The sequence below is a fragment of the Paenibacillus sp. FSL R7-0313 genome (assembly GCF_037969885.1).
Classification (GTDB): domain Bacteria; phylum Bacillota; class Bacilli; order Paenibacillales; family Paenibacillaceae; genus Paenibacillus.
In genome coordinates this window covers 2477908-2535578 of record NZ_CP150219.1, presented here as the reverse complement: position 1 = coordinate 2535578, position 57671 = coordinate 2477908, and the positions used below count along the sequence as shown (strand labels likewise).

The window sequence follows — 57671 nt, the reverse complement described above, 5'->3', positions numbered from 1 at the left end:
TTTCTTGTCTCATTCCACGCTTCAGGTTCAGCCCCACGCTCCGCGCTGCCCAAGTTGCAGACGGAATTCCAACCGAGACTGGCATGAACATTTTCCAACCAAAAAATAAGTATAAGAATGGGAGAGTTTACTATGAAATTTGCCAAAGTTATGCCAACAATTCTTGGAGGAGCTCTTTTGCTCGCTTCCGTATCCTCTGCTACTGCAGCTCCAGTGTCTGATCAATCCATTCCACTTCAGGCCCCTTATGCCTCTGAGGAGGGTATTCCATTGAACAGTGGAACAGATGACACCATCTTTAATTATCTTGGACAGCAGGAACAATTCCTGAATTCCGATGTGAAATCCCAGCTCAAAATTGTCAAAAGAAACACAGATACATCTGGCGTAAGACACTTCCGCCTGAAACAGTATATTAAAGGTATCCCGGTATATGGTGCAGAACAGACGGTGCACCTGGACAAAACCGGAGCCGTGAGTTCCGCACTTGGCGATCTTCCACCGATTGAAGAGCAGGCCATTCCGAATGATGGTGTAGCCGAGATCAGCGGAGAAGACGCGATCCGTATTGCAACCGAAGAAGCAACTTCCCGGATTGGAGAACTTGGTGCCGCGGAAATCACACCTCAAGCTGAATTGAACATCTATCATCATGAAGAAGATGGTCAGACGTATCTGGTTTACATTACGGAAGTAAACGTACTGGAACCTGCCCCTCTACGGACCAAATATTTCATTAACGCAGTGGATGGCAGTATCGTATCCCAGTTTGACCTCATTAACTTTGCCACTGGAACAGGTACAGGTGTGCTTGGAGATACCAAAACCCTGACAACCACCCAATCCGGAAGCACCTTCCAACTGAAAGACACCACTCGCGGCAATGGCATCCAAACGTACACAGCGAACAATGGCTCCTCACTGCCTGGTACCTTGCTCACGGATTCGGATAATGTATGGACCGATCGTGCAGGTGTAGATGCTCACGCTCATGCAGCTGCTACGTATGATTTCTACAAGAACAAATTCAACCGTAACGGTATTAATGGTAACGGATTGTTGATCAGATCAACCGTGCACTACGGCTCCAATTACAATAATGCCTTCTGGAACGGGGCACAGATTGTCTTTGGGGACGGAGACGGAACGACGTTCCGATCCTTATCTGGTGACCTCGATGTTGTGGGTCATGAACTAACGCATGGTGTTATTGAATACACAGCCAATCTGGAATATCGCAATGAACCAGGTGCACTCAATGAAGCCTTTGCCGATATTTTCGGTAATACGATCCAAAGCAAAAACTGGCTGCTCGGTGATGATATCTACACACCTAACATTCCAGGAGATGCGCTGCGCTCCCTCTCCAACCCTACATTGTATGGTCAACCTGACAAATACAGCGATCGCTACACAGGCACACAGGACAACGGCGGTGTCCATATCAACAGTGGTATCATCAATAAAGCCTATTTCCTTGCTGCTCAGGGCGGAACACATAATGGTGTAACTGTTACCGGAATCGGCCGGGATAAAGCGATCCAGATTTTCTACAGCACACTGGTGAACTACCTGACACCAACGTCCAAATTTGCCGCTGCCAAAACAGCTACCATTCAAGCAGCCAAAGATCTGTACGGAGCAACTTCCGCTGAAGCTACTGCTATTACCAAAGCATATCAAGCTGTAGGCCTGTAAAATCTTATTTTATTGTGGTTGAACTTATAATGTACTCATCATAATGGTAACGAAACGTTCAGACACCCCCTCACCGTCCGAACGGATTAAGCTTATATCAACCAAAAGCGGTGTCCCGGACAACTCTGGACACCGCTTTTGTCATTTGTGTATTACGGATACAACAATCGGAACTATCCTTGCGAAGGTCCCGCAGCAATCCATGACAACAACCCGTACGTATGCTTGCAATCTGCCGTACGTGACACCTCAAGCACCGCTTCGTCCTCACTCTGTGAGAGCAGGGAAATCTGGAATCCCCGATCATTGCTCATGCCCACAATCACATAATGTTCTGAAGCAAATGACTCTTCAAAAACAACCGTTACCTCTGTGCTTACTTCACTCTCTGGCAGTACAAAAGCTTCCATCCCGAATTGTTGTACAACCGGTTGTTTGCTTACGCTGCGAACGGGTTGGAAGGCCAGATGTTTGGCCTGAACTGCCCCCGATTGCAACTGGCTGCTGCCCACGGCATCATCACAGAGATGTTCCTGTTTAATCGATTGTTCACTCAACATAAACTCCGTAGTTCCAGCGATCTCCTGTGACTGTTCAAGCTGTGGTTGCTGAGCCTGATCTGCCTCATCTGCCTGCTCCGTCGTGAACAAAGCTGCCGGTAGTTCACCAAGCTGATCTGTTTCGGATATCAGCTCTTGCTGTTGCTCCAGATCAGTACTCGGTAATGCCTCGACGATTACCTGCTGTGATTGCTGTACACCTTCATTTTCTGGTTGAAGCAATCCCTCTTGTCTTTTGATAGCTGCCAGTTGCTCCAGCGTTTCTCCACTGAACTGACGGATCGCATTCCATATCTCTTCGCTCAGATGCGCTGGACCTACAATCCCCGCATTCAAATGATTAGAGGTAATACTCTGCTCACTCAGTTTGCTGCCGTTCACGCTGCCATCGGCCAATTTGGCACTGGTGACAGACCCATTTTGCAGATGAACCCCGCTTACTGCTTCCTCTTCCAGATGGGTTGTGCGAATACTGCGTTCCTGAATGTGATCAGCAAGAATGGTTCCATCCTGAATATGACGAGTTTGCACACTTTTGTCTGCTATGTGGATAGCCGATACCGCACCTTCAAGCAATTTATTTCCGTTTACACTGCCGTCGGCCATCTTGGCACTTGTAATGGAACCATTGTGCAGGTGAATCGCACTTACCGATTCCGCTTTGAGGTGGGAGATCCCAATGCTTCGCTCTTGAATATGGTCAGCATGTATGGCTCTCTCTTGGATATGACGGGTTTGCACACTTCCATTGGCAATATGGACATCCGACACCGCATCTTCAAGCAGTTTGCTACTGCTCACACTGCCATCCGCCAGTTTGGCACCCGTTACGGCCCCATCTTGCAGATGAATCGCACTTATTACTTCCTCCTCCAGATGGGACGTACCGATGCTATGCTCCAGAATATGATCAGCAAGGATCGCTCCTGCCTGGATATGGCGAGTTTGCACACTTTCCGATGCGATATGACTCCCCAATATAGTATCTTCGAGCAATTTGCTGCCGCTAATGCTACCGTCAGCCAATTTGGCACTTGTTACGGACCCATTTTGCAGATGAACCGCACTTACTGCTTCCTCTTCCAGATGGGCTGTGCCGATGCTTCGCTCCTGAATATGACCAGCCTGAATAGCTCCTGCCTGAATATGCCCGGATTGCACACTTTCCGATGCGATATGAATCCCGGATACGGTACCTTCGAGTAACTTGCTGCCGGTTATACTGCCATCCGCCAGTTTGGCACTCGTTACAGATCCATTTTGCAAATGAATGGCACTTACCGATTCCTCTTCCAAATGTACTGTGCCGATACTCCGTTCTTGAATATGATCAGCAAGGATTGTTCCCTCTTGAATATGACGGGATTGCACACTATCGTCTGCAATGTGGATATCCGATACTGCTCCTTCAAGCAACTTGCTGCCGGTTACACTGCCGTCGGCCAACTTGGTACTTGTCACAGATCCATTTTGCAGATGAATGGCACTTACTGCTTCCTGTTCCAAGTGAAGCATGCCAATACTGTGCTCCTGAATATGGTCAGCAAGGATTACTCCTGCCTGGATATGGCGGGATTGCACACTTTCAGAGGCGATATGGATTCCCGACACCGCATCTTCGATCAACTTGCTGCCGGTTACACTGCCGTCGGCCAGTTTGGCACTGATGACAGACCCATTTTGCAGGTGAATCGCACTTACTGCTTCATCCTCCAGATGGATTGTGCCGATGCTCCGCTCCTGAATATGGTCAGCATGAATGGCGTCTGCCTGAATATGCTCGGATTGCACGCTTTCGGATGCAATATGAATCCCCGATACCGTACCTTCAAGCAATTTGCTACCGTTAATACTGCCATCCGCCAGTTTGGCACTTGTTACAGATCCATTTTTCAAATGCACCGCACTTACAGAGTCCTCATCCAGATGAATGGAGCCAATACTGCACTCTTGAATATGTTCAGCAAGGATCGCTCCTTCTTGGATATGACGGGTTTCCACACTTTCGTTGGCAATGTGGGCAGCCGATACTGCCCCTGCAGCTAATTTGCTGCCATCTACACTACCACTCGCCAGTTTGGAGCGTGTGACAGATTCATCCTGCAAAATAATCGTACTTACCGCTTCTTCTTCCAGATGCGTCGTTCCGATGCTGCGTTCATGGATATGATGAGGAAGAATTTCACCATCTTGAATATGACGGGAATGTACAGCTCCTTGCTGCAGGTGAACAGCACTTGTCGACTCTGCCTGAAGATGCAAACCACTGATCAAACCTGGCTGAAGATGAGCCGCTGTAATCGATAAAGGTGCCAGATGGTCTGTTTCCACAGATCCAGGTGCCAAGTGGTGGGACGTGACCACCTGTTCAGCAATATGCTCCTCATGAATGATGTCCGGCTTCAGATGTTGTGAGTTCACTACTTGAGTTCCCAAATGTTCCGATTTCACGCTGCCTTCAGCCAGATGGACCGATTGTACAACGGATGGCTGCAAGTGCTCGCTACCTACAGCAGCCTGTTGTAGCTCTGTCCCGGATACCGAGTCTGCTGTCAAATGGTCTGCACTTACGGAACCATGCCGAAGTTTGTTGCCCGTAATACTGCCATCAGCGAATAATTCCGGCGAGCGTATTTCTTCCGACAAATGTTCCAGTGAAACGGCATGCTGCTTCAGGTGATACCCACGAATGGTTCCTGCTGGAATATGTTTGGCGTTAATGCTCTCTGCCATAATCTTGGAAGAAGTCACGCTGCCGTCTGCCAGTTTAGCTGACGTGACAGCAAAATCCGCCAGTTTATCTGTGGCAACACTCTCTGGTGAAAGCTTGGGGGAGGTAACCGCATGATCTGTTAGATGAGGCGGAAAAATGGACCCGCCAGCCAACTGGGCTGAAGTTACACTATCAATAGCCAATTTGTCAGTTGTGACCGCGGCCCGTGCAATCGCATCCGTTTCAACACTGCCCGGCTGAAGGTGAGGTACACCTACGGCATGTTCTGTCAGGTGTTCCGATTTCACTGCATAAGGTCTCAGGGCCTCGGAACCCACGCTGCCTGGAGCCAGATGTGTACCTGTGACTCCACCACTCGCAAGATGTGAGGATATAACACTTCCCGGGGCAAGCGCTCTGCTACTCACCGATGCCGTTCCAAGCTTTTCTGTTGTCACACTTCCATCCGCGAGTTTAACGTCTGTAACGGCAGCATCCTGCAATTCATAACTACCCACGGCCGCCTCTGCAAGATGCCGCTCACACACCACGTCGTCTGCAAGAGCGTCTCCGGACACACTTCCGGCAGATAGATGAGTTGCCTCGATGCTTCCACTTGCAATGTGAATGGAGTGAATTGCAGAATTGTCCACATGTACCGGTGTGATTCCCCGATTCGCGATATGTTCCGCACGAATGGACCCTTTGGCAAGATGTTTACCTTGTACGGCTTCATCCGCAATTTTGGAAGAAATGACGCTCTGATCAGAGATCTTGGATGACGTAATGGACTGCTCCAGCAATTTTGCTGTTCCCACAGACTGGTCTGCCAGTTTGCTGCTGGTTACTGCACCTTCCGTCAAATGCTCACTGCCCACTTCTCCATTGCCTATCTGCTCCTTGCCAACGGAATGAGCGCGAATCTGACTTGATCCGATTGAGCCATCCAAGAGATGTCTTCCACTTAGTGAACCCTCAGCTAAATGTCTTGTTTGTATGGATCCATCCTCTATCTGGTCACTTCCAATACTGCCATTTAAAAGTTGTGAACGACCGACAGACCCTTCTGCCAGATGTGTCTGTTTAACAGCACCTGCCTGAATATGGTGAGACTCGATGGATAGTTCTTCGATTTTGCTGCCTGTGACAGCAGCTTCCCGAATTTTGGATGTAGTCACTGCATCGTCAGCCAGTTTGGAGGTATTCACAGCTCCCCCCGTGAGATGTCTTGTATCCACCCCGCTAATCGCAATCTTGTCTCCAGTTACGGCATGATTCTTGATTAATTCTTCCGTTACCAGCATGCGGCTGAGGTGTCTTGTGCCGATGGAACCGTCGGCAATTTTGGTCGAATCGATGACCTGGTTGCCAAGCTTCTGAGAAGTAATACTGCCATCTCTGATTTTCTCACCGGCAATCGAAGCATTTCGTATTTTATGACCAGACACAGAGCCGTCTATCAGGTGTTCCTCAGATACAGACGCTTCCGCAAGTTTCGCCGATACAATGGCCCCATCTGCAATGTGAATGCTGGTCACCGCATAATCCTGCAATGCTTCACTACCGACCGCATCCGGTTTCAGCTTGGAGGCATCCACAGAGAAAGGAGCCAACTTGCTCTCCGTAACAGCAAATTCACTCAAGTCGTCCGTGTAGATGTAGTGTCCGGTATGACCCGGCATCTGATTTTGGTTCAGGATCTGCAGCCGGTCCTTGCTTGCTAACTCCTGCTTGTTGATGTCCTGCTCTTCTTCCAGAGCAAGCGTAGCCAAGCTGCTAACCTGAATCTGCTTTTCCGAACTATCTTGTGTCTCAACTTCCTTGCTATCAGACTCTACGGGTTCCGGCTTGATTTTGGCTTCGATCTCTAGCTCTTCCAGCTCGTTCGTTGAAGCAGGTAGCTCTGTTGATTCAAATAGAAATTCTTCCGACTCCTGAACAGCCCTCGAATCCCTTTTATTCGTATTCAAACGTTCTTCCCTATTCACAGTAAAACCTGAGTTCATCTTGTCTGCCCGGCGATCAGTCAGTTCCAATTCCTTGAATTTCGGGCTCACATGCCGCAGTTTCGGCGTCGGAACCTTCTTTTTGCCATTTTTACTCATGCAGCTTGCTCCTTCCTCTAACGTTCGTCTCCGGCATCATATGCTTCCATATGGGCATCTGCCACTTCATTTATGACTTTTGCGGATTCCAGAGCACGAATGTACAGGCGTGAAGACAGGAAGGTTCAATGATCTTTGTGGAAATAGGCGTGTCAGGGCTGCAGATGAAAGGCGGCTGTCCACGCCCCCGTCCCAGTCATGTCATAGGATATTATATCTAGGTCGTGTCTGAAAACTCGCTGAAGTGCATCTTTCACCGTCTTTTCGCCCTCTGCTACGTCACTTTCCCTTGACGTGCCCCGGCACGCATGCGGAAAACTTTCTTGCTTGGAACGGAAATTCGGCAAAACCTGCTTCCTTCGGAGTTTTAGACACGCCCTGAGCAAGCACTAGTGCTTGGCGATGCATCTTACACACCGGTCTGCGTTATCGCGATGTCTGAGCCATGCGGTGACAGGCCGGCATTCCATGAATGGACGATCCATGGTCGCGATAACATCGAAGGAGGAACGGTCATGCTCCAAGAAACGATCGGCATTATGTTCGATTCACGCATGTACCGGGGGATACCGGCCGGAAGGACCGGTCAGGAATCACTCGCGAATTATGAACAGGCAGCGGCCAGTTATGGATTAACCCCCTGCTTTTTGAGGCTGGAAGATATTGATTCGGATCAAAAGACTTGTCTTGCCTATGTAAAAAAAGAAGGCAGATATGTTCGCGAGCGCATGCCACTGCCCTCCGTCATTCATAACCGATCACTCCAACTTCGCCGGACGGAACAGCATCAGATTACCAAGCTGATGTTGCAGGGTATCCAGGTATTTAATGTTCGCAACCGGTACCGTAAAGATCACATTCATGACATGCTTCATCAGGACCTCGCCTTGCGAGAACACCTGCCCCACGCAGTTAAAGCTACGCCAGAGTCTCTGGCCTATATGATGGAACAATATGATGACCTCGTCATCAAACCATGCAGCGGTAGCATCGGTCATGGGATTATGCGAGTCTTTGAGCGAGATGGACAGTGGAAACTAACCTGTGAGACGAAGGCTGCACGCAAAGGGTGGGCTACCTTCCGATTGAGCAAAGGACAGCTTCCTTCCGCCACCCTAAGGCGGATCTTTCGCCATGCCTACCTCATTGAAGAGCGTATCCCACTGGTACGTTATGAGGGCAGGCCGGTAGATCTGCGGGTATCTGTACAACGTGGCAGCGATGGTCTTTGGGGAATAACAGGCATGTTTGCCAAAGCCGCTCCTGCCCATACGTTTGTCACCAACATCGCCCAGGGCGGTAAAGTCATGAAGCTCGCAGAGGCCCTTGGATTAGAAGAATCTGGCTTTGACCTGGCTCGACTGGAATACAGAATCGGACTCGTTGCACTTCAAATTGCCCAGAACCTGGCGACCAGTCTGCCACATCTGGCTGATCTGGGCCTTGATCTCGGGATAACGCGCAGCGGCCAAATCTATTTTATTGAATGCAATGGACGGGATCAGCGTTACGGTTTTCGCAAGGCGGGAATGTCGGAACACTGGAAGGCAACGTACAGCAAACCGATGGCTTATGGGCGTCTGCTGCTGGAACATAATTCGAGGATTCCGAGACAACCGCAGACATACGATAGGAGACTATATTGATTTCGTGTGCATTCTGTGTCAATATTATGCAGAACGGCCGGTCTTGCCGGCCTTGAAGTTCGCATTAACCCTAAGGGGGATATTCATGGCAAAAACGCTGTTGCGATTAATGACCGAGCTTTCTTCGCGCAAATGGATCTCCCGGACTGTGGGAGCCTTCTCCAAAAGCCGGGGAAGTAAGGCATTTATCCCTTATTTTGTCCGGACCTACGACATCCCTGTTCAGGAGGCCGAGAAAGACTGGAAGGAATACCGTTCACTGAACGATTTCTTTACCCGCAAATTAAAGCCGGGCATGCGCCCGTTGGAACTTTCAGAGCATGCACTGATCAGCCCGGTAGATGCCAAGATTACGGCAGCCGGTCCAATATCTGCAGGGACACTCCTGAATGTTAAGGGACAAAATTATACACTTGCTGAATTATTAAACCATTCTCCCCATCTGGAGAAGTACAAGCACGGGTACGGGTTCGTCCTCTATCTCAGCCCTCGCGACTATCACCGCATTCATGCACCTGTCAGCGGCCGCAAAATAGAGAGCGAACACATCAAGGGCAAAGTTTATCCCGTGAATGACTTTGGCCTGACCCATATGAGATCCGTGCTTAGTCGAAATGAACGACTCATTACGTATATCGCACACGATTACGGTGAAGTGGCGGTTGTCAAAGTAGGTGCGATGAACGTGAGTAGCATACAGTATGCTGATACGGACACAAGTACCTGGGCACAGGGCGATGATCTGGCCTATTTTGAATTCGGTTCCACCGTTGTTCTGCTGACGCAGAGCGGCACATTCGAACCAAACCCGGGCTTACAGCCAGGCGATTCGGTCAAAATGGGCGCATTGCTTGGTCGTTTGAAACCGAAGAACTAATGAGTCCATACGCAAATAAAGAGGATGGCGCAGCACCTGTAACCAGGTATTGCGCCATCCTCTTTATGCTTTCATATTCATCCATGTATACATGCAATACGAAGCTTCGCTCCGTCGTTATTGGTCTGCTGAGTTCTCCTCAAAACCACACATCTTGCAAGTCCTCTGCCGGTTTGAAGCGACGCAGACGGTTCCGGAAAATATTGCATCCCTTCGTAGAGCATCCCCGGTTGCGGACCCGACGTTTTCCGTTCATCACAAGTTCCCCCTTTTGGTCATCTGGAATGCTAGATAATTACCCTTGCGTTCCAGACTTGAAACGGTGTCATGTTTTTCTCATCAGAATTTTAACGAATCTCGGACGGGCTCTTGCCTGTATACTGCTTGAACTGACGACTGAAGAAGAAAATATCCCGGTAGCCCAGAGCATCCGCCACTTCGGTCACATTCATGCCGGTATGCACCAGCAGATGTTCCGCCCGTTCAATACGCATGCGGATAATATAAGATTGCACTGATGATCCCACCAGTTCCTTGAACTTGATCGAGAAGTATCGGGGCGATAAGCCGGCCCGGGCAGCCAGATCTTCCACCCGATGCGTAATCCCCGGATGCTGACGCACATAATTGGCGACCTCCTGGATGACATCGGACAACTGGTTGCTTACCTTTTTCTCCACAGGTTCTTCCGTATCGGCGCGCAGCAAATGAATCATCAATTGCTTCAGAATCAATCGGCTCTCTTCATCACGTCCGTACACATCCGATAAGAATAGTCTTACATACCGTGCCAGCAAGTGCTCAAACTCCACCGTTTCCTGTACCTCGCGATAGGACTGGGGAACGTCAGCAACAGGCACGTCCACATCAAAATGAATATACGTAAGTACCAACGGTTTTTGCTTATTATGCGTTGCAGTAGGATGATCTCCTGGCCTGAACAAGAAACAACTGCCCTTGCCAACTTCATACGACTGGTCATTCAGTACAAGCGTTCCTTCACCACTCCATACATAAAATAAATCATAGTTTTGCATCGGTTTTTCCCGTTTCTGCCACTTCCAGCCCGGTTCACAGACAATTTTGGCGACAGCGGGCAAAATAACAAATGATGACGGCGATGCCTGCAGCATGTCGCCACTCCCCCTTGATAGTTAATCTCTCTGCATATGGCATCATTCTGATCTGAATCTCACTTCTTCAATCCAGGCCATATGTATTTCAGTATCTATAGAAATTGAACTAAAGAACATTTACACTTGCCACTCCGATGACAGAACAACCTTCCGATCGCTGTTATCCCCAGATTTTTTGATTCACTTTTTCAAAGGTGAAAATCTGACGATAAAGGCGAACGCTCCGCTTCTTCAGGTTATTTCTGCCCTCTACGTTTTCGTGTAAATAATTAGTTCAACTTGTATAGCATGATTAAATACAACTTGCTCATATATGATCTCTGCTCCTACAGGAGCGAAATGTCTTATCCCATTATACAGCGGAATTCACCGAAACGAAAATGTGCACTTCTCCCAGGCTAGCCGCATTCGCCGGATTCCCTCTGTTATCTCTTCTTTCTCCAGATGTGCAAAAGCAAAGCAGGCCGCCGGATGACCTGAAGTCAGCCGATATCGCTCTGCATCACGGAACAGTATGCCATCCTCCTGAGCGAGCTTTTTAAACCGCTGATAACTGTCCACATCACCATTCCAGGTAGCGTAGATATGCAGTCCTGCATCACCAAGCTGCATTGTGAATGCTTCCGGCAACTGTCGTTCCATCTCTCGGACAAAAAAATCATGCCGTTCCCCGTATAATCGGGTTAACCGCCGTAAGTGCCTCAGGTAACCTCCTCTGGTCATAAATTTTGCCAGTGCGCGCTGCTCTAACAGCGCAGGAGGTACCGGCTCATACAACGCCTTGGCGGCAAGGAGAGGTTCTACCAGACCAGGTGGCAGTACGGCATAGCCAAGTCGGAACGAAACAACCATCGTTTGTGAGAATGAACCAACGTAGATGACGCGCTGTTCACGATCAAGCACTTTGAGGGGTTCAATTGGTCTTCCGCCCCATCGGAATTCACTGTCATAATCATCTTCAATAATGACCGCATTACGCTTTGAGGCCCACGCAAGCAATGCACGTCTTCTGTCCAACCCCAGCACGGCCCCTGTTGGAAACTGCCGGGTAGGGGTGACAAATAACGTCTGTGCCTCCCAAGGCTGAGGAATAATGCCTGCAGCATCCACCTCTGCCGGGATGATATGCCCACCACAGGACTTGACGGCATGGGCGATACCCGGATACCCCGGATTCTCTAATACAACTGCTGTATTCTCCGTTATCAGCAATTGAGATAACAGGGTGATGCCTTGCATTGAACCACTGAACAATACAATCTGAGAGGGTTCAGCCTGGATACCACGTGTCCATCTGAGATGGGAGGCGATGGCCTCACGCAGCTCCGGATCACCGGCTACACCGCTCGATTCTCGCCAACCACTGCGATGAACCGCAGCGAGTGCACTCTTCCACTCCCCTAACGGGAAATGTTCTGCAGGCATGCGCTGCATTTGAAAATTAATGACGGACGGCTTCGTTGAATACATCTGAGTCCGCAGGACTTCATGTTGCGTATTCAACCGCTGTACTCGTTCGCCCCAGGCAGACAACTTGAGAACGGCTTCCTGTTTTTCATTTTCCTGAGTGGATAATGTTTCGGTTACAAATGTACCTCTTCCCCGATGTGCATGGACATAACCATCCGCAAGCAGCATGTCGTATACCTGAGCTACCGAACCACGTGACATCTCATATTGCCTTGCCAACTCACGGGTGGAAGGAAGCCGCGTGCCTCCTACCAATGTGCCTGCATGAATGGCATCACGTAACGCATGGTACAGTGCCTCATACTTGTATCGATGCTGAAGTTCATAGGTTTCCATCGGCAGCCACAATTCCATCATGCACCTCTCTTCATTTGACTTCATCTGTGATCCCCGACGAATTGGCCTACTAAAGTGAATGTAAATTGGATCTATTTCATTGTCAATGTATGAACTATTGTTATTCATAAGATATGGCGTTCTATTATACATTCAATGATGGGGGAATACACATGAGACGGAAAGAATTCACAGTAGATGAAGAACAGGAGATTACCGCATTTCTGGATCAGTGCTCCTTCGGGTTTCTGGGAACGGTCAGCCCGGACGGACAACCACGGGTTACACCACTGAATTTCGTATATATGGACGGTTGCTTTTATTTTCATGGCAGTCTGGCTGGCGAGAAGATGAAACAGATCAAACAGGATTCGTCGGTCAGTTTCACGGTAGCTGAAGAGTTCTCCCTGATTCCATCTTATTTCAGTGATCCTGAGCTTGCTTGTCCGGCGACTTCTTTCTTCAAAAGTGTCATGGCCTTCGGTGAGGCTGAACCGGTTAAAGATCTGGACATCAAAGGTAAGGTACTGCAACGATTCATGGAGAAACTCCAGCCGCAAGGCGGATATGTACCCATTGACGCTACTGACTCGCGTTACACAGGCAACCTCAAAGCTGTAGCCGTAGTCCGAATTAATCCAGAACGGATCAGTGCCAAGTTTAAATTTGGACAAAACCTCTCGAGTGAACGATTCGATCATATTAGTGGTCAGTTGGAACAGCGCAATGAGGGCCGCGATGCCGAAACTGCTGAAATGATGCGGAAATACTGTCCATTTCATCAGCAATAAGTTTCATTTCTTGAGGATTACTTCAAGGTTGATTTCAACGATAACCCACCTGAAAACCCTCTGCAACAACGCGGTAAAGTGATATAACTGTCATATTGCGTAATTTCCGTGACGGGGGCATGTCAAGGTGATATAATGTTAGGCAGTTGAATCACAAAGACTTGGAAGGATGAAAAGAATGAATCCACTGGCTGAACAGTTGAACGAAAGTATTCAGACAGGCAGCAGTCACGTCTACTCCATGCTGTCACAGCTTGGCAAAGAAATTTATTTTCCTAAAGAGGGGATTTTGAGTCAATCTGCTGAAGCAGCAAGCTTGGCCAAGACCCATAATGCCACGATTGGTATCGCCCTGGAGGGTGGTGTGCCGATGCATCTTCAGGTTATTCAGGAGAAGCTGTCTGCATTCCAGCCAAAGGATCTGTATCCTTACGCTCCACCTGCAGGCAAACCTGAATTGCGGACCGTCTGGAGAGACAAGATGCTGAAGGAAACGCCTTCCCTGGAAGGCAAAACGTTTGGCAATCCAATTGTAACCAATGCATTAACCCATGGACTAAGTATCGTAGCCGACCTGTTCGCCGATGAAGGGGACGCTGTCATATATCCGGATAAAAACTGGGAAAATTACGAGCTGACCTTCGGAATTCGTCGTCATGGCCAGTTGGTTCATTATCCCCTGTTCGATGATCAGTTGAACTTCAACAGTGAGGGTCTGCTTCAGGCTTTGCTTGATCAAAAGGACAAAGGTAAAGCGATCGTTCTGCTCAACTTCCCGAATAACCCAACAGGTTATACGCCTGGAGCGGAAGAAGCAGATGCAATTGTGAACACGATTCTTAAGGCAGCTGAAGCCGGCGTTAACGTGGTTGCTGTAACAGATGATGCTTACTTCGGACTGTTCTTCGAAGATTCCATTCATGAATCCCTGTTTGGCAAACTTGCCAACATTCATCCACGTGTGTTGACTGTAAAAGTGGATGGTGCAACCAAGGAGGAGTTCGTATGGGGCTTCCGCGTTGGATTCATTACGTATGCCCATGAAGATGCAGCCGTTCTGCATGCATTGGAACAAAAAACACTCGGTATTATCCGGGCAACGATCTCCAGTGGCCCGCATCCTTCCCAGACTTTTGTACTGGATGCGCTCAAAGCACCGGAGTTTGAAGCACAGAAACAGGAGAAGTTCGATATTATGAAAGGCCGCGCCAATAAGGTAAAAGCCATTCTCGATAGCGGCAAGTATGGAGATGCATGGGACTATTATCCGTTCAACTCCGGTTACTTCATGTGCCTGAAGCTGAAAGAAGTTGGCGCTGAAGAACTTCGAAGCCATTTGCTGCACAAATATGGTGTGGGTACAATCGCGCTGGGTGAATCGGATCTTCGAATCGCCTTCTCCTGTATTGAAGAATCCGGGTTGGAAGATCTGTATGAAACCATTTATCGTGGAGTTCAGGATCTGCGGACGACTTAGTTAACACAGACCTGAACCCTGAATGATATAAGAACCCTTTGTATAACGGCGACGCTTCATGTCTCTGGATATACGAAGGGTTCTTTTGTGTTTTATCAGCCCAAAAGCGTCAATTTCTGGCTTTACCGGGCATCGGCCCAATCAGCCTACCCCCAAGGCACATAATATACGATGTACGCAAGGGCGTGCCAAACAACCACTTGAAAGGGGAATGACCATGTCTGGAGTTGAAGATACAAGAGGCGGTTATGGATGCGGCGGTTACGGAGGATTTACTAACACAGGTGCCATTCTCGTTCTGTTCATCTTGCTCGTGATTATCACTAAATCGTTCCTCTGTTAGTACCAATACACACTTGCGCGAGAACCCAGTGATCTGATTGCATGATTCCATTACAGCACAAAGAAGGGTATACCGGGATACAGCCCGGAATACCCTTCTTTGTTAATTTAAGTAGAAGTCACCCTCCACCTCGACCCACCATCTTGGCTGGCGAGAGGTACGAAGGTACGGTCTCTTGTTTACTCGTCTTCTTCTTCCTTCAACCACTTGTTGCCTTGCGAACGTCGCATGATCACAATCACCAGTATACCCAAAATAAGTGCTACTCCGGTGACAGTCAGTCCATTTGCTCCGGCAACCAGCATAGGCAACCACATGAGTAACGCAGCCAGTGCGTGTAGATGGAATATGAATCCCAACACCTGAGAACGACGACTCTCACCCGAAATTGGATAGATCATAATCCAAAACGATTCACTATGACTGCGACGCAGCGCACCAAGCTGTACACCTGCAAGCAACAGGAAGAACAAATACACACCGACACCAAAGTAGCTGCCTGCTGTCCACCAGGATAGTAACATGCCCAGTACAATTAGGCGTAACACGATTGAGAACACTTCGGTTCGAATAAACGTTTTGGTTATCAAGTAACGGTAAGCTTTCCCCGCGTTCCAGGGAAGAGCGTTCCCCAATTTGCTAAGCCAGCGACGCGAACTTACTTTCTGTCCGGATGAAGGTACATCCACAAACCAGCCAAGCGTCCGCATAACCCGTCCAGCCTGACCCTGCTCCACCTGAATCAGTCTTTCCCACGCTACCCGATGTTTCACTGGTATACGCAAGGCGACGATGTAGACAACAGCCAGCAACAACAGGAACCATACGCTCCGCTGCGGTGGTTGCCATAACCAGGCGCCAACCGCCAGCACTGCCAGAGCCCATCGCAAGAGGCGATATCCTCTTGCTGCCCCAACCTGAACCATTCTTAGCTCTTGCCATGCTCCATAACTGGACAACCCTTTCCACAGCAACAGGAATACGATGAACCAGCCAAATGGCCGTGCATCCAGATCTGCTCTAACATAGAGAGGCCACAATGTAACAAACACAAGTAACAGGCCCAGACTTTTATAGATAATGCCCCGGGCAAAGCTGTTCTTCAAATATTCCTGCATCCGGTATTCCTGTGGTCGCAGGAACACGATATCTGCCGGAAGCAGATATGTACGATAACTGCTAAACAGCACCAGTGGCGCCAACAGTACCAATGCAATCCAGCGAATGGGCAATTCTGCGGGAATGTTCTGAACAAACGATGTATACCAGGCGGAGAACGCAATGACGAGAAATAAAAAGACCATAGCTACACCGCTCTGGATTACATAACCCAGATAAGGAAGAATTCCGTTCCAGAATCCTGTGCGTCTTTGCTTCCATAGCAGCTTGAGATCCATGCTCAATCCCTGCCTTGTACGAGGGAATAGAACATGTGCTCCAGCGTGGCATCCGATTCCCCGAATTGGGAGCGCAGTTCATTCAGCGTCCCTTGAGCAATAACCTGCCCACGGTGCAGAACGATAAAACGGTCACAGTAATTTTCAATCGTGGACAGAATGTGTGAACTGAGCAGAATGGATGATCCCGAAGCTTTCATCTCAAGCATAAAATCAAGCAAGGAGCGAATACCCAGCGGGTCCAGCCCCAGGAAAGGCTCATCAATGATGTACAGTGGTGGTCCGGCCACAAAAGCACACATGATCATGACCTTTTGCCGCATCCCCTTGGACAGGTGAGTCGACAGACTTGTACTTTTTTCATTCATACGGAACAGTTCCAGCAGTTTCTCCGTACGTTGTTTGAAATCAGCCTCCGACACATTGTACGCTCTTGCCGTAAACTCCAGATGCTCCATCACCGTCATCTCATCATACAGTTCGGGTGATTCCGGTACAAATGCCATGGCCGATTGGTAGATCTGCGCATCCTCGTCCCGCTTCTTGCCCATCACTCGCACTTCGCCCTGTTGAGGTGTCATCAAGCCGAGGATATGTTTCATGGTTGTACTTTTGCCAGCACCGTTTAAGCCGATTAGTCCGACCATCTCTCCACGTCCAACTTCCAGATCAATGCCGTGAAGGACTGGCCTTTTGGCACTATAACCTCCGCTTAACCCGCTGATTTGCAGAACAGGTGATTGAACGTTTTCCATCTATCCCTGCACCCCTTTCGTCAGATTCTATTCTTCGGAGCGTGGCGTTTTGTCTTTACTCCACTTGGGTGCTCCTTTGTTTTTACGATCCTGGTCGCGCTCCGTACGGCCTGTATTCCCCGTTGGTTTGCTACCTGCTGGACGCGAATTGGAGATTGTAGCTCTGGTTCCCCCATTACGATTGCCCTGACCTGGTTTGCGATCTCTGGATTGCCCTGGTTTTCTGGAGAACGAATGTCCCTCAGGCCGCGTGTCCGGACGCGGATCAGCCTCCAGTACTTTACCGCCAAAGAGTACACGTTCTGAAAGTTCGATTCCGAGTTCGCGTGCGAATTTACGCATAATAAAGATCTGTGTTTCATCCACAATGGACAAAACGATACCCGAACGTCCCATCCGGCCTGTACGACCTGCACGGTGAACATAGTGCTCCGAGTCAAAGGCAGGGTCATAGTTAATGACCATGGGCAAGCCTTCGATATCCAGTCCTCTGGCAGCGACTTCGCTGGCAATCAGCAACTGAAGTTTGCCATTACGGAAGGCAGACAATACGTTACTGCGGGTCACTTTGTCAGCATCCCCATACAGCGCAGCAGCAGACAAGCCCAGATGATTCATTTTTGCTTCAACTTCACCAATATCTTCGGTTGCATTCACAAATACGATTGCCCGATCCGGATTGTACTGTCTAACCAGACGACGCAGCATGTCGATTTTGTTCCGGTTTTCTTCTACAAAATAATAATGCTCCAGGCCCGCAGCCGTAGCTCGATCCGGTTCAATTCCGATCTGAACAGGCTCTTTCATCTCACGCTTTGCGAGTCCAGCCGTATGCTCATCAATAGTTGCTGACAGGAAGATCAGCTGACGGTCCCGCAATGCGCTCTTAAGTACAAAGTTCACGTCACTTACGCCGCCAAGTTGGAACACCTGGTCCGCTTCATCGATAACAATCGTAGAGACGTTGTGCATTTTTAGTTTTTTGAGTGTGATCAATTCCTTCAGTCGTCCCGGTGTACCCACAACCAATTGGGGATGCTCACGCAGCTTCTCGATCTGACGTTTAGCCGCAGCGCCACCAATTAGACCCAATACGCCGATCTTACGTTCTTCCGCATAACGCTGCGCTTCACGTACAATTTGCATCGCCAGCTCTTGTGTAGGTGCAATAATAAGTTTCTGCGTACCTTTGATATCCATTTTGATGGATTGTAACAGTGGCAGCAGATATGCCAGCGTTTTTCCTGTTCCCGTCTGGGATTTGGATACGACATCTCGGCCTTCCAAAATAACCGGGATCGTCTGAGCCTGTACAGGTGAAGGTTCGTTAATGCCATGTTTCGCCAAAACGGCCTCCAGATCCTGTTCCACGCCAATTGAAGCAAATGTTTGATTCGTCATGTATGTCCATCCTTTTAATTTTATTCATTTTGATGTTATATAAGTTCAACTAATGATTATTTACACTGACACTTCGAGGACAGAACAACCTTCCGATCACTGTTATCCCCAGATTTTTTTGATCGAATTTTTCAAAAGGAAAAATCCGGGGATAAACGCGAAGCATATGCTTCCGATGCAGCTTTCTTTCAGAAAGCTTTTAGCTTCGCTTCTTCAGGTTATTTCTGCCCCCTCCGTTATTGTGTAAAAGTTTAGTTGAACATATAAGTTGCTTGTATAAAACCGAAGCCTGTCATCACATTACCTTTCATTATATGCGAAAAAAGCCCGTGTACCAAATCTTATTCCAGAATTGTATGTATACACGCCAAAAAAAAGAAAAGCCCCTCGGCGGAGCCTTTCTTTCATTCCGTATATGATGCCTCGTATCACATTTACTTCTGATTCATTACACCGTGCGACAATCGATCTGCAAGACGTGGAAATAGCTGGTACAGCCATATGCCAGCAGAAGCAAGTCTTGGCAGATTCACTTCTTCCTTGCGCTTTTTCATCGCCCGAATCATATGACCCGCAACGTTTTCCGGTTTCAACATCATCCAGCGTACATTATTCACATAATTGCCAGAAGGGTCAGCCCGATGGAAAAATGGTGTATCAATCGGACCTGGATTAATCGTTGTCACCATGACGCCAGTCTTCCGAAGCTCTTGACGCAGCGCATTACTAAATCCGAGTACAGCATGTTTCGTAGCAGTATAGGAAGCGGATTTGGCTGTACCGATTTTGCCAGCCATGGAGGCCACGTTCACAATCTGACCTTTGCCACGTTCCAGCATCTGTGGAAGCACTGCTTTGGTACAGCGGACAATGCCCATGTAATTAACGTCCATCATCTCATCGAATTCCTGTACAGACATCTCTGTCATCGCTGCGAATTTCCCGTAACCTGCGTTGTTCAGCAAAATGTCAATTCGTCCGTATTTATGCAATATCACATCCACAGCTGCCTGAACCTGCTCACTATCCGTAACATCAAGCGTGAGTAATTCATGCGGCCCTTTCAGCGAGGCACCAATCTCTTCCAGCTTGTCCCGCGAACGGGCAGCCAGAATTGGGATGGCTCCTTCTTTTATCAGCATCTGCGCACACAGCGCACCGATACCACTCGATGCACCTGTGATAAACACTACCTGATCTTTCAGCATCCGTGATGTCCTCCCGTATTGAACACATATTGCCTTTTGAGGCGTATGGTTCTATTCTACGAGATCATGACCTGAATATCCATCTCACCAATGCCGTCCATCAGCAAAGGAATACTCAGTGCTTTCGTTGCACTAAATGTAGTCAGATGTTCGGACTTCATCACTTGTGGAGGTGTAATATCGACCACAACACCCTGGTTTGACAGGATGGTGCTGGCATTACCACTGATCATATTACCCAGTTCCGAAATCGCACTTTTGCTCATTTCATCCATTTCTGTAATGACAAAACCGCCCATCATCGCAGATACAATTTTCAATGCAACTTGTTCATTGATTCCAAATACAATGTTTCCGCTAAGTTGTCCGGTCATTCCGATCACGATCCAGACATGGTCTGCAATGTACTCTACATTTTTCACGCCAAGACTCCCGGTGGAAGGCGAAACCTGGATGAGCTGTTCGAATACGTTCCGTGCCGATTCCAGGAAAGGATTAATCACTTCCGCTTTCACTGTCTATGTCCCCCTCACACTGGGTTATTGGTCACACACCAAAAGTCCCATATTCATTAAATTTATTATACTTTATCACGTACAAGAATTCATTAAGAATTCGTTAAATCATGTGTACTATAATTTATCGTCATCCGTGGGGCAAATGTTTATAGCTGATTCTAGCGAATAAACAGCGCTTTTCACTTCTTTTGAAGAAAGCTTTTCGTTCATGGTGCGTGGCAAAAGGCATTTAGGACTTTATTACTGCTTTCTCACAACTGTAAAAAAAATCAAATTCTTGTATTCGCGTTTTTTTCACAGTCTCTTGAACTACTTTTGATCCTGATAATTACCTTCATTGCTCTGCTGTCCTGAATCACCTATAATTTAAGATAACGGAACAATAACCAGTTACGGGATTACATCACACCAAACACTACATAATCAAGATACTTTGCCTGCAAGGAGGTCACCTATGAACATAAGCCAACTGGAGACACTAATTACCATTTCCAAAACGATGAGCTTCCGCAAAGCGGGAGAACTTCTGAACCTGACCCAGCCTGCCGTCTCGGCCCAGATCAAAAGTCTTGAGGACGAATTCAGCACCGTTCTTGTGGATCGGAACCAACCTGTTACCCTGACAGATCGTGGACAGGTATTCCTGGAGCACGCTGAACGGATGCTCGACATCGTTGATGAGTTGAAACAAAAATTGTCCGATCTCGATGAAACGCCTCAGGGACGTATCGTGTTAGGCACAACAACTTCCATTGCTATTCAGATCTTGCCAAGGGTGTTATCCTATTTCCAAGATCAATTCCCACTGATCAAAACCAGTATCCAATCCCTTCCATCATCACAGATCTATACCCAGGTCGAAAATGGTCTGGTTGATATTGGTATCGGTTATCTCACGGAGCGTAATCCCAACCTGAATACATCTGTGCTGTACTATGACACATTTGAACTCGTCGTATCTCCTTCCCATCCGCTGGCAAAGAAGAAACATGCTGCAGTGGATGTGCTCCGGAGTACACCATTGATTCTGCTGTCCCCTGATACCGTAGGACGAAGGTTTACGGAAACGATCTTCAAGAAACATAATATTGAACCTAATATTGTAATGGAGTTGTCGAGCAGCGAAGAAGTGAAACGGATGGTCGAGATTGATCTCGGGGCAGCTGTCATCTCCAAACAATCTGTTGCGCATGAGTTGCGTCAAGGTACATTGCGAATGATACCCTTAAGTGAGCTGGAGGTCAGTCACCCTGTTGGTGTTATCTATAAGTCCAGTCGGTACCTTAACTCAGCGATGCAGCAATTCATAAGTGACCTCAAAGGTATGCCGGAAACCCAATTCATCAGTTCAGAATGACAATGAGCCATGAGAAAGGAAGGATTCCATATGAAATTTGATCTTCACACACATCATTTTCGTTGTGGTCACGCAGACGGCAACATCCGCGATTATATAGAGGCAGGTATTAAGGCAGGACTTCAGGCCATTGGTATCTCGGATCATACGCCATACTTTGGCAGTGAGCTTGAGCAGGCATTTCCCCGGATCGCAATGGGTAAGTCGGAATTACAGCATTATGTGGAAGAAGTCCTTGCTCTGAAAGAAGAATACGCTGGTAAAATCGATGTGCTGCTTGGCATTGAATCCGACTACTTCCCTACTCATGCGGAATTGTATCGTACCACGCTAGGACAGTATCCTTTTGACTATATTATTGGTTCAGTTCATCATACCGAGGATGTGAGTATCTTCAACAAAACCCGGTGGAATGGCCTAAGCAATGCTCGCAAAGTTGAAGTGAAAGAGAGCTATTATTCATTAATCCGCGAATCGGCTCGCAGCGGTATGTTCCAGATTCTTGGACACATTGATGCGATGAAAGGAAACTATCCACCTTTCTCCGAAATTATCGCTGATCAGGCCATTGATGAAACGTTGCAGGTTATTGCAGAATCCAACGTAGCGATCGAAATTAACACATCTGGCAAAACCAAACTCAGCGGTGGCTGGTATCCCTCGGATGCCATTCTGGAACGCGCCCATCATTATGGAGTGAAGGTGACATTTGGATCGGACGCTCATAAACCACAGCGGGTGGCAGACGAGCTGGATGACGTTCGTACACGTCTCAAGGAGATCGGATTCACCGACTGGGTATACTTCAAGCAGAAACAGATGCAGGTTGTACCACTGTAAAAAATATAGAACCACATAGAACCCCCCACAGCGCGCTTGTTCACGCTGTGGGGGTTTTGGGTTTAATTCTAAATAAAATAATATTATATAAAGTTAAACTACATATTTACACGATAACGTAGAGGACAGAAATAACTTGAAGAAGCGAAGCGGTCGCCTAAAAGCTTTCTGAAAGAAAGCTGCATCGGAAGAATACGCTATCCCTGGATTTTCCCTTTTCAAAAGGGAATCAAAAAATCTGGGGATAACAGCGATCAGAAGGTTATTCTGTCATCGGAGTGGCCAGTGTAAATACTCCACAGTTAACTTATATGGGCAAAAAAAATGAACCCGCTCGCGCGGGTCCCAACAGCATTATCTATTATCAAAAAGGGGGTCATGAGATAAGTTTACCCCCTGTCTGTTAGAGTTCAATTGCAGCTATATTTCATTTGTGTAACAAATGATTGAAGTTCGATTCATTCACGTTTGACTACTCTTACTCTATGTCATTGCGGCTTGTCAGATACCAGGGTTTGCAGGTTTTTTTCCTGAAGCGGGCGTACGTATTGTTCCCGGTACATGCTGTACACTTTGACATCCATCAGGGATTCTGATGCCTCGTCATCTTCATCATGCAGTCCGAACGAGGGAAGACTCCGCTCATAGGACATCCCTATTTTGCTTAACACCCGTTGTGAAGATACATTGGCCTCATAACAACGTGCTTCCACCCTCCACAAATGAAGATCGTCAAATCCAAACTGCAACAGCCGCTGTACCGCCTCGGTAGCCACCCCCATGCCCCAACAGGACCTGTTAAGGATATAACCAATCTGTGCGGTACCATTCTGATCATTCCAGTGCTGGAATGAGGTGATTCCAATCACCTGTTCCTTACCTCTCCAGCAGATCCCATAATGTAACGAATCCAGCTTGGCGCTGCTGCTCCGTATCTGGTTCAATAACCGTCTCGCCCTGGTTGGCGTGGGCTGGCTTCCCCTATTCACATATCTTATGACTTGAGGATCGGAAAAAAGTTCCGATAATGTGCTGTAATCACTTTGACGTAATGATCGCAGGACAAGACGCTCTGTCCACAAAGCCGGCAGACCTTGAACCAGCATTTTTCGGGTAAGCATGACAATCGCTCCTTTTGCCTAAACGGGCTCTAGTCCGGTAAGACAAGCATGCTCTGATGATGATCCGGCGTAATACCATTTGAACTGATCCACGAACTTTAGTATTCGCATTTTAGTATTAATATATTGCATCATTCAATTCCTCACGCTAAAAGTCCCAGATGCTGACTACTCCTGCAGCCCGCGATAGATACCCGTACGAATCTCACGAATATAGAAATCCAATGCAGGAACATTCGTCGACTGTGCAACCTGTACTTCTCGCTCAATATCATAAGGTACCCGCACAAATTGAACATTGAACGGGGCATTGTTATCGTTGCTGTCTTCACCCTCCAGAATACAGTAAGAAGCCTGGGGAAGATCGAGTGGATTACCAACACTGCCTGCATTAAACAGTAACTTGCCGTTCATATACTGCAAGTATGCGTTATGCACATCCCCATAACCTACAACATCTGCAACACTTTGCTCAGGCTCATCAGCGGGAGGATCAAACATTGCCAACCTCTTTTCTATTGCATCCCACGGCTGTACACGATAGTAGACACTTTGAGGTGAAGCATGGACCAGACGGATGGTGCGACCGCTCAGTTGAAATTGATGACTGAAGGGTAGGCCCGCCAAGTACGCCAATCGTTCTTCACCCAGCCGTTCTGCTTGCCACGTAAAGTTCTCGTTGTCCTGGTTAACCGCAACCAGTTCATCCCAATTGCCACGGATGACAAGTTCGCACGTTGCTCTCACCTGATCCACAACCTGTACCGGTTCTGGTCCCTTGCCCACGAGGTCACCAAGACAAAAGATTCGCTCTACGCCACGACTTCGGATATCTTTTAACACTGCTTCCCAGGCAGTCATGTTGCCATGAATGTCGGATACAATCGCAATTCGTTCCATCTGGATAACCTCCATTCATGTTGAATCGTTCACTGTTGTACGTTTACACTTGCCACTCCGATGACAGAATAACCTTCCGATCGCTGTTATCCCCAGATTTTTTGATTCCCTTCTTCAAAGGGAAAATCCGGAGATAAAGGCGAACGCTTCGCTTCTTCACGTTATTTCTGTCCTCTCCGTTCTCGTGTAAAAAGTTTAGTTGAACTAATATGATCTCATATTCCTTTTATGTGGTTAATCCTTTAAGCTCAAACACCGTTAATTCTGGTCTGCACAGAAAACGAATGGGCAGTTGAGTCATGCCAAAACCACGATTCACATACACAGGCATTTGTGTCTGGGTGGTGTAATATACCCCCTGGACATCCGTGTAATACAATCCTTGAACATACTTGTGTGAACCTCGCGGAGTTGTCAGTGCCCCGATCCAGGGAAAACGTACCTGTCCGCCATGGCTATGACCGGAAAGTTGTAATCCGAAACCATAGGGAGTGGCAATATCGGCATAATCCGGTTCATGCATAAGTAACAACTTCCACACATCATGATCCAATCCCTTGATGGCTTGGGCAGGATCAGGCCTGCCTGTAAGTGCGTCATCCAGACCAGCTATGGCCAGACGTTCGCCCCCTTGTTCAATCACCACATGTTCGTTCCGTAACAAAGTGAATCCGGCTTCACGGAACATGGTTGTCACTTGATTCTGCTGTCCGCCCCGATAATCATGATTCCCCAAAACAGCAAACTTGCCATACTTCGCTTGCATGGAGGCGAGTACCGGAATACATTCACGCATCGGCTCTGCTTCCCTCTCGACGATGTCTCCGGTAAAACAAATCAAGTCCGGTTGCTGCTCCTCAATCGTTGCTGCCAACTTCTTCAGCTCTTTCACCCCGGTATGAAAACCAAGATGGGCATCGCTGAACTGAACTACACGCAAACCGTCAAATGCCTTTGGAAACTTCGGAAGTTTCAACTCCACTTGCTTGATCTCCAGACGACGCGGTTCCCATAACCAGGCATAACCTCCTGTAAGCAAACTGGCACCCGCCGTCATCAAAACCATGCGCAATAAGAAACTTCGGCGAGAGGGATCATGATCCTTTTCTTCCCCAGGAAACACAGACTCTTCTGCACCTGGTGATTTGTGCGAGCGCTGGGACGGCGAGTTGTTGCTACCCTGACGCGGTGTCTCTGCCATATCTCCCCCTCCTTCTACGCTCTTAATCCATCCCCTTAGTATATCATATTCTGCATGGGTAGCCCGGTTCCTCTGCTTCATTACAAAAAGAAGCCGGGATCTCCGGCATATTGCTGCACGGGATCACGACTTCTTCTAAGTTGCAGATTACACTTCTGCACATGTTATGACGAGATTATACACCCAACCAGCGTTTGAACATATGCTTGGTCGTTTGTTTGTTCATTTCAGCAATGGAGGTTGTCAGTGGAATGCCTTTTGGACAGGATTGCACGCAGTTCTGTGAGTTACCACAGCCCTCAATGCCTCCGTCTTCCATCAACGCTTCCAGACGATCGTCAGCGTTCATCTCACCTGTTGGGTGAGCGTTGAACAGGCGCACTTGGGACAGTGCTGCTGGACCGATAAAGTCTGTTTTCTCATTGACGTTCGGACATGCTTCCAGACATACACCACATGTCATGCATTTGGACAGCTCATATGCCCACTGACGCTTCTTCTCAGGCATCCGTGGACCTGGACCGAGGTCATAGGTACCATCGATCGGAATCCATGCTTTTACGCGTTTCAGGGCGCTAAACATCCGGCTACGGTCGATGACAAGGTCACGAACCACCGGGAATGTCTTCATCGGTTCGATACGAACAGGCTGTTCCAGCTTGTCGATCAGGGCTGCACACGCTTGACGAGGCTTGCCGTTGATAACCATGGAGCAGGCACCGCAGACTTCTTCGAGACAGTTGGAATCCCAGCACACGGGAGCAATGGATTTGCCATCTGTATTAACCGGGTTACGCTGAATCTCCATCAGGGCGCTGATCACGTTCATGTTGGGACGGTACGGAAGCTCAAATTCTTCGTTGTACGAAGATGACTCCGGGCTATCCTGACGGGTGATGATAAACTTGACGGTTTTGTTGGCTGTAGCTTGTTCCGCCATATCGTTGTCCCCTCCTTTGAGTGACGATGATTGGTGTTGCTGATGCGCAAAATGGTTTGGTGCACGGGAGACGCTTCGTCAGCGGAATGCCCCTCTGATCGCTGTTATCCCCGGATTTTTTGATCAACCCTTTCCAGGGTTAAAATCCGGTGATAAAGGCGAACGCTTCGCTTCTTCTGGGCATTTCCGCTTCCTCCGCTACGTCGTGCACTGGGTCACTTTGCTGGAAACTGCTCTCCAATTCATTGTGGATGGCAGTATTACAGTTCTGAAGCATTGCTAGGCGCTTTGCTTCTTATGGGCCTTTCCTTCACTTTGATGGCAGTAACTTTGAAGAAGCTTTGCTTCTTCAAAGTTCTCCTGCCTCTCCGTTCAGGTGTTTAACGATTCATTACCTGAATAGTATGGTACTTCTTAATCCTTGGAGTAATCCCGGATACGTGGTGGGATCAGGGATACGTCTACTGGCTCGTACGAGATTTTCGGGCCTTCTTTCGACCAGCTCGCGATAGTCGTTTTCAGGAACTCTTCGTCATTACGTTCCGTGAATTCCGGTTTGTAATGCGCGCCGCGGCTTTCGTTACGCAGCAGTGCGCCCAGTGTCATTGCTTCTGCCAATTCAATCATGTTCCACAGTTGGCGAGTGAAAGCTGCGCTAGGGTTGTTCCAACCGGAGCTGTCGTACATGTTGATTTTGCCATAACGCTCTTTCAATTCCTTGATCTTGCCAATCGTGGCTTCAAGCTTGTCGTTGTAACGTACAACCGTCATGTTGGCTGTCATCCACTCTCCAAGCTCTTTATGAATAACATAGGCATTTTCCGTGCCCTGCATTTTCAAGATGCCTTCGTATTTATCGCTTTGTTGTTTGGTGTGTTTCTCAAATACGGAAGATGGGATATCAGCGGATGATTTTTTAAGTCCTTTGATATATTCAGCCGCTTTTGGTCCAGCCACCATACCACCATAGATCGCAGATACCAATGAGTTTGCACCCAGACGGTTTGCACCATGGTATTGATATTCACATTCACCAGCTGCGAACAGCCCCGGAATGTTAGTCATTTGGTTGTAATCTACCCACATACCGCCCATGGAATAATGGACTGCCGGGAAGATTTTCATTGGGATTTTACGCGGGTCATCGCCCATGAACTTCTCATAGATTTCAATGATTCCGCCGAGTTTAACATCCAGTTCCTTCGGATCTTTGTGCGACAGGTCGAGATAAACCATGTTCTCGCCGTTCACACCCAGACCCATATCTACGCAGACGCTGAAGATTTCACGAGTCGCGATATCACGTGGAACCAGGTTACCGTAGGATGGATATTTTTCTTCAAGGAAGTACCAAGGTTTGCCGTCTTTGTACGTCCAGATCCGTCCACCTTCACCACGAGCGGATTCAGACATGAGACGCAGCTTGTCATCCCCTGGAATGGCTGTCGGGTGAATCTGAATGAACTCCCCGTTGGCGTAATTTACACCTTGCTGATACACCGCACTTGCCGCTGTACCTGTGTTAATTACAGAGTTGGTCGTTTTACCGAAGATAATACCCGGACCACCACTCGCCAGAATAACCGCTTCTGCCGGGAAGGTCTGTACCTTCATCGTTTTCAGATCCTGAGCCACGATCCCGCGACATACGCCCTCATCATCCAAAACCGCCTGCAGGAACTCCCAGTTCTCATATTTCGTAACCAGGCCCGCTGCTTCCCAGCGACGTACCTGCTCGTCTAATGCATAGAGCAATTGTTGTCCTGTTGTCGCTCCGGCAAACGCCGTACGGTGATGCTTCGTTCCCCCGAAACGACGGAAATCAAGCAAACCTTCCGGTGTCCGGTTGAACATGACGCCCATACGGTCCATCAGGTGAATGATGCCAGGTGCTGCTTCGCACATCGCTTTAACAGGAGGTTGGTTCGCGAGGAAGTCACCGCCGTATACCGTATCGTCAAAGTGTACCCATGGGGAGTCACCCTCACCCTTGGTATTCACCGCTCCGTTGATGCCGCCTTGTGCACATACAGAGTGGGATCGTTTAACAGGAACCAGTGAAAATAAATGAACATGGACTCCGGCTTCAGCCGATTTGATCGCCGCCATCAATCCCGCGAGACCGCCGCCCACAATAATTACATTCGTTGATGCCATTGCTGTTCACTCCCTTATAAGTCAGCATTTATACGCTAAATGCTTAAACTAGAACTGTTTTTACTACATCAACCATCGAAGTTACTGCTTGGAAATCCATGCTCCGGAAAGCGAACAACGAAGCAATAAACATAATGGAAATAATACCAAACAAACTCATGCACACATAAGAGGACACACGCTGCGCACGCGGACCCACGGTAATCCCCCAGCTAACAAGAAACGACCACAGACCGTTGGCAAAGTGATAGGATGCCGCAACCACACTGATCAGATATAGAATAAATGTTACCGGGTTCATCACGATCTCATGAATGACACCACCAAGTTCTTCGTGGGTGACTGTACCCAACGCAACCTGTACCCGAGTCTCCCATACATGCCAGATTACGAATACAAACGTAATGACACCACTGACCCGCTGCAACGTGTAACGCCAGTTGCGCTCATTGCCATAACGACCCACGTTAGGCTTGGCCTGATAAGCAATATACAGACCATATACACCGTGATAGAACAACGGTAACCAGATGAGGAGCGTTTCCAAAACAATAACCAGTGGCAGACTGTTCAAGAATGCAACAGCACCGTCAAAAGCCTCTTTGCCGCCTTCAACTGCCGAGAAGTTCGTCACCAAATGCTCAACAAAAAACAAACTGAGCGGAATGACGCCAAGCAAGGAGTGCAGCTTTCTGGAGTAAAACCCTTTCATAAAATGTCGATCCCCTTTCGCTAAATACAACGTTTTCATAAATAATTTCACTTATCATGACACGAATCCTTTTCCATGAAAAGGTTCGACAAATTGTTCCGTTTTCCCCAGGTGTGAACAACTTGTGTCACGAACCATGTTACTCCTTTTTTTCTTATAAGGGAATTGCAATATAATTATTAAATGTTATACCCTATAGGTATAAGCAGTGAAACATTGGGTTTACAGGCTATACAACATGGAAAACGATTAAGCAAGGGCAAGAATCACATTCATGGAAAAGAGGTTATTGTTCATGTTTGAGGAGTTAGATGCATTTGCGGCGGTCGTGGAGCAGTCCAGCTTGAACCGCGCATCGAAGTTACTGAACTTGTCCCAACCTGCACTCTCACGCAAAATTGCCAAGTTAGAAGACGAACTTGGGGTAGCCCTCTTTCATCGTCGTGGTAAACGTCTGGAATTAACCAGTGTGGGCCAGTTCGCCTATACCTTCGCGATCGAACAGAAGCAGCAGCAACAGAAATTCCTCACCATGCTTGCCCAGTATAAAGATGAAGAACAGAGCACCATTACACTTGGAGCCAGTCTGACGACACTTCAAACCACGTTACCACCGCTCGTGAATGCCTTTATGGAGAAACATCCAAATGCAGAATTGAAACTGTTGACGGGAAAAACACATGAGATTGTCTCGTTTGTGCGTGACAAAAAAGCAGATGTGGGCATTGTCGCCTCCTCCATCAGCGAAGTAGGGCTGAACTGTGTGCCTCTCTTTGACGATCACCTGGAACTGGTTGTGCCGCTCACACACCCTTTGTCTGGCAAGGAAGCCGGAATGGAACATTTGCAGGATCTGCCGATGATCACGTTCTCCAAAGGCACCTGGTACCGCAAATTAACGGACGACCTCTTCCAGCGCTGTGCCGTGATGCCGGATATTCGCATGGAGATTGATTCCTTTGAAGCGATTATCCGACTACTGCCTTCTGCCAAAGCTGCTGCTCTATTGCCCAAGTCATATCTTCGTCCACAATTACTCGCGGACAATGATCTTGTTTCTGTTCATTTGCCTCAATTACAGCAGACCCGCAGAACAACCTGTATGATCTATGGGGAAAAGGAAGACCTCAGCGAGACCTCCAGACAATGGGTCAAGGAGACGGCTGCACTCTTTACAGCAAAGGCGCCATTGCCCTCAAGGAGGACTACGACGCCTTAGCTTTGATCTGAATCAGCCAGGCTCTAACCCCTGGCTTCCTTATTTAACTCATCCTAATTATCAGCTCTCCTGGCTGATAACCTCTTCTTCAAATCGGTCGATATCTGCATTATTACCAATAATGACCATGATATCCCCCATCTGAAGCGAATCCAGTGCTGTCGGAGCGATAATGACCCCAGCTTCTTTCTGTAACGCCACAATGCTGCAACCAAAACGTACACGTGCATTCAGGGTTGAAAGTGTTTTGTTGTGTAGACAGGCGGGAACCTTCATCTCGACAATACTGTAATCATTGGATAATTCAATGTAATCCAGCAAGTTCGGGGTAACCAGCTGGTGGGCAACGCGAATGCCCATATCCCGCTCAGGATAAACGACACGATCGATCCCCAGTTTATCCAATGCTCGTCCGTGAAGGACGGATATGGCCTTGGCCACGACCGTCTTGACGCCCAGCTCTTTTAACAGAATCGCGGTGAGAATGCTCGTCTGGATATCATCCCCGATGGCAACGATGCAGCAGTCAAAATTACGAATACCCAGGGAGCGCAGCACTTCCTCATCTGTGGCATCGGCTACAACGGCATGGGTGACCAATTCACTAATGTCTTCGACGACTTCTTCATTTTTATCAATCCCGAGCACCTCGTAGCCGAGTTCCATTAATTCCTGTGCCAGACTGGAGCCAAACCGCCCAAGCCCAATCACCGCAAACTGCTGTGTTTTCATTGTTCTTCACGAACCCCTTATCCAAATCAATTTCAAAACTCACTAAAAATAGATTTATCCAATAATCATTTTGCCTTCCGGATACCTGTATAACTCTTTACCCTTTTTCTGCCCAAGTGCATACGCTAATGTGATCGGTCCAAGCCTTCCTGCAAACATCGTAAAACAGATCAGGAGTTTGCCCAATGTAGTCAACTTCAGCGTTAGTCCGAGCGATAATCCAACGGTACCAAAGGCCGATGTCGTTTCAAATAAGATCATCATAAAACTGGCGTCTTCTGTGGTACTCAGTGCCATGGTTACAGCTATGATGAACAAGAGTGCCAGCAATGTAATGGTAAGCGCCTTGAAGATCCGTTCCTGTACGAGCCGGTAGCGGAAAAACACGATATCTTCACGTCCACGCATCATCGCGATGACCGCGCCAGCCATAATCATAAATGTCGTTGTTTTGATCCCGCCTCCGGTAGAACCCGGCGAAGCACCAATAAACATCAGAATGATCATAAAGAACTGTGTTGCCTGCCTGAGTCCGGCAATATCTACCGTATTGGCTCCTGCTGTTCGCGGCGTAACGGACTGAAAGAATGAACCGAGAATTTTGCCACCCCAGTTCAGGCCACCCAGTGTCCGCGGATTGCTAAATTCAAATACGAAAATGACAAGTGCACCAAACACAATCAACAATCCAGTCATTAACAGTACAACTTTGGAGTGTAGAGACAGCTTCCGCGTTTTGCGGTAATCCACCAGGTCTGACAACACCACAAAACCGATACCGCCAGAGACAATCAGGAACATCGCTGTAAAATTAACCAACGGGTCATACACATAACCGGTCAGACTGCGGAAATCCCCAAACATATCAAATCCGGCATTGTTGAACATGGAGATGGCGTGCCAATATCCATAATAGATCGCCTGTCCGACTGGCATGTCGAACGAAAAGCGAATGGCAAACAACGTGCCACATATCCCTTCGATAATGAGTGAGTAGATCACAACTTTACGAATCAGCCGGACGATGCCCTCCATCGTGCTTTGGTTCATCGCTTCCTGTAGAATCAACCTTTCCCTGAGCGAGATCCGCCGTTTGAACGCAATGGCAACCAACGTGGACATCGTCATGAAGCCCAGTCCGCCAATCTGAATCAAAATCGCGATCACAACCTGACCCAGCACCGAGAAATGAGTCCCTGTATCGACCACAACCAAACCAGTGACACAAACAGCCGAAGTTGCTGTAAAGAGCGCATCAATAAATGCAAGACTGTCACCGTTACGGCTGGATGCCGGAAGCATTAACAGCAGTGTGCCAACCAATATGATGCCAGCAAACCCTAACACAAGAATACGGGGTGGCGATAATCGCATCCATTGAACATTCAGTTTCACTTGAGTATCTTCCACCTCTTCTAAAATGAAAATAACTCCACACCCGTGGAGCCTTCTTCATTTGAAATGCTGTTGCCAAACGTTAAACAAGTATGATTCAGATTAAAACGACATATATAATGAAGTTGGAATATATTCTATTCGTTCCCTTGTTGGGCGAAAGACATGCGAATCATTGCACATTTGCTTCAAAATTATAAGCGCTGCGACGTTTGTAGACAAAACGTTTTTTGTGTAAATAGCATCGAATTCAGCCAAAAAGGGAAGAACTCAGATATAGCGACGGATAGATCAGATTCTTTCGGTGCTTTTCATTCATTTTCAAGGATTTACACCTGTTTTCGTTACATCATTGGCATTCGGTGCTTGGCCTGTGCTATGTTAACTTTAATATCCATATTAGATTAAGGAGGAACACCATTATATGAATCCCTTAGGGCAGCCTTTGCAACTCAAGGCTAACTTCAAGCGGCTGGGGTTGCTTGCGGCGATTGGCCTGATTCTATTTTTTGTATTTCAGATCTTTCCAGCTACCTCATCACAAACGACAGAAATTTCGTCCACGTCCTTCATAACCAAGGAGCAGGCGACGCAATCCGCACGATCATTCGCAGCTTCTGTGGATGACTATACACTGCCAAATGATGATGAAAAAACCCTGGTAACCTACCAGACACATTCGGATATCTACGGGTATATGGCCAAAACCAAACAACTTGATACCTATAACCAGAAGTGGGAAACAAGCTATCCTTACGATGTATTCCGCGTTCGTTTGCCTGATCAGGACAAAGGCGGATATCTTAATGTTGACGTACATATGAAAACAGGAAAAGTAGTCGGCTTCAAACGGGAACTGCCTTCTTCCCTCTATACTGCCATTGAGGCGGAGCAAAGTACCGGGAAAGCGACCACTTCGCAAGTGCTTGCTGAAGGCAATATGTCCCTCGACGAGAAAGAACGGCTGGCGGCTGGCGTTCTCACCGAATTCGGTTATGAAGTACCAACACTTCAACTGGATACTCGTGATGGTGAAGCGGGACTGAAGTATACAGATTCTGCAAAAGCCATCGGAAACTCCAAGCTTGAACTGAACTTTACGTTTGAAGAGGGTGCGGTACGATCGTTCGATCCTGGCTTCTCGGTCCCTGAATCCCATACCGATTATGTGAAAGATCAAACGCGCCAAGCCAATTGGATGACCTATGGCGGCTATGCATTCCTGACCTTTGTTCTGGGTGTGCTGGCAATCATCTATAGCATTCTGACCCGAGCACACACGTCTTTCAAACGCGGGATCATTCTATCGCTGGTGTATTTCGCAGCTTCGGTAATTGGTACGCTGAACATGATTCCACTCTTTCAGGCACAAGGGCTCTCCAGCTTCATGTTAGCGTTCCTGATGTTAATGCAGGCGGGTATTACGCTGGTTATGAGTGCAACCATCTATCTGTCCCTCGTTGCTGGTGACGGCATGTGGCGTAAAATAGGTCTGAACCCGTGGCCTCGTGCCAAAGAACCGGGATACGGAAAATATGTACTTCACAGCATGTACGCTGGTTACCTGTGGGCATTCATTCTACTGGGTGTACAATCCATCCTGTTCTTCATTCTGGAGCGAAGCATTGGCACATGGTCAACGACGTCAGCAGATCAATCTACATTTAATATGACCTATGCCTGGCTCTTCCCGATCATGGCCTGGATGGCCGGTATTGGTGAAGAAACTGTTTATCGACTGTTCGGCATTCGCATGATGCAGAAGATTGTGCGTAACACGTTTATTGCCTGTTTGATCCCAACCATCATTTGGGCACTTGGACACACATTGTATCCGATCTATCCAGTAATCACTCGTCCCATTGAGCTGATGGTGATTGGATTGCTGTTCAGTCTGATCATGCTGCGTCATGGCTTCATTGCCGTTGTGTTCGCACATGTGATCTTCGACAGCTTGCTGATGGGACTCAGCTTGGTCTTTATGGGTGATGCCCTGAATATGGCTGCCGGACTCTTCTGGATTGTACTCCCGGCCATCGTTGGATATGTGGTCTACAAATTCAATCCAAAACAAAAAGAGAAGCCGTATGTTACGACTCCTCATCACGAAGTGCTGCAATAATCTGATTTGCCAGTTTGTCACCAATAGATAGAGGCCGGAAGTCTTCGACGCTGGCCTCTTTTATTTTGCGCAAAGAGCCAAAATGCTTCAACAGCAGCTTACGCCGCTTCTCTCCAATACCCGGAATGGCATCCAAACGTGATGTCACCATTGATTTGCCACGCTGTTCCCGGTGGAACGAGATCGCAAAACGGTGGACCTCTTCCTGTATCCGCTGCAACAGGTAGAATTCCTGACTATCCCGAGGCAGGGAGATGACTTCCGGTGGATTACCGATCATCAACTGTGAAGTCTTATGCTTCGCATCCTTCACCAGACCACATACCGGAATAAACAGCCCCAGCTCATTTTCCAAAATATCGACCGCAGCCGAGATCTGTCCTTTACCACCATCGACCACAATCAGGTCAGGCTGGGTCAGGTTTTCTTTTAATACCCGCTCGTAACGGCGACGGATGACTTCTCGCATGGTTTCATAATCATCGGGTCCTTCAACCGAACGGACCTTGTACTTCCGATATTCCTTCTTATCCGGTTTACCATCCGTAAATACAATCATGGCAGATACCGGGTTCGTACCCTGGATGTTCGAGTTATCAAACGCTTCAATACGGTGAAGCTGATCCAGTCCAATAAAACGTCCCAGTCCTTCAGCAGCTTTGGATGTCCGTTCTTCATTTCGCTCAATCAGGCGGAACTTCTCTTCCAGTGCTACACGTGCATTATCCACAGCCATGGTGATCATCTGGCGTTTCAATCCACGTTGCGGGATGAGCACTTTGATCTCCAACCACTCCTGTAAAGCAGCAGCAACCTGAGTTGGGTCTTCCAGTCCAGCTGGAAGCTTTTCAGTTGAATCAGTTGTATCCATTATTGGAGCATCCTCTTGCATACTGTCAGGTTGTTCACCTTCTGCCTCAGTGGAACCTCCGTAAGCTGCACGAGTCTCAGCAACCAGTGGCTGGGAAGCGTTACTATGCTCCACTTGTCCCGTCTGCTCAAACTCAACCGTAACTGCGGCAGGTACCGATCCATCAGCATCAGAACCCGTATCCAAATTGTCGTTATCCGTTGCAAGATCCTTGGGCATTTCCGGCAACAAAATCTCTTGTGGCAATGCCGGATTATCACTGTAGTACTGTGTTACGTAAGACATGAAATCACTGTACGCCTCACCGTAAAACGGGAAAGTAGATACGTGACGTTCAATCATTTTACCCTGACGCATATATAGAATCTGGACACACATCCAGCCTTTATCAATGGCAAAACCAAATACATCACGGTCTCTGGCATCGGCCATCGTAATTTTCTGTTTTTCCATCATCGCATCGATGGCGATTACCTGGTCGCGCAGTTCCTTGGCACGTTCAAAATAAAGATCCTCCGCGGCCTCCTGCATCTTACGCTGCAAATCCTTCTTGATCTCTTCGTGACCACCGCTCAGAAATGAACCAATCTCTTGGGAAATCTGGTCGTACTGCTCCTTCTCCACTTCCTTTACACAAGGGGCAAGACACTGTCCCATGTGATAATACAGGCACACTTCTTTGGGCATTACACCACATTTGCGCAGTGGATACATGCGGTCGAGCAGTTTTTTCGTTTGATGTGCCGCATATGAGTTCGGATAAGGTCCGAAATATTTGGCTTTATCTTTCAGCACACGCCGGGTTACTTCCAACCGGGGATGCTTTTCATTTGTAATTTTAAGATACGGGAATGTCTTGTCATCTTTGAGCAACACGTTATACCGCGGCATATGTTTTTTGATCAGGTTACACTCCAAAATGAGTGCTTCCATGTTACTGCCCGTCACGATATATTCAAAATCACGGATTTCGGACACCAGACGCTGCGTCTTTCCGTTATGACTGCCGATAAAATAAGAGCGTACGCGGTTCTTCAACACTTTGGCCTTACCTACATAGATAATCGTACCTTCACTGTTCTTCATCAGGTAACAGCCGGACATATCTGGAAGCAAAGCGAGCTTGTGGCGAATCTGCTCCAATGCCTTCTCCTGATCCTGCAAATCATTTATGAATTGATCCATAATTCGGTGAATCCTCCTTCCCGAAGAAAGTATAAATAAAAGGTTACACTAAGCCATTCTGATTACAGTACCGTCTTCCAATCCGTTATCGGTTGTCTCTGAGTCACCTTTTTTTATAATAAGAAACTAAAGATAATTCACACTGACACTACGATGACAGAACAACCTTCCAATCCCTGTTATCCCCAGATTTTTTTTCATTCCCTTTTCTCAAGGGAAAAATCTGCTGATAAAGGGGAACGCTTCGCTTTTTCAGGTTTTTTCTGTCCTCTCCGTTACTGTGTAAATAATTAGTTCCAACTATATATCAGAGATGAATCCGGGATAAACGCGAGCACTTCGCTTCTTCAGATCGGTTCTGTACTCTACATTCAAGTGTAAAAAATATTTTTACTTTATATTGTCCTATATAAAGGTATTCGACGCAAAACGCCCCCGGCATGTAAACCGGAGGCGTATGTGTAAGCCTGTAAATTATTGGTGTTTTGCGATAATTCCTTTGAGCGCATCTTTCGAGTTCAGACCAACCACTTTATCTACTGGTTGACCGTCTTTGAAGAAGATCAAAGTTGGAATGCTCATTACGCCAAAGCGGGAAGCAGATTCCGGATTTTCATCCACGTTAACTTTAGCAATTTTCACTGCATCGCCAACTTCTGTGGACAGCTCTTCCAGGATTGGAGCGAGCATTTTACAAGGACCACACCAAGGCGCCCAGAAATCAACAAGAACCGTTCCTTCGCCTTCTACTTCAGCGTTGAAGGATTGATCGGATACGTTAACAATAGCCATGAAATTGTCCTCCTTATATATACTTACGGTTTATTTTAACCTGTAACGTCGTGAACGACACTTCCAGTATAACACAGGTACGTCAAACTTGTGAATTGAACGCTGCAATGTTCATCTTCCCAACATCAAATCTTCACAATTACAGGATGTGACATACCAACTGCAAAATCTTTACAAACGCTTTCTTTTCCAAGTATACTAAAATTACTCCGGGTTTCAGCCCCCATACGGGCAAGCTGCATTCCCCATAAGGAGGCAATAACATGGATGCAAATGTGCGGATCAGCGACCCGCGTGAACATGTGAACGAGGAACCCCGCAACGATCTGTTTGATCTGATCGTGGGTGCTGTCGGCATGGGCGGTCTGATGACAGTCATCTTTTTCGGTATGGTTATCTTCAAATTCATCACCGAATAGGATACTCACAGGTCTCACGCAGGACCAGAAAAGCCCGGTTTTCGCGACAATGCGAAAGCCAGGCTTTTTTTGGGACTACTTATCGTTTGTTTGCAATCAGCTCAGCTTCTAAATCAAAAGCTCCACCGATAATTTGAAGATTAACCTTGTCCAGAACCATTTCGTTCAATTAGATCGGTTTAACGTTTGCCGCGCTGATTCTCACCCCGAACGGAGATGACATCCACGAATGGACGAATCCGGTCCATGAGACGCTGGCCTTTATTCGATTCCTCTCCGTCCCGATTGGTGAAGCTCAGATGTTTTTCAAGCCCATCCAGATTGTAATTGGACGTATAGAACGTTGGTTTGCGATTCATCCGATAGTTCAGAATGGACCCCATCACATGATCTCGAACCCAAGGGTTCAGATTCTCTGCCCCGATATCATCAAAGATGAGCAGATCACAACTTTTCAAAATATCCGTCATTTCCTTCAGCTTCTGCCCTTCACTGATCATGGATTTCAGATCCTCCACAAAGTCAGGCATATAAATAATGACACCCGTGTGGCCTGCAACCGCCAGTTCATGCAGCAGATAACACATCAGAAACGTCTTGCCTGTCCCGAATGTCCCTTCCAGAAACAGTCCTTGCGGAGATAATCCGTTCTCCTTGGTCTCCCTAATATAACGAAGCACCTGATTCACTGCCGGAGCACGCATCCGATCCTTGCCCATGATCTCCACGTCGTTGTATCCGGCACTGAGCGCACGCTCGTCCACATAGAAACTGCGAATACGTTGCTTAATGATATGTTCATTTTGCCGGGCGATATGTTTGGAACAAGGCGCTTTTATATCTATGATTTCGGGTTTACCGTTAAAATGTTCTACTTCCAGTTTGCAAAAGTGGCCCTGAAAATCGTTAGGACAGTAGTCGAGTCCCGGACAATTCGCACAGTTCTTAGAGTCTTTGGCGTACTGAAACAGCTTGCTCAGATCGGTCATGAGCTGTGCATCTTGCAGTTCAGGATGACCTGCGCGGAATTCGCGTACGTACGGGTTTTCCATCAAATCCGCCGCAATCCGCCGCGATTGCTCACGAAAGGCAGGGTTCAGCTGCTGAAGCAGTCCTCCCAAGGATTCCATGGCTTCAAGCCCCCTTAATGTTTCAATATAGAATGAACAATTGAAGTGTACCTGCGACCATCTTGATGGCATAGGTACTTTCGATCATTAGCAATTCTACTGTTCATTCTATAGAAAAACAACCAATAACTCAACAGATACATCTGGTAAATAGCGTAACCCTTCCGCCACCGTACGTAATGTCTAGTGTATAGTACACTTCCAGTCCTGTACCTTTTAGCGTGTGTTCAAAAGTCTGTTTTTCGACTCTTTAAACAACTTTTATCAGCGGCGCAAGCCGACAGTAACGATCTCGCATGAACATGTCTGTATGTTCCATTCCTTGCTGGCAAATGATAATGTCGACGCCTCTTCTATGTTGTGGGCATGAAGCATCTCGCCCTCTTCCTCCAGGATGTTGCTCTTGTATGCCGTTTCGAATGGCTGTGGATTCGCTTGTGATGCAGCAAGATTCAACGTGGCAGAGTCGGTGGTCATATTGAACCAGCGAAGCATGACATCGCCGGAATCTTCATTCACCTTGAGTGAGGAAAACGCCAAGCCGTCCCCTTGCCATGTAAACGGTGTGTTACTAGGTGTCAGATAACCCGGGTGTACTTCAGTCTGTGCCAGCGTCCAAGGAACCTGGAACTGATACGCCTCGATATATGCACCTGACGCTGCACCATTTCCATCATGCGGAATGATCTCGATTTTAAACGTATGTTCACCAAGGCATTGTGCTTCAGGTGTCGGGAACAAGCCCCAGTCTCCAAGTTCGCCCACAGCACGAAGCAGCGTTACGGCGATGGTATTGCGGCCATCCTGAAGAACTTCATATTCATTCAGACCCAAATTGGCCACGACCAATCCCGCATCTTTTTCACTCACATCCACAAAACTCTGTTGATGCTGTGTATTGCTTGGATTCTGCCACTCCGGTGCAGGGGTGTTATCACGCGTTGCAATTTCGAACATGGAGTCCACATGATGAACAGCAGATACAAGATCCGTTGGGAAAAGGGCACGCACCCGATGATCCTTCGCCTGATTGTTGAAGGTTGTCTCCATTTGCACTCCTTTTCCACTACGACTAAGCGATATAACTGTGCGGATCTGAAGTGGAATCATTTTAGTTGAACGCTGGGCTTTGCGATGTGGATAATAAATCAGTTCTCGCTGTTCCTGATCCAGCATCTCATCCGCCGACTCCGGTATTTCCCAATGATGAATCACTTCGAACGAGGCTGAGTATGATGTATCCTCAAGGACCCGAATCTGGGCCAGAAGCGCTTGTGTTGTCAATGCAACTTCATTCTCTGGTTGTTTGAACATGTATTCATTGCCGATATCACCCACATTTTCGTACACGCCAAGGTCCTTGTAAGTCCGGCCTGTTCGTTTGTCTGTGAGTGTGAATGAACCATTGTCTGCAATCGTGACGATCATATGTTGATTTTCCATGCCACGTTCACCACGCAACAGCGTAGTCGTTTTCGACGGAGTACCACGCTTAGCATCATCCGCAAAGTTGATCAATGCATAGGTTTTCAAGCCCAACGCAGCTACATGCTCTACTTCAAAACGAATACGAACGCGCCGACAGCTATACGGCTGGCGGAAGCGATCATCCGGCAGATCATAGCCAAATTGCAGACCCAGATCCTCCACCGTACATGGAATGTGATTACCATCTTCATCTACCAGTATGCGATCTGACAGGTCAACGGCTTTCATCTGTGCCGCCATTTCCTCCAATGTAAATCCATCCCGGAAATACAACCGAGCCGCGTCCAGTTCCATCTGAACTACACCGCTGCGTTCCCAACCCGTTGTATTAAATACCACAACAGGTCGAGCCTGCTCGCCGTAACGCTCAAATATGGAGGTATCGACAGCTGTAGTAATCTGGCTGGTGCTCTCTTCAATTAAAGCCTCTGCTACATGACGGCTCTTATCAAACCGTGTCACCATCTCGCGATGCACCTCATCCACACTGCATCCACAGATGCTGTCATGCGGATGATTTTGCATCAGCGTTTTCCAGGCATACGTCAGTTGATCATGTGGATAGGCATGTCCAAGCAGATAGGCGTAGGATGCCAGGGGTTCAGCCACTTTTTCCAGCATAGTCTGGCCCAGCTGGTTCATCTGTTTCAGATACACACGAGCCGAGGCGGTGTTCACCAGGGTTCCCCAGCCATCGGTACGCTGACTGCGCAGTTCGCCTTTGACCGTGGACAGTTCATGTTCAGACGATGCTCTCAAAGCTTCCAGATAATCTGGAAAGTTCGAGTGAATAAACTCAATATCGGGATATAATTGCTCAGCCATGCGAATCGCTTCTGGCAGATCTCGCTGAATCGGTTGGTGATCACATCCGTTCATGTACAACAACTCATTCGTTGATGCATATTTCTCAGCGTCTGCAAGCTTGGTTTCCCAGAACTTGCGGGCCGATTCCTCGTCTACTGGAACTTCATTTCCGTTGGAGTACCAGTTGGCAAACAATACGCCGAGCACTTTTGATCCGTCTGGTCCTTCCCACATCAGCTCCGAGAAGCTTGATTCATATCCGGCATCCGATACCGTATTATTAAATCCCGTAGGCTTCACACCACGTCCAAAAAACACATTATCTATGCCCGATTGCTGCATCAGCTGCGGAGTCTGTCCGACCAATCCAAATGTATCGGGAAAATAACCAATTTTCGAAGGGGTGCCGTAACGTTTGGCGTCCTTATGTCCAACCTGCATGTTGCGCACATTGGCTTCTCCGCTCGTCAGAAACGCATCCTGCAAAATGTACCATGGTCCAATCACAATCCGCCCATTGCGGATATGCTTCTCCAGTCGTTCCTTCTGCTCCGGTCGAACCTGAAGATAGTCATCGATAATAATCGTTTGTCCATCCAAATAAAAGCTTTTATAGTCTGATCCCTCATCAAGCTGATCCAACAGTGAATCGACGAGCTGAATAAGACGCATATGATGCTTCTCATACGGCAAGTACCATTCCCGATCCCAGTGGGTATGCGAAATAATATGTGCTCTCTTTTTCTTGGTCATCGTGTGATCCCACCTCTTTCATCTTGTTGTACAATCTCAACCACATCAGGGCGATACACCGCAGTCAGCTTTCCGGAAGCATCCGTGGCAAACAGCACCGAACAATTTTTCTCCAATTGGAACGCGTACGATACACTTGTACGTTGATCTCTCACATGAACTTCATGGTTCAAGGAAAATTCCGATACAAATACATACAGATTCCCTTTTGGAAAACTCAGCTTCCGGCCGTAGATCCCTGCGATATCTCCGCCAGATATCCATTCCAACTCCTGTTCGATGCCCGAAATTTCGGTTGCATAACGATATAATTCAGCAAGTGGCTCATCCCGTCCGTTCAACTCAAGCGGCAGTGGGGTCCAGATTAATTTCCCTTTGCCCAAAGGCAGAACGTGTACTTCATCTGGTGTACCTTTATCCCTGTGAAGCAAAGTCTCCTTCGCCACCTCGGCGATACGACGCCGTCCATAGGTCACCCGGTGATTCACGCCATTAATACTCAGCAGTTCTTCTCGCTGCACGTTACCCAGACTGCGTTTGCCTACGATATGATCTGCCCGGTCAGTTGCCTTCCAGTATGCATCCAGCCCCAGTGGTCCAGTGATGAGCAGACTAGTACCTTCCTTCTCCGCAAACGTGAGCAATTGTTGAAGTGCGTCGCTGTCCATATTGTGCGGACTCGGCACGATAATCAGCTTGGGTGGCTGCTGCTCCAGTGCTTCCAGATGATATTCGGATAACGCACGGAACGGTAGTTTTAAATCATAGGACATCACTCGAGTAAGCTTTGTTGTGGCATCATAGGCTAGGGCACGGTTGGAAAAGTCATTGGAATACGGGAACACCACTGCAATATTCTCCAGCTCGCGGTCTTCAAAGAGATCACGAATGCCATGCATGAATCGGCCAAAATCATAAGACACATCCGCCTCCGGTTTCTCCGTACCATCTGCACGCAGGGCTCCGATATGAGATTCATTGGCATTATCCATATAAAAGTTGGTGTTCCAGATCCATTGCACCGCCCCTGCGCCACCTGTCGAGAAAGCATAGGCGTACTTGCGTTCGAGAATGCCACGAAGCTCTTCTTCCGTACGCTTGGCTCGTCCATCCGGGGTTTCTACATACATGATGCCCGTCTCCTGAATGAGATTCGGCTTATATGGCGTTTTGGCGAAAATGCCGTCCCAGATCAGATCATCGTTCAACCACCAGGAATGCACCGTTGTATAATCCACTTCACGTTCATAGAAGAAAGGCGAAGGACGCTGTGCACCAAGGGCTTCATCCTGCCCCACAGTGACCAGATGATCAGGTACCAGATCCTTGATTGTACCTACAAGCTCTTTTGCCCAAACATTGTGCATTTCCATGGAGAAAAGACAATAATCAAGCCAGCGTGTTCCTTTTTTTGCCTTGTGCATGTCCTGTACATCAAAATTAATCTCTTCCGCCTCCGGAATCACCGCGGCTGCAAAGTTCGGAAGCTGCTTCTGTGACATGTTCCATGCCTCCTGCAACGCCTCAATCGTCTGATGACGCTGCTGAAGCCACTTGACAAAGGCTTGCTGTTCATATGAATCCCTCGCCGAGCGTGGACCAGCTGAGAAGATGCGCACCGGATCAAACATCGATGGCTCGTTAATCAGATCCCAGTCCACATGCGTTGTGTGCGTGTGACGACTGACAATGCTTCGGATGAAACGTTTCTGTGCCTCGACACTCTGCGGGTCCAAATACGGATTCGTGCCTTCCCATGTCTCCGGTGTAAAGGAGAAAAAGGTGAATGTGAGCTGCAAGCCGTGGCGTTTTGCCGTTAAAATAAAGGCATCAATGGCACGAAGCACATCCTCTGCCATATGTCCGTCCACCTGCATCATGTTGCGATAGGCGGTCCAGATTCCCGTCCGAATCCAGTTGATACCGGCTTTTTCCATCTGAGCCATGTCTCGATCCCAAACATCTGCGTTCGGCAAAAACAGAAATTTCCGTGCCACATCGGAGGTCATGTAGGTCATGCCCACAACAGGGAGAGGACGTCCGTCTTTTACAAAATAGTCCCTGCTGCGGGTAATCACTTCCCCTTCTGCCAGCAATGCTGCATCTTGTCCCCAGAAGCCTTGACGCAAGGTCCGAACTTCCCCGTCAGGTGCCTGTGCGCGGCATACGATCCGATACAGCCCACTTTCAATGGAAACCGGGAGAAGTATACGTTCGAAACGCTGCTCACCGGAAAGTTCCATCTCCAGTCGATGGCTCCATACCTTTTCCGTCGTGCCACTTGTGCGATCCTCATGCTCGACCGTTATGTCGAATGTCCACAGCTCAGACATTGTACGCCTGCTGCCTGCACGCTGTAAAATCTGGCCTTGAAGTGTAAGTACAGCCCGTTCATCTGGCTCATACGAAGCGTAATTCGTTTTCAGGGATAACTCAGTTACACCGTTCGCACAGAATTGCGCCCACTTCACAATCTCGTCAGCGCCATCCTGCGTCCAGAATGCGTTGGTCAGCGGCAGATGTACAAACATCCAGCGTGAACCAACAAACGTCCCTCGGGAGTTTTCCCACAGAACGACCGGAGCGGCGATGCTGCGTCCATCCTTGCTCATGCCACGAAGTAACGGATAAATCTGCGTACTCATGGGGCCGGATGAACCCATCTGGTGGGGCAGATCACTTGTTTTGGTTGTATGTGGAACCAGATTCCATGTATCTGAAATCTCAAAAAGTCCTTCTTTGCCGGCAAAAAGCGGGATCTGTTCAGATGACGTATACGATTGCACATTGGCAGCAGATACGTTCAACGCCTCATGAATATAGAGTTCCTGGTGATACGCGGTCTGCTCGGACTCTACGACCCATGCCCCATTCTCATATCGAACCGGACGTTTGAAGGGCGCACCACCAACACTGATCAGGCTTCCGCCCTGGTGCAGGTAAGCTGCAATCTCCGTCCAGGCGGACTTGGGAAAATAGGGTGCATGCAGATTGACCAGACATCCTTCACCTGCTGTAGTCTTCAAAGTCTCTGCGAGTTCTTCGGCGTTTACAACGGTGATCTCTTCTACTGCTTTCCATGTATTCAGGGCCTCCTGAGTTGGAGAAGCACCTTCCATTGGAAACGCAGGATCAGCGAAAATAATCAGCTTTTTATCATTAGGTTGGATACTCATAACAGGCCATCCTTCATGGATTTATAGACCAACTGGGAGAACAGGCTGTTGGACCATGCAAACCATTTTCGTGTAAAAATCGTTGGATCATCGGCGTGGAAGCCTTCATGCATATAACCTGTATCCGCATCTGTCGCTTCAAGCATGCGAATAATCTCCAGTTTCTCCTCGGCAGACTGTGCAGTCAGTCCTTGCATGGACAATCCCATATGCCAGATGTAATCTGGTGGTGTGTGCGGACTTCCGATCCCTTTGGCAACCTTGCCTTCATAATAGAACGGGTTCTCTTTGCTCAGAGCGAAGCGGCGCGTGTTCTGGTAGATCGGATCATCCGCTGTGACGTAACCCAGATATGGAATGGACATGAGTCCCGGTGTACCCGCATCGTCCATGAGACAGTGGTTGCCATAACCGTCCGTCTCGTACGCATAGATTGGTCCAAATTCGGGATGACGATAAATCCCGTACAGCTGAATGCCGTGATCCACGTCCTGCTCCAGATCCTTCAATTCCTGCAAAAGTTCCATATCCCGGAACACCCACTCGGCAAACTCCTGCATTTGGCGCAGAGCTACAACCGCGAACATGTTGCCAGGGATGTTATAGTGGAAATCACAAGCATCGTCACTGGAACGGAAACCGGACCAGATCATGCCCGTGTAGTTGACTGGCATACCTTTTCCGTGATTGCGCAGGGAATCTGTTGGGATACCGTTATTGCGTGTGAAGCGATATGGAGATTGTTCCATGTGATGCTGTTCGACTTTGAACAGATCCACGATTTTACGCATCGCTGCTTTGAAGCTTGAATCGAAAATATCGGTCAGTTCGGTTTCCTTCCAATATAAATAGGCCAAACGTACAACAAAACATAATGAGTCAATCTCAAATTTGCGTTCCCACACCCAAGGTGACATCTCGGTCTCGTCCGTGGTGTTCCAGTGCCAGTCGTTGGCCGTCTCATTGAAGGCATTGGCATATGGATCGATGTGAACATACTGGATATGACGTTTGATCAGCCCGCCAATAATGCGTTGCAGGTCCTCGTCTTCTTTTGCAAACGGAATGTAATGTACTACCTGCTCCACGGAATCACGCAGCCAGGAAGCCGGAATATCTCCCGTGATAACAAAAGTCGTACCGTCCTCCATCAACTTGGTTGTTGTTTCTATGGTGTTAGGGAAGCAGTTTTTGAATAATTGAAGCAGTTTTGGTCTGTGAGCCAGTTTCTGTTCTGCTTCTTCGAGCACGGCTTGAATGGATTGTGGCAAAGCAACAGATGGCATTGGTATTTTGGGTAATCTGAACTGTTCCATGGATGAGTGCAACTCCTTAAACAAATTGAATGGTGTAGCTATACAGGATCAAGCTGAGAACATTCACACTAGACCACTACGATGACAGAATAACCTTCCGATCGCTGTTATCCCCAGATTTTTTTTGTTTCCCTTTTTAAAGGGTAAAATCTGGGGATAAAGGCGAACGCTTCGCTTCTTATGGTTATTTCTGTCCTCTCCGTTAACGTGTGAATAACGAGCTGGACATGTGTAGCTCAAAAATATTTCAAAAAGGTTTACCGCAGTAGCACGGTTTGTATTTGGTAAGGTTTAAAAGATAGTGTAATCTGGCCATGGGTATGGGCCAGTGGTTGGACCGGTTCTTCCAGTGCGTTGGAGTGATAGGCTTGCTCAAAGGCATGCGGCCATTGCAATGTGATGTTTTCGCGTTTGCCTGACGATTCATAGAAACGAAGGACTGTTCCGTGCCCATCCTCTGCCATTTTGACCGTATCGAGAATGACGTGATTACTATTAAAGTTAATCCAGGAGCCTGTTGCTGGTCGAGATTGTGCGGCAGTTGCCGTTACATCTGCGGTTGGATAAACTCCAGCTCCTGCGCTTTGTTGTGATTGATCCCTCTGTTGCACCTGTTCCATCTGTTGCACTTGCTGCGACTGTTGTACTTGTTCTACTTGTTGCACAACCACCTCATGATTTAGCTCGGCAGCCTGACGTACGGTGTGTGCAGTTCGCCAGTCTCCGTCGTGTGGGTACAGGGAATAGGTGAATTCATGTTCTCCCAGATCGGCGGTGCGATCAGGCCATTTTGGTGCTCGCAGCAAGGACAAACGAATGGTGCTTCCTTGCACGTCGTACCCATATTTGCAATCATTGAGCAGGCTCACGCCGTATCCATATTCGGATACATCCGCGAAGCGATGTCCACAGACTTCATACTGGGCTTGCTCCCAGCTTGTGTTGCGATGTGTTGGACGTTCCAGTGCGCCAAATGGAATTTCAAATGTGGCCTTGGAGGTCACCACATCAATCGGGAAACCAACTTTCAGAAGTTTGTGATTTTCGTTCCAGTTCACCTGTGTTTGGAAGTCAATTCGCCGTGAGTCATGATAAAAGACGATATCTTGTGTGATTTCCGATTGGTGTAGCTTCCAGCGGAAACGCAGGACATCTTTCGTTGTACCCGCCAGCACCAGCTTTTTCTCCAACAGTTCCACTTCGCCAGCAATCTGTTCTTCATAACGACTGTCGATATCCCATGCATCCCAGAGCGTTGGACGATCGTGGAAGAAGTGAAGTTGATTGCCACGTTCACCCGGCTTCAACAACTCACGCTCCGCGGTTTTATCCCAGAGACGGGTGATCTCCCCACGTTCATTGAACTGCACATGATATAAGGCGGTATTCCATGTATCATTAAAGGTTGGTTGTGTGGCAAGGTTCTTCATTTCCCGTACATTCGTTTCCCTTGTATTTTCCGGTACCAGCCAAATCGTTTTATATCCAAACGCCGGAATGTCTGTCACGAGAATAGACATACTGCCATCTTCCCGATCCATCCGCAGGCGCTGACCTTTTTCATCGATGCCGTAGCGATCCAAGCCATCCTGCACAGCCAATTGAACGACTGCACTTCGTTTCCATCCCAAGCTGTTGAATACAACATAGGCTACTGAACCTTCTGGCCCCTCTGTGTTGATACCCGTTGTTAATGCTGAAACGCCTTGATCCAGTCCGGTTCTGCCCAATTCAAAAACCTGTACATATTCCTCATTCGAAGTCACGTAGGATTCCGTAATCGCCGATCCCGGTATAATATCGTGGAATTGATTCAGCAAAATTAATTTCCAGCCGTCATGCAGTGCTGAACGCACTTGAACTTCGGTATTCGCCTCCATATCTGGCAGAGCGAGTGTATTCCACAGCTCAGCTTCTCGATATAGAACCTCCGCTTTCCGGTTGTTGCGCTTATTGCGCGCATGTGTCGTGTAGGTTCCCCGGTGTAACTCCAGATACAGATCGCCATGCCACTTCGGAAGTACAGGTTGCTCCTTTTCAATTCCGGCAAAGAAAGCTCCAGCTGTGCTATAACGACTCGCAGGCTGACCTACCATCAGGTCTGCGCGATCCACATACTCCAGCATCTCGCGTGTTACCCCACCGCCGCCATCTCCGTGTCCGTATAGAAGCATATGCTCCGGATGCGCTGCTTTCTCACGGTAGGATTGCCAGTGATCATGAATATCCTTCGGCAGCGTGTGCTCGTTAACACCATGATTGAGGTAAGAAAGAATTGGTGTTCCGTCAATGCCCACCCAGTGGAAGAGATCATATGGAAATACATTTGTGTCATTCCATCCGAGCTTTGTTGTCATGAAATACTCCACATTGCCATGCTTCAAAATCTGCGGCAGGGAGGCACAATACCCGAATGTATCCGGCAACCACTCAATCTGTGACGTCTTGCCAAACTCCTCCATATAGAACCGCTGACCATACAACATCTGGCGTATCAGGGACTCCCCACTCGGGATGTTCAGATCCGGCTCAACCCACATGCCGCCAACCAGTTCCCAGCGGCCTTCTACAATCCGCTGCTTCACCCGCGCATACAGCTCGGGATCATGCTCCTTCAGAAACGCATATAATAAGGGCTGACTCTGGGAATAAACATAGTCGGGATATTCATTCATAAGTGCATCCACGGTGGAGAAGGTACGGCTCGTTTTGCGAACCGTCTCACGTACAGGCCACAGCCAGGCAATATCAATATGGGATTGTCCTACCATATGCTCCAGACCTTCTGCGTTGCCGCCAATCTCACGCACATGATGCTTCAGATTATTCTCAATCTGACGAATACCCTCTCCCTGCTCAATCTCTTCTGCTGACATACCTACAAATTGATCCATCGCACGATACACCAGTTCTAACAAGCGAACCCGCCTGAAGTCACTTTCCGGTAGCAACACAGCCGAATCACGCACAATAATGACGGTATACATCAGACTACGAACCGCTTCATTGGGTCTCACCAGCAGGCTCGTAATTGATGTGATCGGCGGCTGAATAACCGCCTGTTGATTCAACGGGTCTACAGGTTCAGGTACCGGGTCAAACATCTCAATCTCAAGTTCCGGAGCGTTTCCGACTTTGGATGGATCAAGCGTGACGTAGGTATGATTGCGGTCAAGGCCCTGATAAGAGTGCCCATTTACCCGAAGCAAGCCTTCTCCGCCTGTTTCAAATACAAGCCCATAAGGTGTTTGCTGCCCTGTAGCAGGGATCTCCAGACGTGTTCTAAAAAAATAAGTCGTTCCCTGTTTGCTCGGAAAACGCTCAAAATCTTGGCCTTCCGGGTACTCACCCTGATCCTCATACTGTCCTGGCACATTATAATAAGCGCGGGTAATATCCCAGCTGCGCAGCTGTAATTGCTCCAGCCACTGATGTTCGGACAACTCGCGAATAAATCGTCTGATACGTTCCAAAATCTTACGCCTCCCTTACGGTCAGTTCGGCCATTTGCGTATCGTTTACGCTGCTGCCGATATGAATATGGAATTTTCCCGGTTCGACAACAGGCTTCAAGTCACGACCAATATACTGTAACTGCTCGGCTCCGATTTGGAATTCCACGGTCTGTGTCTCTCCAGGCTCCAGGTTCACTTTTGCAAACCCCTTCAGTTCCTTGGCGGGACGAGTCAGTGAGCTGACCACGTCAGCAATGTACATCTGTACAACTTCTGCACCTGCATAACGGCCGATGTTGGTCACATTCACCGATACCGTAACTGAATCATCAGCTGTCATGGACTCAGCACTCAGCTGCGGTTCACTGTACTCAAATGTGGTATAGCTAAGTCCGTATCCAAATGCATAACGTGGCTCCAGATCCTCTTCGAGGTAACGCTTGCCTCGGGAACGTTTGCCGTTATAATAGATCGGTAATTGGCCGACATGCTTCGGAATGGAGATCGTCAATTTGCCTGACGGATTCACATCACCGAATAAAATATCTGCAATGGCATGCCCGCCCTCTTGACCCGGATACCACGCCTCCAGAATTGCATCAGCATGTTCATCCACCCAAGGTTCAGTGATGGGACGACCGTTAATGTAAACAACGACAAGTTTCTTGCCGAGCTTGTGAATCTCCTGAATGAGTTCCAACTGTACTCCGGCAAGACCCAACGTCATCCTGTCGATTCCTTCGCCACACTCCATATCATTCCAGGAGTTATCGGACACATTGGAAGCACCCGTCTTCAGATCAATTGTTCCTTCTCCAAAGTCACGTGCACTGGAACCGCCAACCACCATAATCACAGTATCCGCTTGGCTGGCTATTTCGATTGCACGCTCAAATCCTTCTTTTGAATCCCCTTTAATCCGGCAGCCTGGTGCATATAGAACCTGATCTGTACTGCTGCCACCAGTCAAAGGACCAACAGAACTCTTCTCCGTTCGCCCATCCACATGACTAGCCAGCTTACTACGAATCCCATCCAGTACCGTCGCCACTTTCGACTTCGGTTGCGGAGATGTGTAATCACCCAGTTGATTGTAGGCCTGATCCGCATTGGGACCAATGACGGCAATCCGACCCACATTTGCTATCGATAGAGGTAACATGTCAGCCTCATTTTTGAGAAGTACAACGCCTTCCGCAGCCAACTGTCGTGCCAGCTGAACATGCGCTTCACTGCCAATCACTTCCGCTGCCTGATCGGCATCCACGTAAGGCTGTTCGAATAAGCCCAGTCTGAACTTCAACGCCAGCACGCGAGAGGCAGCCTGATCCAGAATCTTCACATCAAGCTTGCCTTCTGTTAACGCCTGCACCAGATATTGCCCAAACATCTCACCGGACATTTCCATATCGATGCCTGCCACAATCGCCTGTACGGAAGCTTCCATTCCATCTGCCGCGACATCATGCCCACTTGCCAGCATGTTGATCGCACCACAATCCGTAATGACCAGACCGTCAAAACCCCAATCCTTACGCAATACATCTTCCAGCAATTCCGTATTCACGGTGCAAGGCGTGCCATCAATTTCGTTATATGCTGGCATGATCGACGCAGCGCCAGCTTCCACCGCTTTGCGGAAAGGATACAGATCCACTTCCAACAGTTCGCGCCAGCCCATATGTACAGGTCCTGCATTACGTCCACCTTCGGAGCTGCCGTAACCAACAAAATGTTTCAGCGTTGCCGCTACTGTATCTCCACGGTCCAGACTTTCACCCTGAAGCCCTTCCACGGAAGCAACTGCCAGTTCTCCAATGAGAAACGGATCTTCACCGAAACATTCCTCGGTACGTCCCCAGCGCGGATCACGCACAACATCCAGTACCGGAGAATAGGTGACCGCACCACCTTGGGCACGTGTCTCCCGTGCTACTGCCTGGCACATCTCCCGGTATAGATCCACATTCCAGGTGCTCCCCAGTAAAAGGGGGACAGGATAGACCGTTCCGTCAATGGCCATATGACCATGCGAGCACTCTTCCCCAATCAGGATGGGAATCCCCAGTCTAGAATGTTCTATTGCATAACGTTGAATCAGATTGACCGCCTCAGCGCCTTCTCTGGCGGATAGTCCATTTTCCAGCGTAACGCCAGTCCACGGATCTGCCCGAAGCGCACCGTAAAGGGAGCCGATGCCCCCATTTTCCACTTGCCGCTTAAAGGATTCATTTAACGTGATGTTCCCTTGATCATTCGTATAGGTCTGCCAGCCAAATGGCTGAGTAAGTTGGCCTACCTTTTCTTCCGTAGTCATCAGGCTAAGCAGGTGTTGTACCCGTTCCTCTACGGATTTGCTGTGGTCCTTGTAAGTCATCAATCTGCATCTCTCCAATCCTATAACGTGATCCGGCTATTCTTTGACCGCGCCCACCGTCAGACCCTGTACGAAATAACGCTGGAAGAACGGATAAGCGAATATAATCGGCAACGTAGCAAGCACAACCATCGCCATTCGGGATGTATCCTGCGGAATGGACTGCATGGCTGCCAGACTCATCGAACTGTTAGCAGAGTTCTGCTGGATAAACTGGATACTCGACTCAATCCGCATTAACATGGATTGCAGCGGTACCAGATTCGGATTATCGATGTATAATAGCGCATTGAACCAATCATTCCAGTAACCGAGTGTACTGAACAACCCGATGGTTGCAAGTCCCGGCAAGGAGAGTGGAATCACGATTTTCATAAAGGTATAGAACTCACCGGCGCCATCAATTTTGGCCGATTCAATGACTGCATCCGGCACACTAGTGGAGTAGAATGTACGCAGGATCATAATATAGAAGGCATTCATCGCCAGCGGGAGAATCAGTGCCCATAACGTATCTTTCAACCCAAGCAGCTGGGATACGACCATATAGGTTGGAATCATCCCGCCGTTGAATAACATGGTCAGAATCGCAAAGATGGAGAAAAATCTCCGGTATCTGAAGCTCTTGCGGGAAATCGCATACGCATACAGCGACATGAGAATCAGACTGATGATAGTACCGAGTACCGTCACCAGAATGGTCACTCCATAAGCCCGCAGCAGCGTGTCCCCACTCTGCCAGACAAACTGATATGCCGCGAGACTCCATTCTGCCGGAATCAGACGATACCCATCACGGGCCAGTGCTTTCTCGTCCGTAAACGAGATAATGACTACAAATACAAAAGGAAATACACAGATCAGAGCGAATAGACCGGCGATGATGTTCATGATCACGTTCCAGCCGCTGGATACGTGGTGGAAGTCGCGTTTTTTAACGAGCCTTGCTTGAGCCATAGTGGTTCACTCCTTTCCTTGTCCTAGAATAGGCTGCTGTCTTTATCGATTTTGCGGACCACATAGTTGGAGATAATAACAAGCACAAAACCCACCACGGATTGATACAATCCGGCAGCTGTACTCATCCCAATCTCACCACTAGTTTTCAAACCACGATATACATACGTATCAATAACATTTGTCACGGAATAAAGCGTACCCGAATCCCTTGGCACCTGATAGAACAGTCCAAAGTCGGCATAGAAAATGCGGCCTACGGCCAGCAAGGTCATAATCGTGATGATGGGCGACAACAACGGAATCGTAATATTGCGAATCTGCTGCCATTTGCTTGCTCCATCAATCATGGCTGCTTCATACAGTGATTTATCAATCCCCAGTATGGAAGCCAGATAGACAACGCTGCTATAACCGATGGTTTTCCATAACGCTACGAATACCAGAATATACGGCCAATATTTCGCCTCGGAGTACCACTGAATTGGTTCCATCCCAAACCAACCGATAATCTGATTCAACATCCCGCGGTCCATGCTCAAGAAGCTGAATGCGAAGTAACCAACAATAACCCAGGATAGAAAATACGGCAGAAACATACCGGTTTGATACAGTTTGGCGAGTCGTTTATTCACTAGTTCCGAGAGCAGGATTGCCAATGCCACAGAAAATACCAGTCCCAGGAAGATAATGGCGATGTTATAAAAGAGCGTGTTGCGTGTAATGAGCCATGCGTCACTTGTGCTGAACAGGAATTTGAAATTGTCCAAGCCAACCCATTCACTCTTCATCAGACTTGCCCAGAACCCTTCACGGCTGAATCGATATTCTTTGAAAGCAGCCACTGTGCCCACAAGTGGCAAGTAGGAGAAGAAGAAGAACCAGATGGCGCCTGGCAGCACCATGAGCAGCATGACTCGGTTTCTAATCAGGTTTTTCAAAAATGTAGTCATTGTGGATATCCTCCTTCAGGCTTGAATGAAAAAGGACCGGACGCGATAAGCAGCCGCCCGATCCTTACGATGTACTGTTACTTGTTTTCCGCTCTCCAGGCATCCAACTGGCTTTGGGCTTCAGCCATTACTTTCTCCAGTCCGGCTTGATTGAACTTCTCAATCACTTGATCCAGATTGGCTGCCGGGTCCAGTGTACCTGTCATCAGTGCTGCCCAATATTGCTCTTTCACGTTCTGTACCGCCGTTAGTTCGGCAGATACATTGCTTGCATCAAAGTTAAAGCTGAGGATCGGGGAATTGACACCTTCAGCGTTGAACTTCTTGAACTCATCCCATTTGTTATCCGGGTCATTGCTGTTCAGATAGAGCAGCATGTTGTTCCCAAGGGAGTATGAAGGCATATCGTAGTTTTTCGATTCAGGCAGATTTTCCATATGCGTGTCATCCACTTTTTTGTAGTGTGTGCCCTCGATACCGGAATCCACCATATTACGCAGCACAGGATCTGTATTCAGCAGGTTCAGGAACTCCATCGCTTTCTCCGGATATTCCGAGTTGGCAGAGATCGCCATAATGGAGCCTTGTACAGATGTATTCGTTATAATTGCTTCACTTGCAGGTGTTGAAACAACTTGATAACCGTAACTTGCAGACCATTGATTGTCCGCGAGCGGTTGAGTCTGTGCACGATCCAGGAACCAGTTGCCCGATGTTGTCAGGTCGTTCGTGGAACCTGTTGTTGCCGCTTCTGCCGATACATAACCGGCTTTGTAGTACTTGTGCATCGTGGTTAGTGCTTCTTTCATTTCAGGTGTTTCCAGTATGTTCACGAGCTTATAGTCTGTTGTATCCAGCTTGATTGCCATTGGCAGATTCTGAATGACATAATCATATGGCACGTAGGGAACATAGTTTTTATCCATGGCAAATGGTGTTACACTCGCCTCGTTTTCCTTAATTGTTTTGAGCAGAGGCTCCAGACTGTCTAACGTACGAACGCCAGAGATGTCCAGCTTGTATTTATCAACCAGCATTTGGTTAAAGCGCCATACCTCTTGTTGTGGCAACTCTTTGTTGGCTGGAATTCCGTAATTGTGTCCATCTACCTTGGAACCGCTGAGGAATGCAGGATCAATGGTCTTGGTAAGATCCTGACCGTATTCAGCAAGCAGGTCATCCAGTTCGAGGAATGCACCTTTTCTGGCATTTTGTACATAATCGAATCCACCAGAAGAAGTGAACAGAATGTCCATTGGCTCACCGGATGCTACGTTAACCTGCATCTTCTGCGGGTAGTCACCCCAGTCAACCATCTTCATCGTTACCGTGGCATTAATTTTCTCTTTGGTATACTTGCTCACTTCTTCCATCACTTTGTTGACGTCTTTCTGAGGGGTACCGATGGTATACCAGATCAACTCTACCGCGTCATCTCCAGCTCCCCCGGATTCTGAAGCATCTTTGCTTCCTCCACAGGCACTAAGAACAAGTGTAACGGCCATTAACAATGCAAGAACGAGTGAGAAGCGTTTTCTTTTTTTACTCATTTCTTTGATCCTCCCTTTTCGTGTTCCCTTAGGCTCTACTTACTAACTGCTTTAACCTTATCGAATGAAAGCATTTACAAAAAGAAGATAAACTTAAGTTTTCGAGGTACAAATTAAAGAGAAATCATCCTTGGACAACTATTTTGTACCTGTTTAATTAAATCGCTTACATGAAAGAGACATGCCGGGTAACGTATGCCATGTTTTTCATCCATGCCATTCCTGTTCCCGATATGTCTCTTGGCTCTCTGTCCGCATAGTTGGATCTACCCGTCACCGAATTAACCAAACACCTTGAAATCAGTCGGTGAAATTCCTACATATTTGCGGAACTGTTTATAGAAATACCCCGTCTCCCAATACCCCACATTTCGGGCGATCTCATGTACCTTCAGATTGGAATTGCGTAGTTGCTCCTTCGCACGTTCAATCCGGTATTTGTTGATATATTCGGCAAACGTCTCCCCGGTCTCCTTATGGAACAATTGTCCCAAATACACCGGATGCAGATGATAGTGGGCACCCAGCAGCTTCAGGGAAAGTTCTTCTGCGTAGTGTTTGTCGATATGCTGAAGCACTTGGTTTACAATCGGATTCTTCAGATCCTGCAATAGGGATTGGATCGTCTGCGACCCAACCTGCTGAAGCGCCCGCACGAGTTCATCAAAAGTACCACTGTCCAGTACAAGTTGAAGCCCTTGTTGGTATATGGCAGACTCATCAGAATGTTTGATGCTTTCCAGCTCCATTTTGAAGCGAATCACAACTTCCAATGCGGTGTTCTGTAACTCCCCAGGTGTAAGCCCATCGCGATGCTGTTCAAAATCCATGCGAATCCGTTCGGCAAGTTGTTCTGTATTGCGGGACAGAATGAGTTTGGCGTATTCCCTCCAATCAATGAAAAAGGTCGCTGTTGAACTTCCGCACCTTTCCAGTATGCCATGGTCGATGACTTTAAGGTCGGGATAAATCATCACATACTGGAGTGCTTTTTTGGCCTCGGCATAACTGGTCGGCGCATGGTATAACCCTTTCATCAATCTGCCTGCTCCAATGCGTGCCGCCGGATGGGTTACGGTTATCTCATCAGATAATGCCTGAAGGCCATCCATCAACTTCTGTTCCTCGTCACTCGTACCCTGAATATTGGCAATAATGACGATGTCTCCATCGATATCATGAAATACGTTCAGATGGCGTCTGTCTCTCAGCATCTCTTCTACACGTTCAAACATGCCGGGTACTTGCCCTTTATCACGCAGGATGGCTACAGCAACGTCAGGTGCATCCAACGAAAGGTTCATAAACTGGGCAC

At 48.0% G+C, this 57671-nt stretch carries 40 protein-coding genes (2 of these 40 only partly in view); 12 read left to right on the top strand and 28 right to left on the bottom strand.

Features of this window, described 5'->3' with window-relative positions:
- Together NSQ38_RS11075 and NSQ38_RS11070 are read left to right on the top strand one after the other, a co-directional pair.
- Positions 1-87 carry the 3' portion of a hypothetical protein gene (locus NSQ38_RS11075; RefSeq protein ID WP_339789181.1) on the top strand. 186 nt of this gene lie to the left of the window's left edge, so only the last 87 of its 273 coding nucleotides appear in the window; its start codon lies beyond the left edge, outside the window; the stop codon is at positions 85-87.
- 45 nt (positions 88-132) lie between these two features.
- Positions 133-1698 (top strand): M4 family metallopeptidase, encoded by a 1566-nt coding sequence (locus NSQ38_RS11070; protein ID WP_339789179.1) that lies wholly within the window; start codon positions 133-135, stop codon positions 1696-1698.
- Between the two features lie 173 nt (positions 1699-1871).
- Here NSQ38_RS11070 and NSQ38_RS11065 read toward each other — a convergent pair whose 3' ends face one another.
- Positions 1872-7076, bottom strand: a complete 5205-nt coding sequence (locus tag NSQ38_RS11065) for a WIAG-tail domain (RefSeq protein WP_339789177.1) — start codon at positions 7074-7076, stop codon at positions 1872-1874.
- Between the two features lie 515 nt (positions 7077-7591).
- On the opposite strand from NSQ38_RS11065, the gene NSQ38_RS11060 reads away from it, so the two are divergent.
- Together NSQ38_RS11060 and asd are read left to right on the top strand one after the other, a co-directional pair.
- Positions 7592-8722: a YheC/YheD family protein gene (locus NSQ38_RS11060; RefSeq protein ID WP_339789174.1), complete on the top strand. Its 1131-nt coding sequence runs from the start codon at positions 7592-7594 to the stop codon at positions 8720-8722.
- 85 nt (positions 8723-8807) lie between these two features.
- A complete protein-coding gene (asd, locus tag NSQ38_RS11055; RefSeq protein WP_047841263.1) occupies positions 8808-9599 on the top strand; it encodes an archaetidylserine decarboxylase in 792 nt (263 codons plus the stop codon).
- Positions 9600-9946: 347 nt separating this feature from the next.
- On the opposite strand, the gene NSQ38_RS11050 is transcribed toward asd, so the two are convergent.
- Together NSQ38_RS11050 and NSQ38_RS11045 are read right to left on the bottom strand one after the other, a co-directional pair.
- Positions 9947-10732, bottom strand: coding sequence for an AraC family transcriptional regulator (locus tag NSQ38_RS11050; RefSeq protein WP_036605807.1), 786 nt, complete (start codon positions 10730-10732; stop codon positions 9947-9949).
- A gap of 369 nt (positions 10733-11101) precedes the next feature.
- On the bottom strand, positions 11102-12559 hold the full coding sequence (locus NSQ38_RS11045) for a PLP-dependent aminotransferase family protein (protein ID WP_339790483.1): 1458 nt from the start codon (positions 12557-12559) through the stop codon (positions 11102-11104).
- Between the two features lie 155 nt (positions 12560-12714).
- Between NSQ38_RS11045 and NSQ38_RS11040 the strand changes: the two genes are divergently transcribed.
- The 3 genes from NSQ38_RS11040 (at position 12715) to NSQ38_RS11030 (ending at position 15152) form a co-directional block, all read left to right on the top strand.
- Positions 12715-13332, top strand: coding sequence for a pyridoxamine 5'-phosphate oxidase family protein (locus NSQ38_RS11040; RefSeq protein WP_339789171.1), 618 nt, complete (start codon positions 12715-12717; stop codon positions 13330-13332).
- A 178-nt stretch (positions 13333-13510) separates the two neighbouring features.
- Positions 13511-14809: an aminotransferase class I/II-fold pyridoxal phosphate-dependent enzyme gene (locus NSQ38_RS11035; protein WP_339789168.1), complete on the top strand. Its 1299-nt coding sequence runs from the start codon at positions 13511-13513 to the stop codon at positions 14807-14809.
- Positions 14810-15026: 217 nt separating this feature from the next.
- Positions 15027-15152, top strand: coding sequence for a YjcZ family sporulation protein (locus NSQ38_RS11030; protein WP_206759599.1), 126 nt, complete (start codon positions 15027-15029; stop codon positions 15150-15152).
- Positions 15153-15331: 179 nt separating this feature from the next.
- Here NSQ38_RS11030 and NSQ38_RS11025 read toward each other — a convergent pair whose 3' ends face one another.
- The 5 genes from NSQ38_RS11025 to NSQ38_RS11005 all read right to left on the bottom strand — a co-directional run bounded on the left by NSQ38_RS11025 (position 15332) and on the right by NSQ38_RS11005 (position 20428).
- Entirely contained in the window at positions 15332-16549 is a 1218-nt protein-coding gene (locus NSQ38_RS11025; protein ID WP_339789165.1) for an ABC transporter permease, read from the bottom strand.
- Between the two features lie 2 nt (positions 16550-16551).
- Positions 16552-17304 (bottom strand): ABC transporter ATP-binding protein, encoded by a 753-nt coding sequence (locus tag NSQ38_RS11020; RefSeq protein WP_036605802.1) that lies wholly within the window; start codon positions 17302-17304, stop codon positions 16552-16554.
- A 27-nt stretch (positions 17305-17331) separates the two neighbouring features.
- Positions 17332-18705, bottom strand: coding sequence for a DEAD/DEAH box helicase (locus NSQ38_RS11015; RefSeq protein WP_047841268.1), 1374 nt, complete (start codon positions 18703-18705; stop codon positions 17332-17334).
- A 434-nt stretch (positions 18706-19139) separates the two neighbouring features.
- On the bottom strand, positions 19140-19913 hold the full coding sequence (locus NSQ38_RS11010) for an SDR family oxidoreductase (protein WP_339789163.1): 774 nt from the start codon (positions 19911-19913) through the stop codon (positions 19140-19142).
- Positions 19914-19969: 56 nt separating this feature from the next.
- The gene (locus tag NSQ38_RS11005; RefSeq protein ID WP_036605799.1) at positions 19970-20428 is read right to left on the bottom strand and encodes a chemotaxis protein CheX; all 459 of its coding nucleotides are present in this window, start codon (positions 20426-20428) and stop codon (positions 19970-19972) included.
- A gap of 457 nt (positions 20429-20885) precedes the next feature.
- Between NSQ38_RS11005 and NSQ38_RS11000 the strand changes: the two genes are divergently transcribed.
- On the top strand, positions 20886-21788 hold the full coding sequence (locus NSQ38_RS11000; RefSeq protein ID WP_036605798.1) for a LysR family transcriptional regulator: 903 nt from the start codon (positions 20886-20888) through the stop codon (positions 21786-21788).
- Between the two features lie 30 nt (positions 21789-21818).
- Positions 21819-22628, top strand: a complete 810-nt coding sequence (locus tag NSQ38_RS10995) for a histidinol-phosphatase (protein ID WP_339789161.1) — start codon at positions 21819-21821, stop codon at positions 22626-22628.
- Between the two features lie 488 nt (positions 22629-23116).
- Here NSQ38_RS10995 and NSQ38_RS10990 read toward each other — a convergent pair whose 3' ends face one another.
- From NSQ38_RS10990 to NSQ38_RS10965, 6 genes are all read right to left on the bottom strand, one after another.
- Positions 23117-23749, bottom strand: a complete 633-nt coding sequence (locus NSQ38_RS10990; protein WP_339789158.1) for a GNAT family N-acetyltransferase — start codon at positions 23747-23749, stop codon at positions 23117-23119.
- A gap of 168 nt (positions 23750-23917) precedes the next feature.
- A complete protein-coding gene (locus tag NSQ38_RS10985) occupies positions 23918-24649 on the bottom strand; it encodes a metallophosphoesterase family protein (protein WP_339789155.1) in 732 nt (243 codons plus the stop codon).
- 226 nt (positions 24650-24875) lie between these two features.
- Positions 24876-25850 (bottom strand): metallophosphoesterase, encoded by a 975-nt coding sequence (locus tag NSQ38_RS10980; protein ID WP_339789153.1) that lies wholly within the window; start codon positions 25848-25850, stop codon positions 24876-24878.
- Positions 25851-26025: 175 nt separating this feature from the next.
- Positions 26026-26790, bottom strand: a complete 765-nt coding sequence (sdhB, locus tag NSQ38_RS10975; RefSeq protein ID WP_036605794.1) for a succinate dehydrogenase iron-sulfur subunit — start codon at positions 26788-26790, stop codon at positions 26026-26028.
- Positions 26791-27204: 414 nt separating this feature from the next.
- The gene (sdhA, locus tag NSQ38_RS10970) at positions 27205-28947 is read right to left on the bottom strand and encodes a succinate dehydrogenase flavoprotein subunit (protein ID WP_036673387.1); all 1743 of its coding nucleotides are present in this window, start codon (positions 28945-28947) and stop codon (positions 27205-27207) included.
- A gap of 43 nt (positions 28948-28990) precedes the next feature.
- On the bottom strand, positions 28991-29659 hold the full coding sequence (locus tag NSQ38_RS10965) for a succinate dehydrogenase cytochrome b558 subunit (RefSeq protein ID WP_339789150.1): 669 nt from the start codon (positions 29657-29659) through the stop codon (positions 28991-28993).
- 295 nt (positions 29660-29954) lie between these two features.
- Between NSQ38_RS10965 and NSQ38_RS10960 the strand changes: the two genes are divergently transcribed.
- On the top strand, positions 29955-30878 hold the full coding sequence (locus tag NSQ38_RS10960; protein WP_339789148.1) for a LysR family transcriptional regulator: 924 nt from the start codon (positions 29955-29957) through the stop codon (positions 30876-30878).
- 60 nt (positions 30879-30938) lie between these two features.
- Here NSQ38_RS10960 and NSQ38_RS10955 read toward each other — a convergent pair whose 3' ends face one another.
- Complete coding sequence (locus NSQ38_RS10955; protein WP_017692455.1) at positions 30939-31610, bottom strand: TrkA family potassium uptake protein; 672 nt, start codon at positions 31608-31610, stop codon at positions 30939-30941.
- Positions 31611-31664: 54 nt separating this feature from the next.
- Complete coding sequence (locus NSQ38_RS10950) at positions 31665-33005, bottom strand: TrkH family potassium uptake protein (protein ID WP_339789146.1); 1341 nt, start codon at positions 33003-33005, stop codon at positions 31665-31667.
- A 424-nt stretch (positions 33006-33429) separates the two neighbouring features.
- On the opposite strand from NSQ38_RS10950, the gene NSQ38_RS10945 reads away from it, so the two are divergent.
- Complete coding sequence (locus NSQ38_RS10945; protein ID WP_339789144.1) at positions 33430-35127, top strand: type II CAAX endopeptidase family protein; 1698 nt, start codon at positions 33430-33432, stop codon at positions 35125-35127.
- Here the strand turns inward: NSQ38_RS10945 and uvrC are convergent.
- Positions 35096-37183 carry an excinuclease ABC subunit UvrC gene (gene uvrC / locus NSQ38_RS10940; protein ID WP_339789141.1) on the bottom strand — a complete coding sequence of 696 codons (2088 nt, stop codon included), beginning with the start codon at positions 37181-37183 and terminating at the stop codon, positions 35096-35098. The two genes, NSQ38_RS10945 and uvrC, sit on opposite strands and share 32 nt — an antisense overlap.
- A gap of 474 nt (positions 37184-37657) precedes the next feature.
- Entirely contained in the window at positions 37658-37975 is a 318-nt protein-coding gene (trxA, locus tag NSQ38_RS10935; RefSeq protein ID WP_017692451.1) for a thioredoxin, read from the bottom strand.
- Between the two features lie 263 nt (positions 37976-38238).
- Between trxA and NSQ38_RS10930 the strand changes: the two genes are divergently transcribed.
- Entirely contained in the window at positions 38239-38394 is a 156-nt protein-coding gene (locus NSQ38_RS10930; protein WP_339789139.1) for a YqzM family protein, read from the top strand.
- 179 nt (positions 38395-38573) lie between these two features.
- On the opposite strand, the gene dnaI is transcribed toward NSQ38_RS10930, so the two are convergent.
- The 10 genes from dnaI to NSQ38_RS10880 all read right to left on the bottom strand — a co-directional run.
- Positions 38574-39524, bottom strand: coding sequence for a primosomal protein DnaI (dnaI, locus tag NSQ38_RS10925; RefSeq protein WP_339789137.1), 951 nt, complete (start codon positions 39522-39524; stop codon positions 38574-38576).
- Positions 39525-39788: 264 nt separating this feature from the next.
- Positions 39789-42572 carry an alpha-mannosidase gene (locus NSQ38_RS10920; RefSeq protein WP_339789135.1) on the bottom strand — a complete coding sequence of 928 codons (2784 nt, stop codon included), beginning with the start codon at positions 42570-42572 and terminating at the stop codon, positions 39789-39791.
- Positions 42569-45748: a beta-galactosidase gene (locus NSQ38_RS10915; protein ID WP_339789132.1), complete on the bottom strand. Its 3180-nt coding sequence runs from the start codon at positions 45746-45748 to the stop codon at positions 42569-42571. The genes NSQ38_RS10920 and NSQ38_RS10915 overlap by 4 nt, the downstream gene beginning before the upstream one ends.
- Positions 45745-47064 (bottom strand): glycoside hydrolase family 125 protein, encoded by a 1320-nt coding sequence (locus NSQ38_RS10910; RefSeq protein ID WP_339789129.1) that lies wholly within the window; start codon positions 47062-47064, stop codon positions 45745-45747. The genes NSQ38_RS10915 and NSQ38_RS10910 overlap by 4 nt, the downstream gene beginning before the upstream one ends.
- Positions 47065-47321: 257 nt before the next feature.
- On the bottom strand, positions 47322-50537 hold the full coding sequence (locus NSQ38_RS10905) for an alpha-mannosidase (RefSeq protein ID WP_339789126.1): 3216 nt from the start codon (positions 50535-50537) through the stop codon (positions 47322-47324).
- Positions 50538-50541: 4 nt separating this feature from the next.
- Complete coding sequence (locus NSQ38_RS10900) at positions 50542-52896, bottom strand: glycoside hydrolase family 3 N-terminal domain-containing protein (protein ID WP_339790481.1); 2355 nt, start codon at positions 52894-52896, stop codon at positions 50542-50544.
- Positions 52897-52932: 36 nt separating this feature from the next.
- Positions 52933-53853 carry a carbohydrate ABC transporter permease gene (locus NSQ38_RS10895; RefSeq protein WP_091037844.1) on the bottom strand — a complete coding sequence of 307 codons (921 nt, stop codon included), beginning with the start codon at positions 53851-53853 and terminating at the stop codon, positions 52933-52935.
- A gap of 23 nt (positions 53854-53876) precedes the next feature.
- On the bottom strand, positions 53877-54806 hold the full coding sequence (locus NSQ38_RS10890) for an ABC transporter permease subunit (protein ID WP_339789123.1): 930 nt from the start codon (positions 54804-54806) through the stop codon (positions 53877-53879).
- Positions 54807-54883: 77 nt separating this feature from the next.
- Positions 54884-56356 (bottom strand): ABC transporter substrate-binding protein, encoded by a 1473-nt coding sequence (locus NSQ38_RS10885; protein WP_339789121.1) that lies wholly within the window; start codon positions 56354-56356, stop codon positions 54884-54886.
- Positions 56357-56637: 281 nt separating this feature from the next.
- A protein-coding gene (locus NSQ38_RS10880; protein WP_339789118.1) for a response regulator transcription factor crosses the window boundary here: on the bottom strand, positions 56638-57671 show its 3' portion. Its footprint extends 481 nt past the window's final position; the window shows 1034 of its 1515 coding nt (coding positions 482-1515); its start codon lies beyond the right edge, outside the window — the gene reads right to left on this strand; the stop codon is at positions 56638-56640.

Bases quoted from the DNA above. Each gene is read 5' to 3' on its own strand.
- NSQ38_RS11070 (WP_339789179.1), top strand. From the start codon at position 133: ATGAAATTTGCCAAAGTTATGCCAACAATTCTTGGAGGAGCTCTTTTG.
- NSQ38_RS11065 (WP_339789177.1), bottom strand. From the start codon at position 7,076: ATGAGTAAAAATGGCAAAAAGAAGGTTCCGACGCCGAAACTGCGGCAT.
- NSQ38_RS11060 (WP_339789174.1), top strand. From the start codon at position 7,592: ATGCTCCAAGAAACGATCGGCATTATGTTCGATTCACGCATGTACCGG.
- asd (WP_047841263.1), top strand. From the start codon at position 8,808: ATGGCAAAAACGCTGTTGCGATTAATGACCGAGCTTTCTTCGCGCAAA.
- NSQ38_RS11050 (WP_036605807.1), bottom strand. From the start codon at position 10,732: ATGCTGCAGGCATCGCCGTCATCATTTGTTATTTTGCCCGCTGTCGCC.
- NSQ38_RS11045 (WP_339790483.1), bottom strand. From the start codon at position 12,559: ATGGAATTGTGGCTGCCGATGGAAACCTATGAACTTCAGCATCGATAC.
- NSQ38_RS11040 (WP_339789171.1), top strand. From the start codon at position 12,715: ATGAGACGGAAAGAATTCACAGTAGATGAAGAACAGGAGATTACCGCA.
- NSQ38_RS11035 (WP_339789168.1), top strand. From the start codon at position 13,511: ATGAATCCACTGGCTGAACAGTTGAACGAAAGTATTCAGACAGGCAGC.
- NSQ38_RS11030 (WP_206759599.1), top strand. From the start codon at position 15,027: ATGTCTGGAGTTGAAGATACAAGAGGCGGTTATGGATGCGGCGGTTAC.
- NSQ38_RS11025 (WP_339789165.1), bottom strand. From the start codon at position 16,549: ATGGATCTCAAGCTGCTATGGAAGCAAAGACGCACAGGATTCTGGAAC.
- NSQ38_RS11020 (WP_036605802.1), bottom strand. From the start codon at position 17,304: ATGGAAAACGTTCAATCACCTGTTCTGCAAATCAGCGGGTTAAGCGGA.
- NSQ38_RS11015 (WP_047841268.1), bottom strand. From the start codon at position 18,705: ATGACGAATCAAACATTTGCTTCAATTGGCGTGGAACAGGATCTGGAG.
- NSQ38_RS11010 (WP_339789163.1), bottom strand. From the start codon at position 19,913: ATGCTGAAAGATCAGGTAGTGTTTATCACAGGTGCATCGAGTGGTATC.
- NSQ38_RS11000 (WP_036605798.1), top strand. From the start codon at position 20,886: ATGAACATAAGCCAACTGGAGACACTAATTACCATTTCCAAAACGATG.
- NSQ38_RS10995 (WP_339789161.1), top strand. From the start codon at position 21,819: ATGAAATTTGATCTTCACACACATCATTTTCGTTGTGGTCACGCAGAC.
- NSQ38_RS10990 (WP_339789158.1), bottom strand. From the start codon at position 23,749: ATGCTTACCCGAAAAATGCTGGTTCAAGGTCTGCCGGCTTTGTGGACA.
- NSQ38_RS10985 (WP_339789155.1), bottom strand. From the start codon at position 24,649: ATGGAACGAATTGCGATTGTATCCGACATTCATGGCAACATGACTGCC.
- NSQ38_RS10980 (WP_339789153.1), bottom strand. From the start codon at position 25,850: ATGGCAGAGACACCGCGTCAGGGTAGCAACAACTCGCCGTCCCAGCGC.
- sdhB (WP_036605794.1), bottom strand. From the start codon at position 26,790: ATGGCGGAACAAGCTACAGCCAACAAAACCGTCAAGTTTATCATCACC.
- sdhA (WP_036673387.1), bottom strand. From the start codon at position 28,947: ATGGCATCAACGAATGTAATTATTGTGGGCGGCGGTCTCGCGGGATTG.
- NSQ38_RS10965 (WP_339789150.1), bottom strand. From the start codon at position 29,659: ATGAAAGGGTTTTACTCCAGAAAGCTGCACTCCTTGCTTGGCGTCATT.
- NSQ38_RS10960 (WP_339789148.1), top strand. From the start codon at position 29,955: ATGTTTGAGGAGTTAGATGCATTTGCGGCGGTCGTGGAGCAGTCCAGC.
- NSQ38_RS10955 (WP_017692455.1), bottom strand. From the start codon at position 31,610: ATGAAAACACAGCAGTTTGCGGTGATTGGGCTTGGGCGGTTTGGCTCC.
- NSQ38_RS10945 (WP_339789144.1), top strand. From the start codon at position 33,430: ATGAATCCCTTAGGGCAGCCTTTGCAACTCAAGGCTAACTTCAAGCGG.
- uvrC (WP_339789141.1), bottom strand. From the start codon at position 37,183: ATGGATCAATTCATAAATGATTTGCAGGATCAGGAGAAGGCATTGGAG.
- trxA (WP_017692451.1), bottom strand. From the start codon at position 37,975: ATGGCTATTGTTAACGTATCCGATCAATCCTTCAACGCTGAAGTAGAA.
- NSQ38_RS10930 (WP_339789139.1), top strand. From the start codon at position 38,239: ATGGATGCAAATGTGCGGATCAGCGACCCGCGTGAACATGTGAACGAG.
- dnaI (WP_339789137.1), bottom strand. From the start codon at position 39,524: ATGGAATCCTTGGGAGGACTGCTTCAGCAGCTGAACCCTGCCTTTCGT.
- NSQ38_RS10920 (WP_339789135.1), bottom strand. From the start codon at position 42,572: ATGACCAAGAAAAAGAGAGCACATATTATTTCGCATACCCACTGGGAT.
- NSQ38_RS10915 (WP_339789132.1), bottom strand. From the start codon at position 45,748: ATGAGTATCCAACCTAATGATAAAAAGCTGATTATTTTCGCTGATCCT.
- NSQ38_RS10910 (WP_339789129.1), bottom strand. From the start codon at position 47,064: ATGGAACAGTTCAGATTACCCAAAATACCAATGCCATCTGTTGCTTTG.
- NSQ38_RS10900 (WP_339790481.1), bottom strand. From the start codon at position 52,896: ATGACTTACAAGGACCACAGCAAATCCGTAGAGGAACGGGTACAACAC.
- NSQ38_RS10895 (WP_091037844.1), bottom strand. From the start codon at position 53,853: ATGGCTCAAGCAAGGCTCGTTAAAAAACGCGACTTCCACCACGTATCC.
- NSQ38_RS10890 (WP_339789123.1), bottom strand. From the start codon at position 54,806: ATGACTACATTTTTGAAAAACCTGATTAGAAACCGAGTCATGCTGCTC.
- NSQ38_RS10885 (WP_339789121.1), bottom strand. From the start codon at position 56,356: ATGAGTAAAAAAAGAAAACGCTTCTCACTCGTTCTTGCATTGTTAATG.